This window comes from Micromonospora sp. NPDC005172 (genome assembly GCF_040608555.1).
Classification (GTDB): Bacteria; Actinomycetota; Actinomycetes; order Mycobacteriales; family Micromonosporaceae; genus Micromonospora.
The window spans coordinates 57,477-114,445 of sequence record NZ_JBEXIL010000012.1 but is presented as its reverse complement, the minus strand read 5'-3'; the positions used below and the strand labels follow the sequence as shown (position 1 = coordinate 114,445).

At 71.9% G+C, this 56,969-nt stretch carries 51 protein-coding genes, 3 tRNA genes and 1 pseudogene (2 of these 55 cut by a window edge); 24 read left to right on the top strand and 31 right to left on the bottom strand.

Annotated features, from left to right (window positions below):
* The 3 genes from ABZV06_RS11165 to ABZV06_RS11155 all read left to right on the top strand — a co-directional run.
* On the top strand, positions 1–2,518 hold the 3' portion of the coding sequence (locus ABZV06_RS11165) for an ABC transporter permease (protein WP_355620491.1). Its footprint begins 335 nt before the window's first position; the window shows 2,518 of its 2,853 coding nt (coding positions 336–2,853); the start codon falls outside the window, past its left edge; it ends in the stop codon at positions 2,516–2,518.
* A 20-nt stretch (positions 2,519–2,538) separates the two neighbouring features.
* Complete coding sequence (locus tag ABZV06_RS11160; RefSeq protein ID WP_355620489.1) at positions 2,539–3,249, top strand: ABC transporter ATP-binding protein; 711 nt, start codon at positions 2,539–2,541, stop codon at positions 3,247–3,249.
* A gap of 179 nt (positions 3,250–3,428) precedes the next feature.
* Complete coding sequence (locus ABZV06_RS11155; protein ID WP_355620575.1) at positions 3,429–5,087, top strand: Na+/H+ antiporter; 1,659 nt, start codon at positions 3,429–3,431, stop codon at positions 5,085–5,087.
* 11 nt (positions 5,088–5,098) lie between these two features.
* Here ABZV06_RS11155 and ABZV06_RS11150 read toward each other — a convergent pair whose 3' ends face one another.
* Complete coding sequence (locus tag ABZV06_RS11150) at positions 5,099–8,167, bottom strand: VWD domain-containing protein (RefSeq protein ID WP_355620486.1); 3,069 nt, start codon at positions 8,165–8,167, stop codon at positions 5,099–5,101.
* Between the two features lie 167 nt (positions 8,168–8,334).
* Between ABZV06_RS11150 and ABZV06_RS11145 the strand changes: the two genes are divergently transcribed.
* Both ABZV06_RS11145 and ABZV06_RS11140 read left to right on the top strand, forming a co-directional pair.
* Entirely contained in the window at positions 8,335–9,168 is an 834-nt protein-coding gene (locus ABZV06_RS11145; protein ID WP_355620483.1) for a hypothetical protein, read from the top strand.
* On the top strand, positions 9,102–9,539 hold the full coding sequence (locus tag ABZV06_RS11140; protein WP_355620480.1) for a DUF418 domain-containing protein: 438 nt from the start codon (positions 9,102–9,104) through the stop codon (positions 9,537–9,539). The genes ABZV06_RS11145 and ABZV06_RS11140 overlap by 67 nt, the downstream gene beginning before the upstream one ends.
* Positions 9,540–9,592: 53 nt before the next feature.
* Here ABZV06_RS11140 and ABZV06_RS11135 read toward each other — a convergent pair whose 3' ends face one another.
* The 3 genes from ABZV06_RS11135 to ABZV06_RS11125 form a co-directional block, all read right to left on the bottom strand.
* On the bottom strand, positions 9,593–10,252 hold the full coding sequence (locus ABZV06_RS11135) for a PIN domain-containing protein (protein WP_355620477.1): 660 nt from the start codon (positions 10,250–10,252) through the stop codon (positions 9,593–9,595).
* Between the two features lie 4 nt (positions 10,253–10,256).
* A complete protein-coding gene (locus ABZV06_RS11130; RefSeq protein WP_355232876.1) occupies positions 10,257–10,787 on the bottom strand; it encodes a helix-turn-helix domain-containing protein in 531 nt (176 codons plus the stop codon).
* A gap of 168 nt (positions 10,788–10,955) precedes the next feature.
* Positions 10,956–11,031: transfer RNA gene (locus ABZV06_RS11125), tRNA-Lys, on the bottom strand.
* Between the two features lie 187 nt (positions 11,032–11,218).
* Between ABZV06_RS11125 and ABZV06_RS11120 the strand changes: the two genes are divergently transcribed.
* Positions 11,219–12,490: an Ig-like domain-containing protein gene (locus ABZV06_RS11120; RefSeq protein ID WP_355620474.1), complete on the top strand. Its 1,272-nt coding sequence runs from the start codon at positions 11,219–11,221 to the stop codon at positions 12,488–12,490.
* 253 nt (positions 12,491–12,743) lie between these two features.
* Entirely contained in the window at positions 12,744–14,021 is a 1,278-nt protein-coding gene (locus ABZV06_RS11115) for an Ig-like domain-containing protein (RefSeq protein WP_355620471.1), read from the top strand.
* Between the two features lie 145 nt (positions 14,022–14,166).
* Here ABZV06_RS11115 and ABZV06_RS11110 read toward each other — a convergent pair.
* Together ABZV06_RS11110 and orn are read right to left on the bottom strand one after the other, a co-directional pair.
* Positions 14,167–14,242: transfer RNA gene (locus tag ABZV06_RS11110), tRNA-His, on the bottom strand.
* 112 nt (positions 14,243–14,354) lie between these two features.
* Positions 14,355–14,945, bottom strand: coding sequence for an oligoribonuclease (orn, locus tag ABZV06_RS11105; protein WP_355620468.1), 591 nt, complete (start codon positions 14,943–14,945; stop codon positions 14,355–14,357).
* 72 nt (positions 14,946–15,017) lie between these two features.
* Between orn and ABZV06_RS11100 the strand changes: the two genes are divergently transcribed.
* A complete protein-coding gene (locus tag ABZV06_RS11100) occupies positions 15,018–16,295 on the top strand; it encodes a glycosyltransferase family 87 protein (protein WP_355620465.1) in 1,278 nt (425 codons plus the stop codon).
* A 312-nt stretch (positions 16,296–16,607) separates the two neighbouring features.
* Here ABZV06_RS11100 and ABZV06_RS11095 read toward each other — a convergent pair.
* From ABZV06_RS11095 to ABZV06_RS11085, 3 genes and pseudogenes are all read right to left on the bottom strand, one after another.
* A pseudogene (locus tag ABZV06_RS11095) lies at positions 16,608–16,883 on the bottom strand (hypothetical protein); the annotation flags it as partial.
* Positions 16,884–17,562: 679 nt separating this feature from the next.
* Positions 17,563–18,294 carry a YcnI family protein gene (locus ABZV06_RS11090; RefSeq protein WP_355620462.1) on the bottom strand — a complete coding sequence of 244 codons (732 nt, stop codon included), beginning with the start codon at positions 18,292–18,294 and terminating at the stop codon, positions 17,563–17,565.
* Positions 18,295–18,311: 17 nt separating this feature from the next.
* A complete protein-coding gene (locus ABZV06_RS11085) occupies positions 18,312–19,976 on the bottom strand; it encodes a copper resistance protein CopC (protein WP_355620459.1) in 1,665 nt (554 codons plus the stop codon).
* Between the two features lie 202 nt (positions 19,977–20,178).
* Between ABZV06_RS11085 and ABZV06_RS11080 the strand changes: the two genes are divergently transcribed.
* Genes ABZV06_RS11080 through ABZV06_RS11065 form a run of 4 tightly spaced genes read left to right on the top strand, consistent with a single transcriptional unit; the run spans position 20,179 to position 23,117 of the window.
* Positions 20,179–20,769, top strand: coding sequence for a sigma-70 family RNA polymerase sigma factor (locus tag ABZV06_RS11080; RefSeq protein ID WP_355232869.1), 591 nt, complete (start codon positions 20,179–20,181; stop codon positions 20,767–20,769).
* Between the two features lie 32 nt (positions 20,770–20,801).
* Positions 20,802–21,326: a MauE/DoxX family redox-associated membrane protein gene (locus tag ABZV06_RS11075; protein WP_355232868.1), complete on the top strand. Its 525-nt coding sequence runs from the start codon at positions 20,802–20,804 to the stop codon at positions 21,324–21,326.
* Positions 21,319–22,035, top strand: a complete 717-nt coding sequence (locus ABZV06_RS11070; protein WP_355620456.1) for a thioredoxin domain-containing protein — start codon at positions 21,319–21,321, stop codon at positions 22,033–22,035. Before ABZV06_RS11075 ends, ABZV06_RS11070 begins: the two co-directional genes overlap by 8 nt.
* Entirely contained in the window at positions 22,032–23,117 is a 1,086-nt protein-coding gene (locus tag ABZV06_RS11065) for a hypothetical protein (RefSeq protein WP_355620454.1), read from the top strand. Before ABZV06_RS11070 ends, ABZV06_RS11065 begins: the two co-directional genes overlap by 4 nt.
* Positions 23,118–23,267: 150 nt before the next feature.
* Here ABZV06_RS11065 and ABZV06_RS11060 read toward each other — a convergent pair whose 3' ends face one another.
* From ABZV06_RS11060 to ABZV06_RS11045, 4 genes are read right to left on the bottom strand one after another with little or no spacing between them, the layout of a single operon-like run.
* Complete coding sequence (locus tag ABZV06_RS11060; protein WP_355232865.1) at positions 23,268–24,026, bottom strand: ABC transporter ATP-binding protein; 759 nt, start codon at positions 24,024–24,026, stop codon at positions 23,268–23,270.
* Positions 24,023–24,793, bottom strand: coding sequence for a cobalt ECF transporter T component CbiQ (gene cbiQ, locus ABZV06_RS11055; RefSeq protein ID WP_355232864.1), 771 nt, complete (start codon positions 24,791–24,793; stop codon positions 24,023–24,025). The genes ABZV06_RS11060 and cbiQ overlap by 4 nt, the downstream gene beginning before the upstream one ends.
* Before the next feature lie 14 nt (positions 24,794–24,807).
* Positions 24,808–25,227, bottom strand: coding sequence for a PDGLE domain-containing protein (locus ABZV06_RS11050; protein ID WP_355232863.1), 420 nt, complete (start codon positions 25,225–25,227; stop codon positions 24,808–24,810).
* Entirely contained in the window at positions 25,224–25,940 is a 717-nt protein-coding gene (locus ABZV06_RS11045) for an energy-coupling factor ABC transporter permease (protein WP_355232862.1), read from the bottom strand. The genes ABZV06_RS11050 and ABZV06_RS11045 overlap by 4 nt, the downstream gene beginning before the upstream one ends.
* 173 nt (positions 25,941–26,113) lie before the next feature.
* On the opposite strand from ABZV06_RS11045, the gene bcp reads away from it, so the two are divergent.
* The 4 genes from bcp (at position 26,114) to ABZV06_RS11025 (ending at position 27,879) form a co-directional block, all read left to right on the top strand.
* A complete protein-coding gene (bcp, locus tag ABZV06_RS11040; protein ID WP_355620451.1) occupies positions 26,114–26,590 on the top strand; it encodes a thioredoxin-dependent thiol peroxidase in 477 nt (158 codons plus the stop codon).
* Between the two features lie 31 nt (positions 26,591–26,621).
* On the top strand, positions 26,622–27,218 hold the full coding sequence (locus ABZV06_RS11035; protein WP_355232860.1) for an HNH endonuclease signature motif containing protein: 597 nt from the start codon (positions 26,622–26,624) through the stop codon (positions 27,216–27,218).
* A tRNA-Leu gene (locus ABZV06_RS11030) sits at positions 27,209–27,282 on the top strand. Before ABZV06_RS11035 ends, ABZV06_RS11030 begins: the two co-directional genes overlap by 10 nt.
* Positions 27,283–27,351: 69 nt before the next feature.
* Positions 27,352–27,879 carry a GNAT family N-acetyltransferase gene (locus tag ABZV06_RS11025; protein WP_355232859.1) on the top strand — a complete coding sequence of 176 codons (528 nt, stop codon included), beginning with the start codon at positions 27,352–27,354 and terminating at the stop codon, positions 27,877–27,879.
* Between the two features lie 105 nt (positions 27,880–27,984).
* Here ABZV06_RS11025 and ABZV06_RS11020 read toward each other — a convergent pair whose 3' ends face one another.
* Positions 27,985–29,019, bottom strand: coding sequence for an expansin EXLX1 family cellulose-binding protein (locus ABZV06_RS11020; RefSeq protein ID WP_355620448.1), 1,035 nt, complete (start codon positions 29,017–29,019; stop codon positions 27,985–27,987).
* A 96-nt stretch (positions 29,020–29,115) separates the two neighbouring features.
* Complete coding sequence (locus ABZV06_RS11015) at positions 29,116–29,934, bottom strand: MOSC N-terminal beta barrel domain-containing protein (protein WP_355620572.1); 819 nt, start codon at positions 29,932–29,934, stop codon at positions 29,116–29,118.
* A 115-nt stretch (positions 29,935–30,049) separates the two neighbouring features.
* Here ABZV06_RS11015 and ABZV06_RS11010 point away from each other — a divergent pair, with 115 nt between their 5' ends.
* Positions 30,050–31,129, top strand: a complete 1,080-nt coding sequence (locus tag ABZV06_RS11010) for an LCP family protein (protein WP_355620445.1) — start codon at positions 30,050–30,052, stop codon at positions 31,127–31,129.
* 69 nt (positions 31,130–31,198) lie between these two features.
* Here ABZV06_RS11010 and ABZV06_RS11005 read toward each other — a convergent pair whose 3' ends face one another.
* From ABZV06_RS11005 to ABZV06_RS10980, 6 genes are all read right to left on the bottom strand, one after another.
* On the bottom strand, positions 31,199–32,653 hold the full coding sequence (locus ABZV06_RS11005) for a sugar transferase (protein WP_355233078.1): 1,455 nt from the start codon (positions 32,651–32,653) through the stop codon (positions 31,199–31,201).
* A 170-nt stretch (positions 32,654–32,823) separates the two neighbouring features.
* Positions 32,824–34,056, bottom strand: coding sequence for an endo-1,4-beta-xylanase (locus tag ABZV06_RS11000; protein WP_355232856.1), 1,233 nt, complete (start codon positions 34,054–34,056; stop codon positions 32,824–32,826).
* Positions 34,053–35,231, bottom strand: a complete 1,179-nt coding sequence (locus ABZV06_RS10995) for a polysaccharide pyruvyl transferase family protein (protein ID WP_355620442.1) — start codon at positions 35,229–35,231, stop codon at positions 34,053–34,055. The genes ABZV06_RS11000 and ABZV06_RS10995 overlap by 4 nt, the downstream gene beginning before the upstream one ends.
* On the bottom strand, positions 35,221–36,543 hold the full coding sequence (locus ABZV06_RS10990) for an oligosaccharide flippase family protein (protein WP_355620439.1): 1,323 nt from the start codon (positions 36,541–36,543) through the stop codon (positions 35,221–35,223). Before ABZV06_RS10990 ends, ABZV06_RS10995 begins: the two co-directional genes overlap by 11 nt.
* A 46-nt stretch (positions 36,544–36,589) precedes the next feature.
* Entirely contained in the window at positions 36,590–37,471 is an 882-nt protein-coding gene (locus ABZV06_RS10985) for a glycosyltransferase (RefSeq protein WP_355232853.1), read from the bottom strand.
* Entirely contained in the window at positions 37,468–38,925 is a 1,458-nt protein-coding gene (locus tag ABZV06_RS10980) for a hypothetical protein (protein ID WP_355620436.1), read from the bottom strand. Before ABZV06_RS10980 ends, ABZV06_RS10985 begins: the two co-directional genes overlap by 4 nt.
* A 442-nt stretch (positions 38,926–39,367) precedes the next feature.
* Here ABZV06_RS10980 and ABZV06_RS10975 point away from each other — a divergent pair, with 442 nt between their 5' ends.
* A complete protein-coding gene (locus ABZV06_RS10975; RefSeq protein ID WP_355232851.1) occupies positions 39,368–40,195 on the top strand; it encodes a glycosyltransferase family 2 protein in 828 nt (275 codons plus the stop codon).
* Between the two features lie 21 nt (positions 40,196–40,216).
* On the opposite strand, the gene ABZV06_RS10970 is transcribed toward ABZV06_RS10975, so the two are convergent.
* Positions 40,217–42,229, bottom strand: a complete 2,013-nt coding sequence (locus ABZV06_RS10970) for a trypsin-like peptidase domain-containing protein (RefSeq protein ID WP_355620433.1) — start codon at positions 42,227–42,229, stop codon at positions 40,217–40,219.
* A gap of 128 nt (positions 42,230–42,357) precedes the next feature.
* On the opposite strand from ABZV06_RS10970, the gene ABZV06_RS10965 reads away from it, so the two are divergent.
* From ABZV06_RS10965 to hutH, 6 genes are read left to right on the top strand one after another with little or no spacing between them, the layout of a single operon-like run.
* Positions 42,358–43,209 carry a MurR/RpiR family transcriptional regulator gene (locus ABZV06_RS10965; RefSeq protein ID WP_355232849.1) on the top strand — a complete coding sequence of 284 codons (852 nt, stop codon included), beginning with the start codon at positions 42,358–42,360 and terminating at the stop codon, positions 43,207–43,209.
* A gap of 17 nt (positions 43,210–43,226) precedes the next feature.
* On the top strand, positions 43,227–44,885 hold the full coding sequence (gene hutU, locus ABZV06_RS10960) for a urocanate hydratase (RefSeq protein WP_355620430.1): 1,659 nt from the start codon (positions 43,227–43,229) through the stop codon (positions 44,883–44,885).
* A complete protein-coding gene (locus ABZV06_RS10955) occupies positions 44,882–46,084 on the top strand; it encodes an allantoate amidohydrolase (protein WP_355620427.1) in 1,203 nt (400 codons plus the stop codon). Before hutU ends, ABZV06_RS10955 begins: the two co-directional genes overlap by 4 nt.
* On the top strand, positions 46,081–47,436 hold the full coding sequence (locus ABZV06_RS10950) for a formimidoylglutamate deiminase (protein WP_355620569.1): 1,356 nt from the start codon (positions 46,081–46,083) through the stop codon (positions 47,434–47,436). Before ABZV06_RS10955 ends, ABZV06_RS10950 begins: the two co-directional genes overlap by 4 nt.
* Positions 47,433–48,593, top strand: a complete 1,161-nt coding sequence (gene hutI / locus ABZV06_RS10945) for an imidazolonepropionase (protein WP_355620424.1) — start codon at positions 47,433–47,435, stop codon at positions 48,591–48,593. Before ABZV06_RS10950 ends, hutI begins: the two co-directional genes overlap by 4 nt.
* A complete protein-coding gene (gene hutH, locus ABZV06_RS10940) occupies positions 48,590–50,128 on the top strand; it encodes a histidine ammonia-lyase (RefSeq protein WP_355232845.1) in 1,539 nt (512 codons plus the stop codon). The genes hutI and hutH overlap by 4 nt, the downstream gene beginning before the upstream one ends.
* Before the next feature lie 60 nt (positions 50,129–50,188).
* Here the strand turns inward: hutH and rdgB are convergent, their stop codons facing one another.
* The 9 genes from rdgB to ABZV06_RS10895 all read right to left on the bottom strand — a co-directional run.
* Positions 50,189–50,806, bottom strand: coding sequence for an RdgB/HAM1 family non-canonical purine NTP pyrophosphatase (gene rdgB / locus ABZV06_RS10935; protein WP_355232844.1), 618 nt, complete (start codon positions 50,804–50,806; stop codon positions 50,189–50,191).
* Positions 50,803–51,528, bottom strand: coding sequence for a ribonuclease PH (rph, locus tag ABZV06_RS10930; RefSeq protein WP_355232843.1), 726 nt, complete (start codon positions 51,526–51,528; stop codon positions 50,803–50,805). The genes rdgB and rph overlap by 4 nt, the downstream gene beginning before the upstream one ends.
* A 9-nt stretch (positions 51,529–51,537) precedes the next feature.
* Positions 51,538–52,707, bottom strand: coding sequence for a glycosyltransferase (locus ABZV06_RS10925; protein WP_355620422.1), 1,170 nt, complete (start codon positions 52,705–52,707; stop codon positions 51,538–51,540).
* A complete protein-coding gene (locus ABZV06_RS10920) occupies positions 52,704–53,849 on the bottom strand; it encodes a glycosyltransferase family 1 protein (RefSeq protein WP_355620419.1) in 1,146 nt (381 codons plus the stop codon). The genes ABZV06_RS10925 and ABZV06_RS10920 overlap by 4 nt, the downstream gene beginning before the upstream one ends.
* Before the next feature lie 110 nt (positions 53,850–53,959).
* A complete protein-coding gene (locus ABZV06_RS10915) occupies positions 53,960–54,703 on the bottom strand; it encodes an MBL fold metallo-hydrolase (RefSeq protein WP_355232840.1) in 744 nt (247 codons plus the stop codon).
* Between the two features lie 225 nt (positions 54,704–54,928).
* Complete coding sequence (locus tag ABZV06_RS10910) at positions 54,929–55,894, bottom strand: pyridoxal-phosphate dependent enzyme (RefSeq protein WP_355232839.1); 966 nt, start codon at positions 55,892–55,894, stop codon at positions 54,929–54,931.
* 11 nt (positions 55,895–55,905) lie between these two features.
* On the bottom strand, positions 55,906–56,301 hold the full coding sequence (locus tag ABZV06_RS10905; protein ID WP_355620416.1) for a MoaD/ThiS family protein: 396 nt from the start codon (positions 56,299–56,301) through the stop codon (positions 55,906–55,908).
* Positions 56,302–56,367: 66 nt separating this feature from the next.
* Positions 56,368–56,856, bottom strand: coding sequence for a M67 family metallopeptidase (locus tag ABZV06_RS10900; protein ID WP_354855130.1), 489 nt, complete (start codon positions 56,854–56,856; stop codon positions 56,368–56,370).
* A 46-nt stretch (positions 56,857–56,902) separates the two neighbouring features.
* Positions 56,903–56,969: the final stretch of a DUF2017 domain-containing protein gene (locus ABZV06_RS10895; protein ID WP_355233076.1), read on the bottom strand. Its footprint extends 434 nt past the window's final position; only the last 67 of its 501 coding nucleotides appear in the window; its start codon lies beyond the right edge, outside the window; the stop codon is at positions 56,903–56,905.

The following is a 56,969-nucleotide window of genomic DNA, read 5'->3' as shown; positions in this document are numbered from 1 at the left end:
GTACGTGATGCGTACCGTGCCCCTGACGGTCGACCTGTCGGACCACCTCGACCCGAGCGCGGAGCGTCAGGTGTTACGGGTCCAACCGACCTGGGTGACGGACGCGGGACTCAGCCAGATCCCGGACGGCCCGGCGTACCTCTACGTGACGCGCAACCGGCTGGACGTGGTGCCGAACAGCGCGTTGACGAGCGGCGGGGGTCTGCCGCCGCCGGAGGAAATCGATGCCGACGGCCGACGGGTGAAGGTCTGCCCCGCGGCAGAGGCTGTCGGCGCGCAGGACTGGCTCTCACCGACGGATCTACGCGCCCGGTCGTCGCTGACCTGCGTCGGTGGCCCGGGGTCGAGGGACCGCGAGGGCAGGGCGACGCGGCCGGCCGTCACGCTGGTGTGGACGGTGCCGTTCCTGATGGCCGCGATCGACCCCGACTCGGAGGCGGCGCTGGCGGGGTTGGACGACGCGGTCGCCTCCGGCCGGTACTTCACCCCGGCCGAGGCGCCGACGTCACGACGACTGGACGGGATGCCCTATCCCTACTCGGTGTTGCCGATCCTGATCGCCGACCAGCCTCAGGTCGACACCGCGCTCACCGTCGACGTACAACGTCTCGGTGCGGACGCGGCGCAGTTGGTCCGGACGTCCGCCGACGACCAGCGCCTGCGCGCGGGGCTGGGTGACGCGTCCGGCACCTCGATCGCACACACGAAGACGCCACTCGCGAAGCCGTACCGGGACATGGTCGACCGGATGCTCCAGCCCGGCGAGTTGGGCGTCGAGTACGACCTGGCGACCGCGAACACCATGTGGCTCGACCAGTTCTGGACCGTGGGACCGCCGAAGAGGGTGCCGGCCGGGGACGGCCTGCGCGCCGAGCCAGATCCGTACGACCTGAAGATCTGGGGTCAGGGGGCCGACGACGGCGGGTCGTCCCGGCGCGTGCCCATGGAGTTCGCCGACACCAGCGTGCGGAGCGGCGTCGCCGTCCATCGGAACCTGTCGCACGGGTACGAGGCGCAACCCGGGGACGTGCAGATGCCCGATGCCGCGCTGGGCGCGGTGGGCACGTTCGACCCCGCCAGGATCTCACTGGGCGACGCGTTGTCGGCGGTGCCCATGGACACGTACTTCAATCCGGGGGCCGACGGCGCCGACGACGCGTCACGACGAGCGTTGGGCGGCCGACCCCTGGCCCCCAACTCGAACGTGACAGGCCTGCTCAGCCAACCGCCGCTGATGCTCACCACGATGGCCGCCCTGCCGGCCGTCTTCGACACCGGCGCCTACAGCACCGAGCCCAGCTACCCGGAGTACCAGCTCAACTCCGGCGCCCCCATCAGCGTGGTACGGGTTCGGCTGGCCGGGGATGTGGGCATCGACCCCCTGTCCCGGGAACGGGTCCGCCTGATCGCGGAGGAGATCGCGCAGCGTACCGGTCTCCAGGTCGACATCACGCTGGGCTCGTCGCCGACCGCGATGACGGTGCACTACCCGGCGGGAAACTACGGCCGGCCCGACCTCGCCGTCGCCGAGCCGTGGGTGCAGAAGGGGGTCGCCGCCGTGCTCGTGCGTGCGGCCGACCGCAAGAGCGTGCTGCTGTCCGTCCTGGTGCTCGCGGTGTGCGCGCTGGCCGTGCTCAACGCCAACACCGCGGCGATCCGCGCCAGACGCACCGAGTTCGGCATTCTCACCTGCCTCGGTTGGGGGCGTCGGCACCTCCTGCGGCTGATGTTCATCGAGATCGCCGGGATCGGCCTGGCCGCCGGTGTGGCGGGCACCGGGCTCGCGCTCGGCATCGCGGTGGGCCTCGGTCTGAACATCGCCTGGAGTCACACCCTGCTCGCCATCCCCGCCGCGGTGACTCTCGCCCTGCTCGCCGGCGGCTGGCCGGCGTGGCGAGCCGCCCGACCCGACCCGGCCGAGGTCATCCGCCCCGCCGTTGCGGGGTTCGCCCTACGCGGGCACGCCCCGCGTCGGCTGACGACCCTCGCCCTGGCGAATCTCGTCCGTACACCCGGTCGGACCATCCTCGGCGCGTTGAGCCTGACGATCGGCGTGGCCGCGTTGACCATGCTGTTGGCGATCACGTTCGCGTTCCGCGGTGCCCTCACCGGCACGTTGCTCGGCGACGCCGTGACCCTCCAGGCTCGCGCCGTCGACCACATCGCCGTCGCGGTCACCATCGTGCTGGGCGTCGTGTCCGTCGCCGACGTGCTCTACCTCAACATCTCCGAGCGTGCCCCCGAGTTGGCGCTGTTCGGTGCCGTCGGCTGGACCGACGCCATGCTGAACCGCCTCGTCGTCGTCGAGGCCGTCGGCATGGGCATCCTCGGCGGTGCGCTCGGCGCCGCCGCCGGGCTCGGGGCCGCGGCGGCCTTCGCGGGAGGTGTCACCACGTCCGTCGTCTGGTGTGCGGTGGCCGCGCTGACGTTCGGCGTGGCCGTCTCCGCCGTCTCGGTCGTGGTGCCGATCGCCGTGCTCCGCCGACTGCCCACGGCCCAACTGCTCGCCGACGGGTGAGCGACGAAGGAGTAGGTCGCGTGAAACGGACGCCTGCCGACGCCTCGGCCCGCACGTCACTGGTTCGTCTCAGCGATGTGCGCAAGACCTTCCCGCTGGCCGATGGCGCGCCACTGGTCGCGGTCGACGATGTCAGCCTCTCGATCGCCCCTGGCACGGCGGTCGCGTTGACCGGGCCGAGCGGCTCGGGCAAGTCGACCCTCCTGCACCTGGTCGGCGCCATCGAACGAAGCGACGGTGGCCGCATCGACGTCGGCGGCCAGGAGGTGACCCGCCTGTCCGGCCGCGCGTTGGCGGCGTACCGACGGTCGGTGGGTTTCGTGTTCCAACGGTTCCACCTCCTGCCCACTCTCACCGCCCTGGACAACGTCGTGGCGCCGCTGATCCCGTTCCGCACCGACTTCGACAAGGTCGCTCGCGCCCGCGAGCTGCTGGCGATGGTCGGGCTCGCCGACCGGGCCGCCGCCCTGCCGTCACGGCTCTCCGGCGGACAGCAACAACGGGTCGCCATCGCCCGCGCGCTGATCAACCGGCCCGCCCTGCTGCTGGCCGACGAACCCACCGGCAACCTCGACAGTCAGAACAGCGCCGCGATCGTCGACCTCCTGTTGAGGCTGCGCGACGAGCAGGGTACGACGCTCGTCATGGCCACCCACGACGCCGGTATCGCGGCGCGTTGCGACCGGGCCGTGCAGATGCGCGACGGTCGCCTCACCCACCCGTCGCGGTAACGCGGCGGGCGTTCTCGCGGTCGCGACAAACGCTTGCGTTGATCTCGCGGGTAGGCTCGTGCGTGCTGTCGCAGCCTGCGCTGCTCAACCACGCGCTCGCTGCACCGGCCACCGACCGCCGGTCGACCCGAGACCCGCGCGCCGATCCAGGGGGACGACACCAGGTGAGCGCCCATTCGATGGTGTTGTTCGTACTCGCCGCCGTGGCGGTCGTGGTCGCCGTCCGGTGGGTGGCGTCCCGCACCGGCCTGCCGGCGGCCGCGCTGCTGCCGCTCATCGGCATCGTGTACGCGCTGCTCCCCGGTCCCAACGTCGGCCTCGACCCCGACCTGGTGCTCATGGTCGTGCTGCCGCCGCTGCTCTACAGCGCCGCGTTGGACTCCTCGCTGCTGGACATCCGCCGGAACCTGCGCATCGTGGTCAGCCTCTCGGTGGTGCTGGTGCTCCTCACCGGGCTGCTCGTCGGCCTCGGGTTCCACCTGTTCGTCGCGGGTGCGACCCTGGCCGCCGGAATCGCGGTCGGCGCCGCCATCGCCCCGCCCGACCCGGTGGCCGCCCTCGCGGTGGGCCGCCGGGTCAACCTGCCGCCGAAGATGGTCACGATCATCCAGGGCGAGGGACTGCTCAACGACGCCACCGCCCTGACGATGCTCAGCGTGGCGGTGGCCGCCGCCGTCGGTGGGACGTTCTCGTTTCCCGCCGCCGTCGCGCAGTTCGTGGTGGCGGCGGTCGGTGGGGTGGCCGTCGGGGTGGCTGTCGCCTGGGCGAAACGGCTGGCCCGACCTCTCACCGCGGACCCGCTGATGTCCAACGCGATCTCGCTGGCGACACCGTTCGTCGCCTACCTGCTGGGCGAGGCGCTGCACGTCTCCGGGGTGCTCGCCGTGGTGATCGCCGGGCTGATCGTCGGCCACCAGACGCCCCAGGTCGGGTCCGGGGCGGCCCGACTCCAGACCAACGCCGTGTGGCGACTTGTCGACTTCCTCCTCGAAGGCTTCGTCTTCCTGCTGATCGGACAGCAGCTTCCCGAGGTGGTGAAGGGTCTACGCCAGTACGACACCTCGACGATCGTCATCGCCGTCGCGGTGTCCGTGGGCGTGGTGCTGCTCCTACGCCCGGCCTGGCTGGTGATGACCCAGTCGCTCCCCCGGTCCCTGCACACCCGCCTCGGTGGTGTCTCCGAGCAGGACGACACCGATGAGCCGAGCAGCGCCCGACAGGTGGCGCGGGCCGACCGCAACGCCCGCCGGCTCAGCTCCCGCGAGGTGGTGGCGCTGAGCTGGTCCGGCACGCGCGGCGTGATCAGCCTGGCCGCGATCTTCACCCTCCCGCTGACCACCGACGACGGGTCGCCCTTTCCCGACCGGGACCTGCTGCTGTTCTGCACCTTCGTGGTCGTCCTCGTGACGCTCGTCGGGCAGGGTCTGACGTTCGCACCGCTCGTGCGGATGCTCGGCCTGCGTGCCAACGAAACCGACCAGGCTCGGGTACGCAACGAGGCGCGCTCCGCCGCGGTCGAGGCGGCTCTGGCCCGCCTCGACGAGGTCGCCGCCGCCGAGCCGGACAGCGCGGTGGCCGTCAACACCACGCGTACGCAGTTGTTGGCCCGACTGGCGCGCTATCGCGGCCGACTCGACCTGCTCGAGCAGAGCGGGTCCGGCGAGCTGCCCACCTCACCGCAGTACGAGACGGCGCTGCGGGTCCGCCGTACGGCCCTCGACGCGCAGCGCGAGGAGCTGGTGCGCTGGCGTGACTCGGGGCGGCTGCCGGACGAGGAACTGCGGATCCTGGAGCGGGAACTCGACCACCAGGAACTGCTGCTCCCCAAACGGCAGTAGCCGTCTCCACCTCACCGCAGCGTCAACGTGACCTGCCCGGTCGCGACCCCGGACGGATCCACCACCACCGTGTACGCGCCAGCGGCCGGCAGCGTCGTCGGCCCGATCTCACCAACCCCGTTGACCACGCATCCGCTGCTGATCAGGCTGCCGTCGGGGGCGCGTAACTCCAGCACACCGCACTGGTCGGGCAGTTCGGTGGCGGTCGCGGTCAGACTCACCGACGCGCCGGCGCCAGCGGTGAACCGGTAGCTGGTGACCGCGCCCGGTCGCTCGACGGTGGCGACGACCGACGGACCGCCGACGGTGATCGTCGCCGCCCGGTCGCGGCTGCTGACCAGCCGCAGCGTGGTCGCGCCGGTGGTGCGTCCGGTCGGATCCACCACCACCGTGTACGTCCCGTCGGCGGGCAGCAGTGTGCCGTCGATCTCGCCGACGCCGTTGATCACGCAGCCGCTGCTCAGCAGCCGGTCCTGGGTGTCGCGCAGTTCCAGCGGGGAGCACTGGTTGGGCAGTGTGCTCGTGGGCACCTCGACGAAGACGCGCTCACCCTGCCGCCCGGTGAACCGGTACCGGGCCGCCGCGCCGGGCTGCTCCAGGGTCGCGGTGACCTCCGGGCCGTTCGCCTGCAGCGTGCCGTTAACGTCCCGGGCCACGTACACCCGGACGGCGGCTCGTCCGGTGTCGCCGGGGGCGGCGGTGACCCGCACGGCGTACGTGCCGGTGGCGGTGAGGTCGACGCGGTCGATGTACCCGACGCCGTCGATGGCGCAGCCCGCTCCGATCAGACCGTCGGTCGGGTCGGTGAGCACGTACGGCGAGCAGCGGTTGCCCATTCCGGGCGCGATGACGTCGACGAAGACGGCGTCCCCGGCCCGGCCGGGGAACGTCAGTGGTGCCCCGCCGGGGGTCAGGCTGGCGCTCGCCACGGCCACGGCGGTGATCGACGGGGCGGCGGGCGGGGCGACCCGCTCGGTGCTGGCGCCGGCCACCGCGAACTCGGGACGACCGCTGACCGCGACGTCGAAGACGCACTCGGCGAGCTGGGCGGGAGCGGTGACGCCCGCCCAGCCGCAGATCTGCTCGGCCGTGGCGCGGCGGGCCGGGTCGAGGTCGCCGACCGTGATCTCCCGCTCGGGGAAGGCACGGTCGGTGAACGTGCCGGTGTCCTGCCCGTCGTCGTAGTGCAGCAGCGAGCGGTCCGCGGTGATCCGCCAACTGTCCGCGTACGTCGGGTAGAGCTGTGTGAACGGCACGGGCTGGGTGAGGGCCGCCCCGGTGGCGGGCGCGACGTCGTCGGCCGGGTCGCCGTCGAAGTCGCCGAGCAGGCCGCGTACCTTCCCGGCCCGGCCGTCGGCGAGCCGGACCAGCACCCGGTAGCCGTACCTGCCGATCTGGTCCACCGCCGCCGCCGAGCCGTCCGGCCACGTCACGTCGTACCCGTCGGATTCTCCGGTGTCGGACGGGCGGCGGGTGAGGTTGCCGCCGGTCAGGTCGGTCCGTTCGGGCGGCACGGCGACCGGTGCGCCGTCCACGTGCACCCGGGTGACGCCGTCGGTGAGGGTGAGCGCGACGCGGTGGGCGCCGACCCGGAACGCCACGGCCGAATTGACCGAGGCGGAGCGGGAGCCCGCCATCGGCGCCTGCCGGACCTGGATCTCCAGCGGGTCGCCACCGGTGGCCGCGACCAGGGTGAACTCGCCGACGGCCTGGAAGTCGTACGCGACCCGGTCGAAGGTGACCAGGTGCGGGTCGCCGTTGCTGCCGCCGCAGTCGGCGCCGTCCTCGCACATTTTCGCCGGCCCCTTCGGCGGGGGCGTCTTCTTCGGCGGCTTCTTGCACTCGTCGAGGCTCTTGGGCAGCGTCTTGCCCTTGTACTCCTTGCGCGGCGGCAGGCCCTTCGCCACCCGGTACCGGTTCTCGGCCAACGTCGCCCGCACCTCGGCGGTGGGAATGCCGGTGCTCCCGCACTCGCCGGGTGGGACGGCGTTCCGGGAGATGTCGTCCGCGTGGTTCAACTCGTGGTAGAGCGCGGCGCAGGGGTCCCGGGCCACCCCGTCGTCGTACGGGTCGGTGGAGGTCGGGTTCCAGGTGACGGTGGACGAGCCCTTGCCGTCGGGGCTGTCCGGTGTCTCGAACGCGCCGGAGCCGCCCGGGGTGGGGATGATCCGCACCTTCGGGCTCTTCTTGTCCTTCAGCCGGGGCAACAGGCCGGACGGGTCCCCGCCCGCCGTGGCGAACCCGCTCAGACAGCCGTCGACAGCCGCCTGGAAGTCGACACCCTTGATCGGCACGCCGGAGGTCGGGTCGACCGAGTAGTCGGCCCGGGCCGGACGGGCACCGCCGCCGACCAGCGCGCCGACGGCCACCAGCAGGACGGCAACGGTCGCGGCCGTCGGCCGGCGGCGGCGTACCCGCAGCAGGGCCACCAGCGCGGCCAGGAGCAGCACCAGCAGCAGTCCACCAGCGATCAGCCAGACCCAGCGGCGACCGGACCCACCGCCGTCACCGACCGTGAACGTGGTGGTCCCCAGGGCCGTCGCGCCCCGACAGCTGTCGACCGCGCCGGCGACCGGCAGGGTCACGTAGCCGGCCGTGACCTCGTACCGGCCGGGAGCGCCCACCGGCCAGAGCGAGTCGAGTCCACCGCCGTCCCCGGTGGCGGCCACCGAGCGCAGCACGACGTCGCCGGGCGCGTCACCGAGCCGTACTCCGGTCAGCGTCACGGCAGCGGTCGCGCCGGGCTCGACAGTGGTCAGACCAGCGGTGGCCGCTGCGGCGATCCCGTCGTCGTGGAAGCTGCGGGCGAGCGTCGGCGTGAGGTCGCGCCCGTCCCGGCGTACCCCGGCAATCTGGACGGTGCCGACGGCGGTGGTCGGCAGCGCGCACGCCGACCCGGTGGAGTTCGTGACGGTGAGGTCCAGGCGGACCTGGACACCGGCGCGGTAGTCCGCCTGCCCGGCGCGCAGGACCAGGCCGAGGCCGCCGTCGCCGGGCGCTGCGGCGGCACTCGCCGCCCCGGCCACCAGGGCCGTCAGCAGTACGGCGAGTCCGATCGCCGGTCGCAGCATCCGTCTCATGGTGGGGACTGTAGGGGCGCGGGTACGGGATTCCCGTGCTCTGTCGGGGACCGGTCGCTGCGGGGTAGGGCCTGCCCCACCTGCGACAGTCCCGCTCACCGGCTGTCACCTGGACGGCTCACTTCATAGCCTGCGAATACGGTTCTCTGTTGCTTACGGGGGTAGTCGTGACGTTCTCCAGCAAGGACCCGCCGGTGGTGCTCGAAGGGTCGCCCGGGACGTTCTCCCGGATCGCCAACGTCGACGCCCTGCGCGCCGTGGCGCTGCTCCTCATCCTGCTCGTCAACGTCGCCTTCTTCGCCTCCGGATATCCCTTCCACCTGGTCCCCGATCCCGCCCACGACTCGTGGAGCGACCACGCGGTCGGATGGTTGGTCGAACTGCTCCTCGCGATGAAGGCGTACCTGCTCTTCGCCTTCCTGTTCGGCTACAGCTTCACCCTCCAGCTCGACTCCGCCGCGCGGCGCGGTGTCGCGATCGCACCCCGGTTCCGGCGACGGATGGTCGGGCTCTTCGTGCTCGGCATCCTGCACGCCGTGCTGCTGTTCCAGGGCGACATCCTGACCACGTACGCGCTGCTCGGCCTGGTCCTGCTCGCCATGCGCAGAGTCCGCGTCGGGACCGCGCTGCGCGTCGCCGTCCTGCTGACCGGTGTGATCGGCTTCCTTCTCGCGCTTGCCGCCACGAGCGGGACCCAACTGGTCACCGACCCGGCGGCGGCGCTCGCGGCGGGCCAGCGATCCACCGAGGCACTACAGGGCGGCATCGGCTCGGTGATCGTCGAACACGTACGCCAACTGCCGGCGATGGTCGGCACGCTCCTCGTCCAGGGACCACTCGCCCTCTCGGCGTTCCTCTTCGGATACGCGGCGGGGCGTCGCGCCTCCTCACCGACGTCGTCGGGAACCGGCAGCTCCTGCGCCGGGTACAGCGGGTGGGCTACCCGATCGGGCTGGCTGGCGCGCTGGTCTTCGCCTCGGGAGGGGGCAGCGCCAACCTGACTGGGCTGACGGTCGGTCTGCTCACCGCGCCGCTGCTCGCGGCCGCGTACGCCGCCAGCCTCCTCGAGTTCTTCGAGACCGACCGGGGGCGATGGGTCGTCGCCGTACTCGCGCCGGCCGGACGGATGTCCCTGTCGAACTACCTGGGACAGTCGCTGCTGTGCGTGCTGGTCTTCACCGGCGTCGGGCTGGGCCTCGCCGGCACCGTCGCACCCGCGGTCGTCCTGCTCATCGCGGTCGCGATCTACACCGTGCAGGTGGCCGCCAGCGCGGCGTGGATGACCCGGTTCCGCTACGGACCGGCGGAGTGGCTGTTGCGGGCCTGGACCGAGCAGCGGTGGCCACGGCTGCGATCTGCAGACCAAACCTGACGGAGGTCACTGCCGGCGGCAGCGGACGGTGCTCGCACCTTCGCAGGACGTCGTCACTCTGCCGTCGATCCGTACGCATCGGGGTGCCTAATCGGCTCATTGACACGGGTTACGACAGGCAGCACCTGCAACTCAACCGCCGCCTGTCGCATCATCTCGACCGCGGACGTCATGTCGTAACGACGGTGGAGGATTTCGAAGATGTCCTCCACCGTCTGGACTGCGCCCAGCCTGCCAGAACGCCCGGCTATGGCAGCCACGGCAGCACAAGCTCTGACCGGATCAAGGGAGACGGTATTGGCTGCGAACTCCTTGGGCGGAAGCACTTGCAACCCGCGGGGCAAATTGCCCGGAGGCAGGTCTCGGACGTTCAGCGTGACGATTGCGCCCGCGTTAGCGACAACCGCAGCAGCAACCAGGTGCTCATCGTCGGGGTCAGGAAGGCCGTACGTGCCTTCCAGTCCCTCCCACCCGCCAACCTCTGCGTCGTCAAAATGCTGGCGAACCTGCTCGATAAGGTGCCGCGCGCGCTTGGCGGCCTGGTCAGCCTCATAGCCGCGCTCGATCAGCTTTGCCCGCTGCTCGTATTCCAGCTCCTCGAGCACGACCGAACTCCAGGCGGGACGATACAGACCCTCGATAGCAAGGGACAGAAGAAAGTCGCGCTGCAGATCGGGCCAGAGAACACAGGTATCGAGGAGGGCTGTGAACACGCGCCTATTCTGTCAGGCCCCTGCGGCGTCGTCCGACTACGCGCCGCGCCTCGCGCAGTCGCTGCGTTACCACGTCGAGGTCTTCCTCGTCATCAATGTCCATTGAGGTTGCTTCGAGCGCCGCATACTGCTCGGCCCTGCGCTGTGCCCGGTAGGCAAGCACGTCGGGCAGAAGAACGCGGCGATGAGTTCCCAATCGCTCAAACGGAATCTTGCCCTCGTCGAGCAACTTCACGACGGTAGGTCGGCTGACTCCAAGCAGGTCGGCGGCTTGCTGGGTCGTCAGCTTCAGCGTCCGCGGCGCCACGGTCACCGCAAAGCCCTGCTGCAACGCCTCAACAACCTGGCGAAGCATCCCGTAGACCTCGGCGGGAAGCTCGACGCGGTCGCCAGGGGTAGCACCAGCCAGGAAGTACCGTGGCGCCACTGGCCCCCGGCCCGCCATCTCATGGGCCTGCATGAAGTCATGGACCTGGGCAACCTGTCCATCGGCCTCTGGCAGGTACGTCTCTTCCTTCAGCGCAGCTGCAGTCATGGCCCCTCCTTCTCGAAAGAATCGTAACCGCCTTCGTTTCGTGCGTCCACGAAATGCTACGACTGGCTCGAGAGGAGGTGGGAGCGACGCGCCCGTGGGCCGACTACGCTGGCGTACACGAAAAAGGCCCCGGACTGGTGTCAATCACCAGATCGGGGCCTTGCTCGTTGGTGCGCCGCCAGGGACTCGAACCCCGAACCCGCGGATTAAGAGTCCGCTGCTCTGCCAGTTGAGCTAGCGGCGCTCGTCGGCAACGGGGAGAAGATTAGCACCCCGCCAACCCGGGCTCCAATCCGGTTACCCGGCTCCCCCCTTCGGTCGAGCTTAACGGGCATACAGCCACAAAGAGGCTGTCTGGCATGAGACGGGGGCGTGGGTCTCGGCACTGATGGGGCACGATGTCCGCCAGGTACGCGAGAACAGAGGTGGGGATGGCACGGTTCACGCGAGCCGGGGCGGTGGTGGGCGCTCTGACCCTGGCGGCGTCGCTGGCACTGACCGGGTGCGGCGACGAGCAGAAGAAGCCGGAATTCGTCGGCGGGACGTCGGCGGATGCGAGTGCCGCACCCGACTCGGCCGCGCCGTCGACGAGCGGCGAGCCGAGCGCGCCCAGCGGACCTTCGCTGACGCTGAACCCGGCCGACGGCACGAAGAACAAACCCGTGAGTACGGAGATCAGCGCCAAGCTCCCGAGCGGCGGAAAGGTGTCCGCGGTCACCCTGAGCGCGGCCAGCGGCGGCACCGTGGAGGGCAAGCTCCGCGCCGACGGCTCGGCCTGGGTGCCGTCCGCTCCCCTGAAGTGGGGGACGAAGTACACGGCCACGGTGACGGCGAGCGGGCCGGACGGCACGAGCAGTCAGGGCACCAGCACCTTCACCACGATGGCCAAGCCGAAGTCGATGATCGGGTCTGGCCTGTACCTCTTCGACGACAAGAGCTACGGCGTCGCCATGCCGGTGGTCACCGAGTTCCACCCGGGCATTCCCAAGAAGGACCGGGCGGCGGTGCAGAAGCGGATGTTCGTCAAGACCGACCCGCCGCAGCCGGGCGCCTGGCACTGGGTCGACAACGGCACGCAGGCGTACTACCGGGCACCGGAGTACTGGAAGCCGGGCACCACCCTCACCGTACGGATCGCGCTGGCCGGGGTGCCGTTGAGCAACGGCAGGTACGGCGACATGGACCGCAAGGCCTCCGCCAAGATCGGCCGGTCGTTGGTGATGAAGGTGGACAACGCCACCAAGAAGATGTCGGTCTACGAGAACGGCGCGTTGACGCGCACGATCCCGGTGAGCCTGGGCAAGAGGAGCACCCCGTCGTCGAGCGGCACGCTGGTCGTGATGGAGAAGAAGGAGGCCACGGTCTTCGACACCCGCGACGATCCGGACCCGGCCAACCGCTACGTCACCGACATCCAGTTCGCCCAGCGGCTCACCTGGGGCGGCGAGTACATCCACGCCGCGCCCTGGTCGGAGCACGTACAGGGACGGCAGAATGTCTCGCACGGCTGTGTGAACGTGTCGATGACGAACGCCAAGTGGCTGTTCGAGAAGACCCGGATCGGCGACCCGATCACGATCAAGGGAACCGAGCGCAAGATCGCCGCCGGTAACGGCTGGACGGCGTGGAGCCTGAGCTGGTCGGAGTTCATCAAGGGCAGCGCGCTGCCGGTACCCAAGGGTGGCTCCGGCCCGGCGCTCTGAGCGACAGGCGTCATCGCGCCGGCCCTGCCGATGGCACGGGCCGGCGCGTACCCTTGCTCTGCCCGCGACGTAACGACGGCGATGGGCGGCCCCTCAGCTCCGGCAGGAAGACGAGCCCGGATCACGAAACGCCGGATAGTAGCAAAAATCCGGCACCGTGATCGGCGTGTTTCTGTTCACCCTCGGCAACCAGGACCGGTTCTGACACGTCTTTAGGAGACGATGGGTCAGCGACCACGACTGTGAGGACATCATGCGAGCTAGCCAGCACCAGCTGATCCGGCCCCGTGGGCGACGCCGCGTGCTCGCGGCCGGGCTCCTCGCCGTGGCGTTGGCCTTCACCTCGGCCTGCACCGACAGCGACGGCGGCAAGCCGTCCTCGTGGCAGGGCGGCGCCGAGAGCCCAGCGCCCAAGGCATCGGCGACCATCGCCGAACCGGCGGCGGACGCCAAGGACGTGCCCGCGTCCACCGGCATCACCTTCAGCACGAAGGACGCCCAGGAGACCGCCTTCGCGCTCAAGGACGCGGCCGGCAAGGCGGTCGAGGGGAAGCTCGCGGCGGACGGCAAGACGTGGCAGCCGAGCGGGGCCCTGGAGTACGGCACCAGCTACACCGCCACGGTCACGGCCACCGGTGACGACGGTCGGCCCGCCACCGCGACCAGCACCTTCACCACGATGGCCAAGCCCGACAAGCAGATCCGGGTGAGCAGTTTCCTCGGTGACAACCAGCAGGTCGGTGTCGGGATGCCGCTGATCGTGAAGTTCGACCGCGCGATCCCGGAGGACTACCGCGACGACGTGCAGCGCCGGATGACGGTGACCTCGACGCCGGCCCAGGAGGGCATCTGGCACTGGGTGAGCCCCACGGAGATCCGGTACCGGCCGAAGCAGTTCTGGAAGGCCAACAGCAAGGTCTCCTACCGGGTGCAGGCCGGTGGCCTGCCGATGGGCGACGGCTACTACGGCCGCGCGGACCTCTCGGTGGACATCAAGATCGGACCGTCGCTGATCATGACGGTGGACAACAAGACCAAGCGGATGACGGTGACCCGCAACGGCAAGGTCATCAAGACCATTCCGGTCAGCCTGGGCAAGAAGAGCACCCCCTCGTCCAGCGGGACGATGGTCGTCATCGAGAAGCTGCGCAAGACCGTCTTCGACACGTTCGAGGAGCTGGGGCCGGAGGACGGCTACCGCACCAAGATTGACTTCGCGCAGCGCCTCACCTGGGGCGGCGAGTTCATCCACGCGGCTCCCTGGTCGGAGGGCCAGCAGGGCAGCGTCAACGTCTCGCACGGCTGCGTGAACGTGTCGATGGCAAACGGCGACTGGCTGTTCAAGAACACCCAGGTCGGCGACCCCATCACGGTCAAGGGCACCGAGACCAAGCTCAAGAACGGCAACGGCTGGACCGACTGGAACATGAGCTGGGACGAGTACGTCAAGGGCAGCGCCCTGCCGTACGACCCGGACGCTCCGGCGACTCCGAACGACGCCGCCACCCCGACGCCCACCCCGACCGCCTGATCCACACGCACCATCGACTCGGGTTCCAGAAATCCGGGGTGTCCCGTCAGCGGGGACACCCCGGATTTCGGTAAACGGAGTGGATCATTCGCCGAAGGGGTCGGCACAACGACTCAGGCCCCCTCCGGAGAGGGGGCCTGAGATGTGGGGTGACTGATGGGAATTGAACCCACGACAACCGGGACCACAACCCGGTGCTCTGCCAACTGAGCTACAGCCACCACGCCTCCGACGCCCGGTTGATCGCCCCGGGCGGCGTGCGGACCAATAATAGCCCCACCCCCGCGCACGACGTCCAGCGGGTTCCACGCCGGCCGGCCGAACGGCGCCGGCTCAGAGCTCGGCGGCGATGCCCTTGGCGGTCTCGACGTCCGGGCCGGGCAGCGGTACGAAGATGGTGCGCCGGTAGTACTCCAGCTCGCGGATGCTCTCGCGGATGTCGGCGAGCGCCCGGTGCGCCAGGCCCTTCTGCGGTTGACCGAAGTACACGCGGGGGTACCAGCGGCGGCAGAGTTCCTTGATCGACGACACGTCGATCATGCGGTAGTGCAGGTGCGCGTCGAGGCGGGGCATGTCCCGGGCGATGAAGCCGCGGTCGGTGGCGATCGAGTTGCCACACAGCGGCGCGGTACGCGGATCCTTGACGAAGGTGCTGACGTACTCCAGCACCAGGTCCTCGGCCTCGGTCAGGGTGACCACCGAACGGCGGACCTCCTCGGTGAGGCCGGACTTGGCGTGCATCGTCTGGACGATCTCCGGCATCGCCTCCAACGCCGCCTCGTCGGCGTGGATCACCACGTCGACGCCATCACCCAGCACGTTGAGGTCGGGGTCGGTGACCAGTGCCGCAACCTCGATCAGCTTGTCGCTGCCGAGGTCCAACCCGGTCATCTCACAGTCGATCCAGACGAGGAGGTCAGCCACCGGGACAGCCTACGCGCAGCCCACGCCCCGCGGCTGCGCGCTCCGGGCCACCCGGCCCGCTAGGGTTTCGGGGTGCCAGCAGAACCCGTAGCACCGCCCGCCGTCACGGACGACGATCCCGGCGGCCGCACGGTCCGTCGCCTGGTCGCGGTGGTGGCCCTGATCGCCGTGCTGCCAGCGCTCTACCTGCCTGGCCTGAACCACAAGTTCCTCGACCTCAAGATCTACATGTCCGCGGTGGACTGGTGGCGCGTCGGCCACCCGCTCTACGACTACGCCCAACCGGACCGGGTGCAGGGTGAGCTCTACTTCACCTACCCGCCGTTCAGCGCGCTGCTGCTGTGGCCGTTCGGGCTGCTCCGGCTCGGCGCCACCGTGGCGATCTTCACGGTGCTCACGGTGGCCGCCGTGGTGCTGACCACCCGGTGGCTGGTGACGCCGGTGATCGCCCGGCACCGCCTGCCGCGCACGTTCACCCTGACCGCCGCCGTGCTGCTGGTGCTGGCGGTGGAGAGCACGCGCGAGACCATCACCTTCGGGCAGATCAACATGCTGCTGGTCGTGCTGATCCTGGCCGACCTGCTGTTCGCCGTGCCGCAGGCGCGACGCTGGGCCGGGGTCGGCGTGGGGCTGGCGACGGCGCTCAAGCTCTTCCCGGGCATCTTCATCGTGTACCTGCTGGCCACCCGCCGGTGGCGGGCCGCCGTGGTGGCGAGCGCGACGGCGGCGGTGGCGACCCTGCTGGCGGCGGCGGTCGCGCCCGGGGACTCGTGGCGGTTCTGGACCCAGGAGCTGTGGGACACCGAGCGGGTGGGGCGCACCGACTACGTCGGCAACCAGTCACTGTTCGGGCTGCTGAGCCGGTTCACCGCGCCCGAGAAGCCGGACCGGCTGCTGTGGTTGGTGGTCGTGGCGGTGGTGGCCGCCTACGGCCTGTGGCGGGCCGTCCGCGCCGCGCGTGCCGGTGACGGGCTGACCGGCCTGACCCTGACCGGCCTGGTCGGCGGACTGGTCAGTCCGATCACGTGGACACACCACATCTACTGGTTCGTGCCGGCCGTGGTGCTGCTCGCCGACGCGGCGCTGAGCGCGAAGCGTCCGGACGAGGCACGTCGACGGTGGTGGTCGGCCGGCCTCGCGGTGGGTGCCACCGCTGTGATCGTCTACGGCGTGGTGACGTTCCAGAGGTGGGGTACGGACCCGGTCCGCACCCAGAATCCGGGCGACTTCGTCGTGCAGAACGCATACGTCCTGCTCAGCCTGCTGCTGTTGGTGGCGCTGCCGGTCCGCGTGGCCCGCCCGGCCCGGATCGAGGAAAAGTCGCACCAAATGGACACAAATCCCCAGTAACGACCATCGGCTATAACCTGGACCCAGGTACCTCAGGCGTCGCTCGGTCAGCACCGCTCCCCCGGTGAGAGTGGCCCTCCGCGTCGGCAGCGCGGGGGGCCACTCGCCGCGTCAGTCCTCCGGCACCGGCCGCGCCGTGGGCTCTGCGTCGTTCGGCGGCCACGCCAGGCTCAACGCCACCTCCGGCGGCCGCGGCAGTTGGCCCGCCTCCGGCGGCCGGGGCAGCCCGTCGGGAGCGTCCAGGTCGGCGAGGGTGAGAGGCCGGGCCGGTTCCGCGCCGATCGCCGATCGGGACCACTCGGCCGCGCCGGAGCCGACCGGGGCGAGCTGCCGTACGGCCGGCATCGACCTGGCGCGATGAGGGTCCCGGACGCCCAGGCCGCTGAGCGACGTGACCCCGAGCCGGCCGGCGAGCACCGGCACCTGGTCCGGTTCGACCACGAAGACCACCTCGCGCGGACGGGGTGGGCGCAGCAGGAGCAGCACCGCGCACGCCACCAGCAGCACTCCTGCCGCGAGCAGACCCCAGGCGACCGGGACGACCCAACCCGCGCGCAGCTCGGCGCGCAGGTCCAGGCTCAGGTCGGCACGACCGTCGGGGCGCATCACCACCAGGCTCATCGGCTCGCCGGTGAGGTCGTCGGCGCTCCACTCGAGAGTGCCGACGCCCTCGCGTACCCAGAAGGGGAGACCCAGCGGCGGGCGGACCGCGTCGGCGGTCGGGGCCGCGACCGGGACCGCCGGGTCCGTGCGGACCGGCAGCGGACCCCGGGCCAGCGCCACCCGGCGGACCGAGGCGTACGGCACGGGCTCCAGCCAGCGGCGCACCTCGGCGGTCGGTGCCAGCCCCACGAAGGCCGGACCGTCGGGCGTCCGGGCGTCGAGGCGCAGACGGGTCTGCGCGCCGCGCGCGAAGGGCGCCTCCCGTCGCAGCAGCCGGTCGAGATCGGTGACCACGACCGCGTGGCCCGATGTGCGGACGGTCTCGAACCGGGCGGCGAAGGCCCCACCGGGGTCGGCGTGCCGGGCAACCAGCCACAGCCCGCCGCCGGCGAACAGCGCCGGAATTCCGATGACCAACAACAGCATTCCGGCGATCGCCCGCACGAAGCGCATTCGCACCGTCTCCCTCCGTAGCCAGATACCCGGCCGACCTTACCGACGTACGCCGGCTGATCAGGGGATATCCACGGCACGACCGGTGCCGGTCCCGGAAAGCACGCTGGCCCGCCGGATTGTCCGGCGGGCCAGCGGGTGCGCGGTGCGATCAGGACTTGGCGACCGGCTCCCGGCGGGTACGGGCGAACGCCAAACCGCCCAGGACCAGGCCGGCCAGGCCGGCGACGAGCCCCGCGACGCCGAGGCCGATCGCGGCGCCGTCGCCCTCGTCGTCGTCATCGTCCTTGTCCGCGACGGCCGCGGCGGCCGGGGCGGACGACGCCGCCGGCGCGGCGGCCGTGAGCGTGAGCACCGGAGCGGGCTTCTCCGGCTCCTCGCCGCCCGGCTGCGGCTCGTCGATCCAGCGCGAGACGTTGCCGTCGGAGTACGTCTGGAGGGTCTTGAAGACCATCGACTCGACCTTCGGCAGCGGCCCCATCGAGACGCCGAACTCCTGGAACTGCCCCGGCTTGACCGCGGCGTCACCCGTGGCCGTCCAGGTGATCTTCGAGACCGCCTCGGTGAGCTGGCTGCCGTGCACCTCGATCGGCGGGTCCACCTTGCGCTTCTCGGTGGCCACCGTCCAGCCGGGCACCGGGATTGTCGACACCGAGCCGACCGGGGCGTTCTCCGGCAGCACCACCTCCAGCTTGGTGGTCGAGGCGGTGTCGCTCTCGTTGGGCACCCGGAACGCCACCCGGGCGTAGCCGCCCTGGGTCGCCTCCTTCGGGTTCACCGTGACGTGGGCGGAGGCCGGCCCGGCGAAGCCGAGCACAGCGGTGGCGACGGCGGTGAGCGCCAGGGCGGCAGCGGCGGATGCGGTGCGCCGGAGTCGGGTCATGGGTGTCGTGGGCCTCTCTAGCGGATGGGCACGGTGGCGGTCACCGTGGCCTGGTCGATGTCGGTCGTGCGAGCGGTGATCTTCAACTGCCACTCGCCGGCGGCCGGCAGGCTGATGTCGCCGTACGCGTGGTTGTCGTTCAACCGCAGCAGCGGCACGTCGATCGGCTCGATCCCGGCCGACGGCAGCGCGGCGGTCGCCCGCCACTCCACCACCGGCAGCGGCAGGTTGTCCTTGCCGTAGGCGTACAGGTGCACCGAGTTGTTGCCCCGCTCGGCCGGGCTCAGCTCGATCTGCACCGTGAGGAGCGAGCTGTTCAGGGTGGCGGTGAAGAGGCCGGCCTCGACGCCGGGCGACTCGGCTGCCGCCGTACGCGCGGGCGTGGTCTGCACCAGGGTCGCGGAGACGGCCAGCACCACGGCGGTGACGGCCAGTTCCACCAGGACCGCCCGGCGCACCGGCACCGGCCGCTGCGCGGCCACGCGCCGACGGACCAACTGCCGGGAGTACGCGGCCACGGCGATCACGATCGCGAACAGTCCGATCTTGGCGAGCAGCAGTCGCCCGTACGTGGTGCTGAACAGGGCGTTCGGAGTGGCCACCTCGATCAACGCCTGCACGGTGCCGGCCAGCAGCAGGGCCGAGACGGCGAGAGCCGCCCAGCGCGACCAGATCGGCAGGATCGCGCTCAGCTCCCGCTCGTCGGCCTGGCGCAGCAGGAAGACCGCGAGCATGAGCAGGCCACCCAGCCAGACCGCCATGCTGCCCAGGTGGACCGCGTCGACCACCACGGACACCGCCGGCGCCGGGGAGGCCGCCGGGTGCCCGGCCAGCGGCCAGGTCAGCAGGGCCGCCACACCGAGCACCGCCAGGATGATCGCGTCGGTGCGGCCGGCCGGGCGGGCCAGCAGCGGCCGCAGCAGGAACGCCGCAGCGGCCAGCAGGCCGAGGCGGACCAGGTGAGCCGCGCCGAAGGTGCTCCCCACGACGCTGCCGAACCCCTCACCGGTCACCTCGAAGAGGCCACCACCGGCGGTGTAGGGCACCTGCAACCACAGGTCGGCGAGGGTGGCCAGTGCCACCAGGCCGAGACCGGCCCAGGCCAGCCGGGCCGGCCCCCGCCGGGAGAGCCGCTGCGGCCACAGCGCGGCGAGCACCAGGGCGGGCCCGACCAGCAGCACCAGACCGGCGTACCCGAGGAACCGGGCCACCTTCACGGCCGTACCCACCACCGGGTTGGCCCGACTGTCGTTGCCGGAGTCAACCGGCGGTGTCGAGGGCGCGCCCACCGAATAGGTGAACGCGCCGGAGACCGGGTGACTGTCGGCGGAGATCACTCGGAAGCTCACCAGGTAGGTGCCGCGGCCTGCGGCCGGGTCGACCGGAATGGTCACCACGGCACCGTCGAACGACGGCTCACCCCGGTCTGCGCGGGAACCGTCGGGGGCGATCACCCGGACCTTGTCGGGGACCTTGCGCACCGACTCGGAGAAGGTGAGTACCACCTCGGACGGACCGGCCGGCACCACCGAGGATGCGGCCGGGCTGCTGCTCGACAGCACCGCGTGGGCGCTGGCCGGGGTGGCTGGCGCGATCAACAGGGCGACGACGGTGACCAGGAGGCCGGCGGCGGCAGCCAACCGGGCGGCCCAGCGGCGGGGGGCGACAGTCATGCCTGCCATGGTCGCCGACCCCACTGGATCTCGGCGAACCGAGTCGGGCGAACGGCTCAATTCCGCTCAGCCGCCATCGCCGCGCGGAAGGGGTCGCGTGTCATGAGCAGGTAGTCGCTTGACGACGGGGAAAAGTTCCCGACGTGTCGCAGACCATCCAAGGGCCAAAGGACCCTGACGGCACACGCCGCGACGCGTAACCTGGTTTGTCGTGATCCCCGTCCCGCGTGACACCGGCCCCACCGGCCCGGCCGATCCGACCGGTGACGTCGCCCGGGACCCGGCGACCGAGTCGGCCCTGACCGCGCGCGACGGTGACGCCGCCGCCCAGGCCATGTTCGTCCGGCTGACCCAGGCCGAGGTCTGGCGCTTCGCCGCCGCCCTGGTGGGCCCGGACAGCGCCGACGACCTCGCCCAGGAGACGTACCTGCGGGCGTTCAAGGCCCTCCCCGCGTTCGAGGGCCGGTCCAGCGCCCGGACGTGGCTGCTCGGGATAGCCCGGCGGGCCTGCGCCGACCACCTCCGGACGGTGATCCGACGTCGTCGCCTCGACGAGCGGCTGGCCGCGAACGCGTACACCGACCGTCCGCACCCCGACCACGCCGGGCAGCTCGGCGCCACCGACCTTGTGCAGCGGCTGAGCCCCGAGCGGCGTGCGGCGTTCGTGCTCACCCAACTGCTCGGCCTCTCGTACGCCGAGGCCGCCGCCGTCGAGGGGGTGCCCGTGGGCACCATCCGGTCCCGGGTCGCCCGGGCCCGAGACGAGCTGGTCGAGGCGGTCGGCGACGCCCGCGCCGGCTGAGCCCGGAACTTCCGGCGGAGACGGAACGACAAATGAGCGTGACTGCACCCCCCACGCGGGTCGCCCGCTGGGCGGCCGTCCGGCCCTGGCTCGGCACGGCGGCCCGCCTCGGTCTCGCCGCCGTCTGGCTCGTCGCCGGCGCGTCGAAGGTCGGTGACCTGGCCGCCTCGGGTCGGGCCGTGAACGCGTACCAGGTGCTGCCGTACGACGCCGCCACCGTGCTCGGCGCCGCGCTGCCCTTCGTCGAACTGGCCCTGGGTGTGCTGCTGCTGCTCGGGCTGGCCACCCGGCTCACCGCGGCCATCTCCGCCGCGCTGCTGCTGGTCTTCATCGCGGGAATCTCCTCGGCCTGGGCGCGTGGCCTGGCCATCGACTGCGGCTGCTTCGGCAGCGGCGGCCAGCTCGCCGAGGGGCAGGCCCCGAGTTACCTCCCGGAGATCCTGCGGGACCTGGGATTCTTGGTACTGGCCGGATTTCTGGTGATCTGGCCCCGTACGCCCGTATCGGTGGACGGATGGCTGTCCGCCGAACCCGCCGTGGAGGACGAGGATGAGTAGTCGCAGGAGCCAGCGGGACGCAGCGAGGGTCGTCCGCGAGCAACTGGCCCGCGAACGACGCCGTCGTCGCACCGTCTGGGTGTCCGCCGCCGCCGTCGCCGTCCTGGTCATCGCCGGCCTCATCGGCTGGGGCGTGTGGTCCAGCCAACGCTCGGACAGCTTCACCACCCCGCCCGGCGCCAACGCGCCCGGCACCGGCATCGTGACCGGCGGCGGACCGGTCACCGTCGACGTCTACGAGGACTTCCTCTGCCCGGTCTGCAACCAGTTCGAGCAGAGCAGCGGCGCGACGCTGGAGCAGTTGGCATCCGAGAACAAGGCGAAGGTGGTGTACCACCCGGTCGCGTACCTCAACCGCTTCTCCACCACCGAGTACTCCACCCGCTCGTCGGCCGCCTCCGGCTGCGCGGCGGTCGGCGGCAAGTTCCGTGAGTACGCCAAGGCGCTCTTCGCCAAGCAGCCACCCGAGGGCAGCGCCGGGCTCAGCGACGACGAACTCGTCGACATCGGCGTCGGAGTGGGGCTGGACCGGGGCTCGTTCGGCGGCTGCGTGAAGGAGGGCACCTACAAGACGTGGACCGAGCACGTCACCGAGGAGGCCAGCCGCAGCGACGTCACCGGTACGCCCACCATCCTGGTCAACGGGCAGCCGCTGGCCGACCGCACCCCGCAGGGCCTCACGGCGGCCGTGGCGGCGGCCGGCAAGTGATCCGTACCGCCCTGGCCCGCGCCGGACTGATCGCCGCCGCCACCTGCGCGGCGACCCTGCTCACCGCGGCGCCTGCCGCCGCACACGGCGCGGACGCCCCGAACGGCACCGACTACCGCACCCGCGTCGCCGGCGTGACGCCGGCCCGGCCCGGCCTGACGGTACGGGTGATCGAGGCAGGTGCCCGCCTCGAACTGACCAACCACACCGGCCGGGCGGTCGAGGTGATCGGCTACTCCGGAGAGCCGTACCTGCGGGTCGGTCCCGACGGCGTCTTCGAGAACAGCCACTCCCCCGCCACGTACCTGAACCGCACCCTCGCCGGCGACACCGCCCTCCCGGCCGACGCCGACCCGGCCGCCCCACCGTCCTGGCGGCGCATCGCCGACGGGACCACGGCACGCTGGCACGACCAACGGGCGCTGTGGCAGGAGTCGACGCCACCGGCGGAGGTACGCGCCGCGCCGGAACGCGAGCACCGGGTCCGGGACTGGACGGTACCGCTGCGCGACGGCACCGACCCACTGGCGATCGGCGGCACCCTGGACTGGGTGCCGCCGCCCGACGCGTACACCTGGTGGGCCGTGAGCATCGTCGGACTGCTCGCGGTGGGCGCGCTCGGCCTGTTCGCCGCCGCCTCCACGCCCGGCGCCCGGGCGCTCACCGCGGTGGGCGTGCTGCTGCTCGTCGGCGGCGCGGTCGCCGTGCTCTACCCGGTGGGACGGGAGTTGGACGCCGGCGCCCAGGGCGTCGGCGGGGTGGCCGTCGGCCTGCTGGGCGGCCAGGTCTGGGCGCTGCTCACCGGCCTCGGGGCGCTCGCCGCCGGCTGGTACGCGCTGGCCCGCCGTCCGGCTGCGGACTTCGTGATCGCGCTGGCCGGAGCCTGCCTGGCCCTCTTCGCGGGCGTGGCGAACGCCGCCGTGTTCACCCGGTCCGTCGCCCCGGTGCCGTGGTCGCCCGGGATCGCCCGGGTCATGGTGGCGGTGGTCCTGATCACCGGCGTCGGCGCGACAGCCGCAGGCGTCCTACGGCTGCACGCGGCCTCCCGGGCCGCAACCCGAACCCCCGCCCCCACGCCCTGACCCCGTGACCCACCCCGCGCGCCCTCTCCCCGCGATCTTGCGTTTTGTGTCGACGAAGTGCGGCCTTCGCGGCATATGCGGCGACAGAAAGTGCAAGATCGCGGGGAGAGGGGCGGGGGCGGGGGCGGGGGCAGGGGTGCGGGGGCGGGGTCAGGGGTGGGGGGTGAAGCCGTACGGGAGCTCGAGGCGGTGCTTCGCCAGCAGGGGGGCGTCACCGAGCAGCGTGCGGGTTGGGGCGTCCGCTGCGATCCGACCGCCGTCCAGGATCACCGAGCGTTCGCACAGCTCCGCCGCGTAGGGCAGGTCGTGGGTGACCATCAGCAGGGTCACCGGCAGGTCGCGCAGGATCTCGGCCAGCTCGCGCCGGGCAGCCGGGTCCAGGTTCGACGACGGCTCGTCCAGCACCAGGATCTCGGGGTGCATGGCCAGCACGGTCGCCACCGCCACCCGGCGACGCTGCCCGAACGAGAGGTGCTGCGGGGCCCGCTCCCGGTGCTCGCTCATCCCCACGGCAGCGAGCGCCTCGTCGACCCGGGCCGCCAACTCCGCCCCGCGCAGGCCCAGGTTGGCCGGCCCGAACGCGACGTCCTCCGCCACCGTGGGCAGGAAGAGCTGGTCGTCGGGGTCCTGGAAGACGATCCCCACCCGGCGGCGAACCTCGGCCAGCGTCGCACGGTCCGGCGTGATCGTCAGCCCGCCGACGCTGACGTTGCCCTCGGCCGGGGTGAGGATGCCGTTGAGGTGCAGCACCAGGGTCGTCTTGCCGGCGCCGTTGGGGCCGAGCAGCGCCACCCGGTCGCCGCGCGGCACCGCCAGGTCCACGCCGTGCAGGGCCACGTGCCCATCCGGGTACGCGTACCGAAGACCACGAACGTCCAGCGAGAGGGCGGTCTGCACGACACCGATCATGTCAGCACGACGGCGGTCGCGGCGATGGAGGCCGCCACCACCGGCACGGTCGCCGCGATCAGCCACTGACCGGCTGTCGCCGCGCCGTCGCCCTGCCACACGGCGGGCATCCGCCCGGTGTAGCCCCGCGACAGCATCGCCAGGTAGACCCGCTCCCCGCGTTCGAAGGCGCGCAGGAACAGCGCACCGACGCCGGCGGCGAAACCGCGCAACTGCCAGAGGAAGCGCGGGTCGTCGCCCCGGGAGATGCGCGCCACCCGCATCCGTCGCGCCTCGCCGACCAGCACGTCCAGATAGCGCAGCATGAACGTGGCGATCTGGGTGAGGATCTGCGGACAGTGCAGCCGGTCCAACCCGACGATCAGGTCCCGGGTGGTGGTGGTCGCGGCCAGCAGCAGCGAGGCGAGAACCCCGAGCGTGCCCTTGGCCAGGATGTTCCACGCGCCGTGCAGACCGTCCTCGGACAGCCGCAGACCCAGCACCTCGACCCGCTCACCCGCACCCAGGAAGGGCAGCGCGACGGCGAACAGCACGAACGGCAGCTCGATCAGAGCGCGGCTGAGCAGCCAGCGCGGCCCCACCCGGGCCAGCGCCGCCACCACCGCCACCAGCAGGGCGTACGCCCCGAAGGCCCAGAACGCCTCGCGCGGTGTGGCCACCACGGCGACCGTGAAGACCACCATCGCCACGATCTTGACCTCGGGCGGGAGCCGGTGCACCGGCGAGGACGACTCGCGGTACAGCACCTGCCCGTGACCGGCACCCATGTCGTACCCCCTGCTCAGTCGCTCGTGCCGGTGCGGCCGCGACCGGCGGTGACCGCGTCGCCCTCGGCGGACGTGCCGTCGTCACCCGTGGCCGGCGTGGTCCCCCGGCGGCGCAGCAGCCAGAAGCCACCGAGGCCGATCGCGAAGGTCACCAGCACTCCGAGCACGCCGGAGAGGCCGGTGGACAGGAAGCTGTTCTCCACGCCCCGCACGCCGTAGTCGGCGAGCGGGCTGTCCCCCAACTCGTGGTCCTTCGCCTGCTGGGCCGGGCAGCTGCCACCGACGATGGTGTCGTCGGCGTCGACGGTGCAGCCCTTGAGCAGGGAGGAGTCCAGCCCGTCCGGGTGCGACGAGGCGTAGTTGCTCACGACGCCGGCGAGCAGCAGGGCGACCAGCAGGCCGCCGGCCAGGAAGGCCCAGGAACGGTTCTTCATCGGACACCTCCGGAGACCGGGACAGCGGGGGTGGTGGGGGTACGGCGGGAACGCAGCGCGTACACCAGGTCGGGGCGGACCTTCGCGACGGTGAGCACGGTCGTCGCGGTGATCAGACCCTCGCCGATGCCGATGAGCACGTGGACGCCGGCCATCGTGCCGGCCAGCCCGGCGAGGTTGTTGCCGAGGTCGGTGGTGCCGCCCAGCCAGTACTCCACGACGAAGCCCTGGGACGCGACCACCACGCTGAGCGTCGCGGCGACGAACGCGGTCACCGCCAGGCCCGCCCGGGTGCGGGGCAGCACCCGCAGCAGCAGCGCGATCAGCAGGTACGCCGCGGCGGTGCCGAGCAGCGCCATGTTGGTGATGTTCAGGCCGAGCATCGCCACGCCACCGTCACCGAAGACCAGCGCCTGCACGACGAGGACCACGGCCACGCAGAGCGCGCCGACCCACGGCCCGACCAGCATCGCGGCGAGCGCGCCGCCGAGCAGGTGGCCGCTCACGCCCGCCGTGAAGATCGGGAAGTTGAGCATCTGGACCGCGAAGATGAACGCGGCGACCAGGCCGGCCATCGGGGCGAGCCGGTCGTCCAGGTCCCGCCGGCCGCGCAGGACGCAGTAGGTGAGCGCGACGAGAGCGAGCGCAGCGAAGATCGCCGCAACGGGACCGTTGATGATCCCGTTCGAGATGTGCATCGCCAGTGTTTCCACGCGACCTCCCACGCGTCAGCGAACCCGTCCGGGCCCGGCGGGGGTCAGCCTATTTCCTGCGACTTGTTGTTGCCAGACTCTGGCAACAACGGATGGCCTTGATCACCTTTGCCGGACGCGGCGGGCGCGCCGCCGACCCCGGCACCTACCGGCGCGACGGTAGGGTCGGGGCCATGACCGCGCCCGATCGTCTCTCCCCCGGTGACCCCGCGCCCGAGTGGACCCTGCCCACCGACACCGGCGACCAGATCTCCCTCGCCGACCTGCGGGGCCGCAAGGTGGTCCTGTACGCCTACCCGGCCGCGATGACCCCCGGCTGCACCAAGCAGGCGTGCGACTTCCGCGACTCGCTCGCCTCGCTCCAGGCGGCCGGCTACGAGGTCATCGGCATCTCCCCCGACAAGCCGGAGAAGCTGGCGAAGTTCCGCGACCGCGACGCCATCACCTTCCCGCTGGTGTCGGACGTGGACAAGACGGTGCTCACCGCCTACGGCGCGTACGGCGAGAAGCAGTCGTACGGCAGGACCGTGACCGGCGTGATCCGCTCGACGTTCGTCATCGACGCCGACGGCAAGATCGAACGGGCGCTCTACAACGTCAAGGCCACCGGGCACGTCGCCAAACTCCGCCGCGACCTCGGGCTCGACTGAGACTGTCGGACACCAGCACTACCGTGCGTGAATGGTTCGGTACAAATACACACCGGAGTTGCTCGCCGAGGCCGCCGCCGTAGCCCACAACATCACCGAGGTGATGCGGCTGCTCGGTGTACGCGTCAGCGGCGGCTCGCACGCGCACATCAGCCGACAGCTCAAGAAGTTCGGCATCGACACGTCGCACTTCACTGGGCAGGCGCACAACCGGGGCAGACGGTGGCGCCGGTTGTCCCCCAATGAACTGATGGTCGTGCTGCCTGAGGGCTCTCGTCGAATTCCTGGATTTCGGCTCAAGCGCGCCCTGGCGACAATCGGTCTCCCGGAAAGCTGCGAGGCTTGTGGGACAGGATCAACGTGGCAGGGTCGACCGCTGACGTTGCACGTCGATCACATCAACGGTGACTTCCTCGACAACCGGCCCTGCAACCTGCGGCTGCTGTGCCCGAACTGCCACAGCCAGACCTCCACGTACGCTGGGCAACGACGGGCTGCACCCATTGCGCCCGAGGTGGTCTACGATCCTGAGGCGGTCACTCCAACGGGTTTCCGGATAGGCCGGCGACTACCTCGTCGACCGGAATGGCCGTGGACGCTGGTGGAGTTCAGTTTCAAGGGGCCGTAGCCCAACGGCAGGAGGCATGCGGTTTAGGTCCGCACCAGTGCGGGTTCGAATCCCGTCGGCCCCACAACAGATCGGCTGTCGAACGCGTCACGGTCGCAGGCCACGAGCCCGACCGAGCCGCCAGGATGGGCGCGTGACTCTGCGTTTCGTCCTGGATCCCGAGCTGACCCCGCGGCTGCGCGCCGAGATCGTCGCCCTCTGGGTGGACGCCAGCAACGCCGGCGGCGCGGTCGGCTTCGTCCCTCCGGTGACCGCTGCCGATGTCCGTACGATCGCCGACCCGACGTTCGCGGGCATCGCCGACGGGCCGGACCGCCTCCTGATCGGGTACGACGGCGATCGGCTCGCCGCCGTGCTGGTCTTCGCCGACAACCGGTTCCCCCTCAAGGCGCACTGGTGTGTGTTGAAGCGGGTGATGGTTCACCCCGACGTCCAGGGCGCGGGCTACGGGTCGGCGCTGATGCGCGAGGCCGCCCGACTGGGCCGCACGATGGGCCACGAGGCGCTGCACGTGACGGTGCGCGACGGGTTGGGGCTGGACGGGTTCTACCGTCGCCTCGGATACCGGGAGATCGGTCGACTGCCGGGCGCGCTGCGCGTGGCACCGGACGACGACCGCGACGAGATCCTCATGTGGCTCGACCTGACCCCGACCGACTGAGGGACCAGTAGCGACCAGGCCGAAACGCCAGCAGGCCAGGCGCCAGCAGGCCGAGCCCTCAGCAGGCCGGGCCGCCACCGGGCCGAGTCGGCCACCGCGAACGATTCAGCCGCACCAGCGCGCGGTCGCCCCGGCGGGTCGGGTGGAGGGCCCGTCGGCGGCCGGGGTGGCCGGCGCGCTCGCCACGGCCACCTTGGCGGGCCGGTCGGCCGGTGTCGGCGTACCGCCGGGTCGTGCGGCTGGCGGCCGGGCCGTCGCGGGCGGACGCTTGGTGGTGGCGACGACGCCACGCTCGTACATCCGCACCACACTCGTCTGCACCTGGCCCGGTGTCATCCGGATGCCGGACACGGTGACCCGGTGGTCGTACACGTCGGTGACCCGCACGCTGTACGGGCCGGGGCCTGCTCCGGAGGCCAGCAGCCAGTAGTTGTAGTCCTGCCGAGCCGTGGCGCGCCAGGGGCCGCTGGTGCCCTGGCGCACCTCGACGGCGCGCAGGGGGTTGCCGTGGTTGCCGATTCGGACGGCGAACCAGAACTGCGACGCGCCCTCCTTGATCCGGAAGGTCAGCGGGCCGGGAAGTGGGGGGTCGACCACCGCGCGGTAGGTGACCTGGACGAGGCCCTGTACCGGGTCGGCGATGCGGGCGAACGCTTCCCGGGACAGGTCGAGGTGTCCCGGTTCGCACTCGGGGCACTGGTCCATGATGAGGACACGGACGGTGCCCTTCGGGCCGGTGACGTCGAGGAAGCCGCCGCAGGCGGCGCCCGCGGCGTACTCCGTGGGGCCGAGCGCGACGTAGAGCCGGTTGGCTGGCGCGGCCGGATTCGAGCAGTTGCCGCCGGCGCCTTTCGAGTCGTAGAAGGTCGCCTTGCCGCTGTGGTTGGCGGTGCCGGTGGGCGGCGCGGCGGCGAGCGTCCGCCCGGCGGCGCAGGCGGGTGTGGAGCCGGATCGGAGGGCCAGGGTGAGCCCGAGCGCCGCCGCGAGCACGGTGACGCCGGTGGCGACCAGCCAGGGCACCGGGCCGGAGGAGGAGGCGGGCCGGTCGTCCGGCGCACGCTCCAGGTCGAGTTCGATGTCGACGTCCTTGACGGCGACGGCGGGACTGTCGACGCCGCCGGGAGCGCTTCCGTCGGTCACGTCGGCGATGCTGCCGGACCGGTGTGCGGCGGACAAGCCGGCTAAGCGAAAGCTAAGACTGCATCGACGGACGGTGACGGCGGTGCCGTCGGCCGGTCAGGGTTCGACGACGACCGGGTCGCCGACGCGCAACGGGCCACCGTCGACGGGCACCACGTTCAGTCCGAACAGGAGCTTCTGACGGATGTTGCGGTAGCGGCCGAGCGTGCGCAGGGGCTCCTTCGCGCGTACCCCGGTCTCCTGGTCGGTGGTGGTGACCACGCAGCGGTCGCACGGCCCGGCGGCGCGCAGCCGCACGTCGCCGACGCGCAGCGACCGGCCCGCCCAGCCGTCCTCGGCCCAGGGCGGCGCGCCGTCGACGACGAGGTTGGGCCGGAAGCGCGTCATCGGCACCGGCTCCTCTCTGGCGTCGGCGAGCCAGCCGTTGAGGGCGTCAAGGGAGGCGGTGCTGGTCAGCAGCAGCGGGTAGGCTTCGGCGAAGCTGACCTGGTCGCCGGTGTCGTACTCGCGCGTGGCGGCGGCCAGGTGCCGGGTCGGGCTGGCCAACCAGACGAGGCGGACGGTTCGGTCCAGGAGCGCGCGGAGCCAGGCGTCGGCGGCCGGGCCGGCGGGCAGCGCGGGGACGGAGGTCGTCCGGCTGCGGAAGGTCCGTACCGGCACCGGGTCGCCGCTGGCCGGCTCCGGCACGTCGAGGTCTGGCAGCCCGTCGGCGCGCAGCACCAGGCCGCCCGGTCGCACGGTGGCCCGCAGACCGACGAGGCGGGTCGTCTCGCGCTGGGTGACGCCGACGCCGTCGGCGTCCACCACCATCCAGCGTCGGTCGCCGGCCAGGCCCCACGGCTGCACGAACGCGTCGTCGTGGTCGAGCCGGTGACAACCCTTGACGGGGTACGTGTGAATCGAGGTCAGCCGCAGCACCTGGCTACCATGGCACGCCGATGCCGTCGCCGGGGTACCGGTGGTCGGCGCGGAACGGACACGGCCGCACGAGGGTACCCGGCGCGGAACCGGCTTCAGTAGCATCGCGCCCATGCCACATCGTGAACAGACCTCGGGGCCCGGGGCGGAGCCGACGATCGGTGCCGCCGCCTCTGTGGAGTCCACCGAGGAACCAACGCCGGATGTTCCGCGGCGCCGTCGCCGGTGGGGTCGGATCCTCCTGATCAGCCTGCTGGCGCTGGTGGTGCTGGGTGCCGGTGGTGTGGTGGCCGGCGGGCTCTACCTGCGGTCGGTCGAGTCGGACATCGAACGGGTCGACGCCTTCGACGGTGTGCCGGAGGAGTCGCGGCCCCAGCCGGTCGTGGCGGGCGCCACGAACATCATGATCCTGGGCAGCGACTCGCGTGACCCGGAGCGGACGAGCGGGTCGCGCACCGACACGATCATCCTGGCCCACCTGCCGAAGGACCGGTCGAGCGCACAGCTGATCTCGATTCCGCGGGACACCTGGGTGCCGGTGCCCAAGTCGAAGGACGGCAACCACGGCGGGCGGGACGCGAAGGTCAACGCGGCCTACGCGTGGGGCGGGATTCCGCTCATGGTGCAGACCGTGGAGTCGTTCAGCGGTGTCCGGGTGGACCACGTGGCTGTGATCGACTTCGCGGGTTTCAAGGAGATCATCGACGCGCTGGGTGGCATCGACATCGACTCCGAGAAGACCTTCACCTCGATCCACGAACCGTTCCGTACGTTCAAGCAGGGTGTGCAGCGGATGGACGGCGAGACCGCCCTGGACTACTCACGTCAGCGTAAGCAGTTCGCGGACGGTGATTTCGCCCGGATCCGCCACCAGCAGCAGGTGATTCGCGCGATCATCGACAAGGCGTCGTCCGGTGGCATCATCACCAACCCCGTCAAGCTCAACGACTTCCTCAAGGCCACCTCGAACTCCGTCTCGGTGGACAAGGACCTGTCCCTGCTGGACATGGCGACGCAACTGCGTGGGGTCCGGGGCGGCAACATGACGTTCCTGACCAGTCCGACCAAGGGCACCGGCCAGGTCGGCTCGGAGAGCGTGGTGTTCGCCGACAAGGCGCGGGTGAAGACGTTCTACGACGCGGTCCGGCGGGACTCCGTCGGCGAGATCGTCAGCCTCGGCAGCAAGAAGTAGCCGCATAGGTGGGACGACGGGCGGTGGCCGCGAGGCCGCCGCCCGTCGCCGTAGGCGGGTGGGGGCGGATCAGTACGCGCCCCGGCGGGCCAACACGACGCTTACCGTCTTCCAGAGGATGGCCAGGTCGTACACGAGCGACCAGTTGTCCACGTAGTGCAGGTCGAGGCGGACCGCGTCGTCCCAGGTCAGGTCGGAGCGACCGGAGATCTGCCAGAGCCCGGTGATGCCCGGCCGGACCAGCAGCCGTCGGCGCACGTCACCGCGGTAGTCGTCGTCCTCGGTGGGCAGTGGGCGCGGGCCGACAAGCGACATCTGCCCCCGCAGCACGTTGATCAGTTGGGGCAGCTCGTCCAGTGAGAGCGCCCGCAGGTGCCGGCCGATCGGGGTGACCCGAGGATCATCTTTGATCTTGAAGAGAAGTCCGTCGCTCTCGTTCCGCTCGCGCAGGGCCGCCAGCCGCTCCTCCGCGTCGATGTACATGGTCCGGAACTTCCAGACCTTGAACGCCCGGCCCTCGTGGCCGATCCGGGTCTGGCGGAACATGACCGGCCCCGGGCCACTGGCCCTGATGGCAACGGCGATGGCGAGCAGCACCGGGCTCAGGACGACCAGGCCGATCAGGGCGGTGACCCGGTCGAGCACGTTCTTGGCCAGCAGCGACAGGCCCGAGATGGTCGGCTCGTCCACGTTGAGCAGCGGCAGGCCCTCGATCGGCCGGACGTGGATACGGGGACCGGTGACGTCGGTGACCTGCGGGACCACCACGAGGTTCAGGCCGGTGCCCTCCAGTTGCCAGGCCAGCTTGCGCAGCTCGTACGACTCCAGGCTGGCGGGACCGCAGACCGCGATGGTGTCCGCACCGAGCTGCTGGACCAGCGGCACCAGGTCCCAGCCCACGTAGACGGGCACCGGGGCCGTCACCCGCGAGCCCGGGCTCGGGTGACGAGGCAGGTGGATGGCGACCGGGTGCAGCCCGGCGCCGTAGTTGCGGGTCACCACCTCGTGCAGGGCGAGCGCGTCGGAGAGCCGACCGACCAACAGCACCTTGTGTGCGGCGCGCCCGGTACGCCGAATCCGACGCAGCACCACCCGGGCGACGAACCGCGCCACCAGCGTGTACAGCAGCAGGCAGATGATGATGGCCGCGACCGTCGCCCGGGACAGGTCCTTCTTGAATCCGAGGGCCAGGAAGGACACCGTGGCCGCCATCGCGAGGTTGGCCCGGGCCACCCGCTTCAGCTCCTCGGTGCCCAGCCCGAGCGCCCGCCGGTCGTACGCTCCGGCGGCGACGAGCAGGATCAGCCATCCCAGCGGCACCCCGACGTTCACCACCAGGGCGAACGAGCTGATGTTGCCCAGGACCCGCTGGTCCCAGAAGCCGGCATCGGCCTCGTCGAGCAGGGCGACCACCGTCCGGCTGGCGGCCAGAGCGGCGAGTACGTCGAGCAGCACCAGCCAGGCCACGTACCGCCGACGCCAGTTGGCGCGGGGCGCGGGGCGCGCGAACACGGTCCGGGCCATGCCGTTGGAGGGGGGCGTGATCACCCCGAGGTCGGGGTCGTAGCTCGGTGCCTCTTGAGAGGTGACAGCCGTGAGGAACTGGGTCTGCGCGGACACGTTCTTCCTTTCACCGACGCATGTCGTCAACGTCCGGGGGCTCTGCGTCTTTCGGGGTCAGCGAACAGATGGGCTCAGCCCGGGCCGGGGCCGGCTCCGGTGGGGGATGGAACCCGGCGGAGTTCGTCGATGAGGGCGGCATGGGCCGGTTTAGGAGCCAGGGCCGCGTCGAAGATGCAAGCCGCACCGTAGCCGGCGTGGTATCCCGGAATCCAGCTCCGGCCGTCGGTGAAGCCCCAGACGGTGAACGAGACGCAGGCGGGCACGGCCAGGCAGGCCCGGAGCACCTGCCGGTAGAGCGCCGCCTGGCGTTCCCGCTTGGCGGCGGTCTCGGGCAGGGCGATGCGTACGTCGAGTTCGGTGATCGCCACCGAGACGCCCAACTGCGCGAACCGCCGCAGGTTGCCCACCATGTCCCGGGGCTGCTCATCCCAGCGCAGATGGCTCTGGAACCCGACGCCGTCCACCGGCACACCGGCACGGCGCAGCTCACGTACCAGGTCGAGGAGGGCGTCGGCCTTGCGGGTACGGCCCTCGACGCCGTAGTCGTTGATGAACAGTCGTGCGCCGGGGTCGGCCGCGTGCGCCCACCGGAACACCTCGGCCACAAAGCCCGGGCCGAGTTTGCGCAGCCACAGCGTGTCGCGCAGCGAGCCGTCCTCGTCGAGCGCCTCGTTGACCACGTCCCAGGCCCAGACCCGCCCACGGTAGCGGGACACCACGGCGGTCACATGGTCCCGCAGCACCGTCCGGAGCTGATCCGCCGACCACTTCGGATCCACCCACTTGGGCACGTCGGTCCGTCCCAGCAGGGTGTGGCCGTAGACCGCCTGGTCGCGTTGCTCGGCGAAGTCGACCAACTGGTCCGCGCCGGCCCAGACGTACACGTTCGGCGACGGCTCGAGGTTGCCCCACTTCATGGCGTTCTCGGGCGTGATCGCGCTGAACTCCGAGCCGAGCAGTTCGCCGTACTCGGCGTCCAGGCTCATCCAGCGGCCGTCCGCGGCCGAGCCGACCCGGATCGTCGACGGCATCAGGTCACGCAGGGACGGCGGGCGGGACACCGTGGGCACCGGCACGGTCGGGACGGCGGGGGCGGCGGTGTTCCGGGACCTGCGCTCGGTCCCGTACGCCACCGCGAGTCCGGTGGTCAGGAGCGCGACGACCACGAGCGCGAGCGCCACGGGCAGCACCACCCGGCGCGGTGGCGCCGACGGGACGGTCACCGGTGTCACGACAGGCTGCCGGGGCGCGGCCGGCGGCGGTGTGGCCGGCTCGCGCTCCTGCATGAACACCTGCTCGGTCACCCTGCGGACGGGTCCGCTGCGGCGCGGAGCGCCCACGGCGCCTGGGTGAAGTTCCAGCGTGCCCGCTCGGCGAACTCCTCGCGGGTGAGGCCGGGAACCGCGTCGTCGGTGAGCATGCCGGCCAGCACACGCGTCACCTCGGCGGGATCCTCGGGAACCCGACCGAGCCGCAGTGACGCGGGCTGGTCGATGTCGTCGAGGAAGTCGTCGCACTTCTGCTGGTACGGCACCAGGGCGAAGGGCACGCCGGCCAGGTAGGCGAAGACCGCTCCGTGCAACCGCATGTGCAACCCGAGGTCACACCGTTTCATCTCGTCCCAACAGGCCCGTACGCCGTCCCGCGCCGTCACCACCCGCACGTCGCAGGTGCCGGCCACCGCCGCGCGGAGCCGCTCGCTGACCTGCTCGTCGCCGTGCTCGGGGTGGGTGTTGAAGACGAAGACGGTGACGTCCACCGGTTCCTTGAGCACCAGCGCCCGTACGCCCTCGATCAGGGCGTCCTCGCGCCGCCGCACGTCCGGAGCGGCGGCCTCGTGGTCCACGCCGAGCAGGGTCACCCCGAGGCGGGCCCGGGCGCCGGGCGTCGGCCGGGGCCGGCGTGGGGGGATCGGCTCTCCGAGCGCCTCGGGCAGGAGGCCGGCGAGGTCGCCCGCCGGGATGAGCAGGCCCGGATAGCCCGCGCGGCGCAGAACCTCCTCCGACGCCGCGTCACGGACCCCGATGACGTCGATCCGCTTCAGCACCTCGACCAGGCGGCGTTCCGCGGCGGCGGACAGGAACGGGCCGATCGAGACGCCGACGGCCGCCATCGGGTGCCCGGAGAATCGGCTGAAGAGGGCGAACAACTTCTTCTCGCTCAGCGGGCCCATGTCCCGAAAGACCGAGCCACCACCGAAGAGCAGCATGGAGGAGCGACTCAGCAGAGCCGCCTTGCTCAGCAGGACCCCGGCCCGGATCGTGGCCCCGTGACCGCGGTACCACCGGGGGCTCAGGCCCACGCTCGCGGCCGGCAGGTCGACCATCGGTGGGGCCGCGAAGACCGGATGGGTGGCACCCCAGTAGGTGCGGGTCGCCCAGTCCAGGACGACACAGAAGGCGTTGTCCCCGACGTTCTCCATGCCGTAGTACCCGACCACGAGGGGACGCCGAGCCGCCGCACTCGGTTCAGGACGCACGCGGGGCCCCCTTTGTCAGACGCTGGCGCAGATCGTGCCACGACGGCAGATCGGCGTCGCCGACGACCCGTCGGCGGACCGCGATCCAGAACAGAACACAGAGGACGATCTCCGCCGCGACGGTCGCCGCCGCCGCACCCATGATGCCCCAGAGTGGCGTGGCGACGGCCAGGGCCACCACGAACACCAGAGCGCCCACCCCCTGGTAGACGACCTTGCGGCGGAGCAGGCCGCCGCTGGTGAGCAGCGAGGCCACCGCCGCACCGGCGAACCGGAACGGGATCGCCAGGGCGAGCACGGCCAGGACGGTGGCGGACTCCCGGTATTCCGGACCGAGCAGGAACGGCAGCCCCGGCAGGGCGAAGAGCACCACCAGCACCGCGATGACCGCGCCCAACGCGAACATCCCGCTGCCGCCGAAGCGGTACGCCAGCAGGATCGCGTCCCGGTCGGTCTGCGACCACCGGTGCAGCTTGGCCAGGAAGTACTGCTGGAAGGCCACCCGGGGTACGAGGTAGACGGCGGTCAACACGGACATCGGGACGGACAGCACCGCGGCCGCCTCGGGACCACGTACCTCGGCCACGGTCACCGTGCCCAGGTACATGCCGATCAGGTAGAACACGTTGCCCAGCACGAACGGGGTGGCGGCCCGGGCGACAGCGGTCACCGGCACCGCCGGGCCGGACGGCTCCCCGCTGGTCGTGTGCCCCTCCAGCGGCATCTCACCCCGGACGAAGGGCCGCATGACGACAGCGCAGGCCACCACGGTCAGCAGGGCGACCACCGCGTAACCCGCCGCCGCCGCCACCACCGAGAGCCCGAACAGCCACACGGCGAGCACCACCAGCACCCGGCCCAGGTGCGGCGCGGCCTGCAACGTCGACAGCCCGCCGTACGCGCCGCGCAGTTGCTGCACCGACGCGACGAGCGCGAGGCCGGCCTGCGCGACGACCACACTCGCCAGCAGGGCACGCACCCCACCCTCGGCCGGATCGCGCATCTCGGCGGCGGCCCACGCCAGCGTGCCGGCGACGATCAACAGGCAGGTGATCAGCACCAGGCGCAGCGAGGGGCCCACCCAGCGGTACGCCCGCTCCCCCTCCTGCCCGAACCGCTGCAACCACAGTTCGGAGACACCGAAGACGGCCAACGGCGCGGTCAGTGACACCACCGCGAGGGCGGCGGTCAGGGTGCCGAACGCCGCCTGCGGGAGGCTGCGGGCCAGCAGGATCTGGGTGGCGAAGGCCGCGACGGTGACGCCGACCTGGCTCAGGCCCAGCATGCCGAGGTGGATCAGGACCCGCGTCACCCGCCCGCGCGACGCTGTCGCGGGCACCGGGCTGCCGGGGTCGAGGTCAACGGATGCGGGTGACAAGCCACTTGCCCGTCTCGCTCAACGTCCGCAGCGTCTTCATGCTCAGACCCACGCCGGGAAACCGCCACGGTCGGTACATGTCGATCAGTCGGAACCAGAAGACCAAACCACCGAGGCGACCCCGCGTGACGTTGCCGTCGTGGCGCTGGAACCGCACGATCGGGTGGGCCAGATGGCAGGGCTGCACACCGGAACGCAGCGCCCGCAGCACCAGCTCGATGTCCTCGAAGAGTCGGAAGGTCTCGTCGTACCCACCGATGGTGTGCAGCACCTGCCTGTCGATCGTCGTGCCGGAGTGTTTGAACGGCAGGCGCGGACGGGTCAGGACGCCCAGCAGCATGCGTTCCGTCGAGGCGTACTCGGGCAGCCGGATGGGTCGGTCACTGCCGTGACTGATCTCGGTGTAGTCGGCGTACGCCCAGCTCCGCCCGGTGGTGGTGAGCAACTGGTGCAGCCGGGCCAACGCGTCCTCGGTGAGTTCGTCGTCGGAGTCGAGCACGGTCAGGTACCGGCCGACGGCGGCGCGCAGCCCGCGGTTGCGGGCCTCGGCGATGCCGGTCGGAGGTTGGCCCACCACCCTGATCCGGCGGTCCGTGGCGAGACCGGCCTCGGCGATCACCTGCCCGACCGGGACCTGCGACCCGTCGTCGACGATGACGAGTTCGAAATCCTGGTAGGTGTTGGCCAACACGCTGCGGACCGCGTTGACGAGCAGGGCGGCCCGGTCCCGTACGACGATGCAGACGGTGAAGGTGGGTCGGACGACCGGTGCGGTGGGTGCGTCCACCTCGACCCGGTCGGCCTGTCGGGGCAGGTGGGGGTGCTCCGCCCGAACGGACGCGGGGACCGAGGGGTTCGTCACGTCGGCCCGCCCGCCGCCACCGACCCGCTGTCGTCGGACCGCACCGACGCCTCCGTCCGGACGCCGTCGTCGGTCTCCGCGTCGACGGCGAGCACCGCCAGCATGCCGAGGAAGAAGAGCCAGAGGAAGTACGGGTACGCCAGGGGCTTCTGGGTGAGCCCGAAGATGAGGAGCGTCGCGAAGAGCACCAGCAGGGGCAGTCGACCGGACGGGCCGAGCTGCGCACGTGCCAGCCGGTAGAGCCCCAGGAGGATCGCGCCGACCAGGACGATCCCGGTGATCCCCCAGATGACCATGACCCGGATGAGGTCGTTGTGCATGTCCCACGGCTCGTAGCCGAAGCCGAACAGCCACACGTCCGCCGAGGAGCGACCCAGGATGTCGGCCACGTCGTTCCAGATCGCGCCGCGCCCGTGCATGAAGGTGTCGGAGCGGACGTCGAGCGACCCCACCTCGGTGAGGGCGACCCGCACCCGCTCCCAGATGGCTCCGCCCCAGAGACCGCCGGCAACGGCCGCTACCGCGACGATCCCGCCGCCGACCAGGAGCGCCGACCGGCGGTCGACCCGGCCACCGGCGCGACGGGACGCGATCAGGCCACGGACCCGCCGCGCCTCGAAGGCGGCCACGATGACGATCAGGCAGAGGATCGTGAAGCGGTGCAGGGACACGGCACCGGTGGCGACGAAGAGCCCGATGAGCCCGTACCGCACGGCGGCCGACACCCGGAGGCGATCTCCCAGGACGTAGATCAGGAAGACCGCGAAGATGAGCAGCCGACCGAGCGACATCGGGTGGTAGTAGCCCCCGGAGGCGCGCCCGATCTTCTGCCAGTTCGCCAGCTCGAAGTAGAACGAGTAGGGGATGACCCCGGCGACCTGGAGCCACGCCAGGACACAGTGGACTATCGCGCCCAGCAGGATCACGCCGGTGACCAGGACGAGTCGCCGTGTGGAGATGAGCGACCGCCGCATCAGCATCAGGCCGAGCAGCGCGATCGGGGCGAAACCGACGACCAGGCGCAACGCTTCGGCGGGGATCGCCGAGCGAGGCTCCAGGTGGGCGCCGTAGATCGGGTAACGCCGCACGTCGAAGAGGTCCAGCAAATCGCTGCGGGCACCCACGAGGAGGAAGCTGACCGCCGAGCTGACCAGGAGCAGCGCCAGCGCACCCGCCACCAGCAGCAACGGCCTGGGCGGCAACCGACGGGCACCCAGGGCGACGAGTCCGTACGCGCCGATCATCAGGGCGGCCCCGACAGCGGTGAGCACCACGCCCAGGTCGATCCCGCCGCTGGACTTCTTTTCACCGATGTCGAGCAGCGGCTTCACCGCGACGAGGGCCAGGGCGCCGACGGCCAGGTAGCCGGCGATCTGCTCGTGGCGGGGCGTAGGCCCGTCCCGGTGCCCCACCTCCGGCCGTGTTCCCGAGGCCGGAGTGGTCAAGATTCCCATCGCGGGTGTCTCTCCTCTATCAGTGTCCGCCGTGGACGTCGGCAGGCGTCGTGTGCGCGCCGCCGCTGCGGCCGTGCCGTCCGACCGTCGATCAGGGGCCGGCGGCAACTGCCGATAGGCGGAGACTGAGCCGAATGTCGGGAAAAGACATCCACAGTGCTCAACCGCCGCCCGGCCTCAGAATCACGAGGACGATACCAGCGCCGGGCGTTTCTCCGGGGCCCCGGTCGCCCGCCCGACAGAGCCGTCGAACCCGACTCCCAACCGGGTTGGGTGGACATTTCCGATTCACTTATTCGACCCCTTTTTCGGCCCGTCTTGCACGGGCGACGTCGCCTCCGGCAAGCTTGACCGCCGTGCGTCAGCCGGCTGTTTCGGCACGACGTGCACGACCGACTGCCGGCAGGATCCGACCGGCTTCTTCGACTGTGGACGGTGTGACGTGTCGTTGATCTCCGTGGTGATGGCCGCCCACAACGAGGCGAGGGTCATCGGTGGTTGCCTCGACGCGCTGCTCGCCGACGCCGGCCCGAACGACCTGGACATCGTGGTGGTGGCCAACGGCTGCACGGACGACACGGCACGGATCGCCGCCCAGCGGCCGGGGGTACGGGTCATCGAGGTGCCCGAGGCGGGAAAGGCGAACGCGCTCAACGTGGGTGACGCGGCGGCGCGCGGTTTCCCCCGGGTCTACCTCGACGCCGACGTCGTGCTGAGCCCGGGGGCGCTGCGCCGGATGGCCGAGACGCTGACCGAGGGCGACTCTCCTCCATTGGCGGTCATGCCCCGTCGGAAGATGGTGACCAGCGGCCGTCCGGTGGCGGTGCACGCGTACTACGCCATCAACACCAGATTGCCGATCTTCGCTGACGCGTTGTTCGGGCGCGGCGCCATCGGCATCTCGGAGGCCGGTCGCCGGCGCTTCAGCCAATTCCCGGAGCAGATCGCCGACGATCTCTTCCTGGATTCGCAGTTCTCGTCGAGCGAGAAGCGGGAGGTCGGTGACGCCACCTCCTATGTACAGGCGCCTCGCCGTACGCGGGACCTGCTCCGCACCCTGGCGCGGGTGCGTGCCGGCAACACGATGTTGCGGGCCACCCACGACGGGGTTCGAGCGTCGGTCCCGTCCTCCTGGCTCCGCGACGTGGTTCTGCCCCGACCGTGGCTGGCTCCGGCGGCCACGCTCTACGTGGGGATCACCGTCGCCGCCGCCCTGCGGGCCCGTCGCCATCCACGCGACGGATGGGGGCGGGACAACTCCACGCGCTGAGCGCCTTCCTGCCGGGCCCGGTCAGTACCGGGGGCGGCGGCGGAACACCACCACCAGCACGACGAGCCCGACCAGCAGCAGACCGCCGAGGGCCGCGAGCGAGGCCACCAGGAGCCTGGGCATGCCGTCCGACTCGTCGGCGAGCCGGGCGCGGTCGATGGCGTTCTGCCGGTACGCCTGCGCCAGGACGTTGACCGGCGACGCCTCCACGACGCGGTCGAAGCTGGCGATGGCGTCGTCGTTGCGGCCCGCGAAGAACTCGTCCAGCCCTTCCCGGTACACCCGGTCGGTGTCCGCGCGGCTGCTGCTGGTGCCGCCCGCGCCGAGCAGTCCGGTGACCACCGACACCGGTACCAGCGCACGGTTGGCCCCACCACTGGCGGCCCGGTCGGTGTCCAGCACGCCGACCACTCGACCGGCGGTGTCCAGGGCGACCCCGCCGGCGGAGTAGATGCCGACGTCGTCGTTGAGGCGGGAGACGGCGACCGAGCCCTGGTTGGCCGTGCCGGCGACCTGGGCGGGCTTGCTCTCCACGGTGTAGGTCGCGGCCCGGAAGTCCGCGTCCGTGGTGCGGTAGCCGAGCACGAGCAGTGCGGCGCCGGGTGCGGGCGCGCCACCCTCGGCCAACTCCACGGCCGGGAGGCTGGGTTGGGTCAGCTTGACCAGGGCGAGGTTGCCGGCATCGGGCTCCAGGACCCGCACGACCTGGCCCGGGATCGCCGGGCTGGCGGTGAGGTCGCCCCTGGCGACGTTGAACTGGCCGAACACCTGGCTGGCGGGTTCCGAGCCAGGTTCGGCCCCGGTGAACACCGTGCTGTTCAGCTTGCTCTGGACGTAACCGTCCAACTGGGGTGTGGTCAGTTTCTTCTGCTCGATCAGGATGCGGCCGAGCGTGTAGAGGGCACGCTCCCGGGCCGCGTCGACCGCCGGGCGTACGCACTGGCCGTTGGTGACGATGTGGCCGTCCGGATTGACCACGAAGCCGCTGCACCGTCGCTTGAAAGTGACAGGCGTCACGCTCAACGGCACATTCGACTTCGCTTCCCGCAGGGTCCCGGTGAAGACGGCCTCGACGAACACCAGGGACGGCCCGGCGATGGCGAGGGCGCGTTCCTCGGGGCTGTACGGCGCCGCCTGCGCCCACGGCTTGAGTCCGGGGTTGATCGCCGGGGCGCTGGGGAACGCTCCGGACGCCGTGGGCAGGGTCTGCGGAACGCTCGGTTCCTCGTCGCCGGTGACCGCCCAGACGGTGGCGCCGGCGGCGAGGGCCACCGCCAGGGCGGCGGCGCCGATACCAACCCACAGGCCGGTACGGCGTGGAGGTGGCGGTGACGGCTTGATCCTGCGGACCGGGGCCGTGAACGGGTCACCGGGCGACGACCGGTCGGCGTCCGCGAGCACGGGGTCCACGGTGGACGCTTCCGAGCCGGCGCCGGAGACCGGGTGCGGTGCGGCGGAGACCGGCTGCACGGGGACGGGACCGCCGTGCATGGCCCATGGCGCGTACGGCGGCGCGGACACCTGCGGCACACCCGAGACGGACTGGGGTGGCCCGGACACCTGCGGCACTCCCGAGACGGACTGCGGCACCCCGGAGACCGGCTGCGGCGGCCCGGAAACGGGCTGCGGCACCCCGGAGACCGGCTGGGGCGGACCGGCCTGCTGGGGCACGGGAGGGTTCGCGGGGCCGGTGGCCGGCGGCGTGTTCGGTCCGGCCACCTCCGGGACCGGCTGGTAGTCCACACCCAGCGCACGGAAGAGCTTCTCTGCGCCCGGCCCCGCCTCGGCCGGGTAGGCGACCCAGGGCGCGGCGGCACCGAAGTCGGCGTAGGCGAACGTCTGACCGCCCTGCGTCTGTGCCAGCGCGTTGGCGGTGGCGGAGAACGCCTCCCGCCAGGCGGGCGTGGCCGCCACGGCGGCGTCCAGGACAGCCACCGTCACCAGCCGGCCCTGCCCGTCGATGGCCGCCCACGCCTTCCCCACCTGGCTTGAGCCCAGTACGTGGGTGAACCTGTAGGGGCCTTCCGGCTGCATCCGCACTCCTCCGCTCGACCGCCGTGCGGATACTACCGAGAGCGCGCCAGGCCGCTCGCCTCCGGTGTGAAGGGGGAAGCCGCCCCAGGTGGTTGCCCTCTGAAAGTTTTCATGCATAGAGTCGCGGCATGAATGACCCGGTGCTCCAGGCGACGGCCGAGCAGGTGCTCGACCTGTTCGACGGGGTACGGCTCACCCCGACCCAACGCCGGATCGCGCACTGTCTCGTGCAGCACGCACCGACGGTGGCGTACCTGTCCGCCGCGGAGGTCGCCGAGCTGGCCGGGGTCAGTCAGCCCTCGGTCACCCGGTTCGCCGTCGCGCTCGGCCACGACGGCTACCCGGCGCTGCGCCGCCGACTGCGGGACCTGACCACCACCACGCCGGGCGGTCCGGCGGACGCCTCCAACGAGCTCCAGCAGGCGGTACGCGCCGAGATGGGCAACCTGGAGCGGCTGGCGGGTCAACTCGCCGACACCGAGCGGATCGCCGAGACCGGTCGGCTGCTCGCAGCCAGCCGACCGCTGCCGGTGCTGGGCCTGCGTGCCGCCGCGCCACTGGCCGCGTACTTCGCCTACTTCGCCGCCAAGGTCCACCCGGACGTGCGGGTGCTCAACGACGGCGGCAGCCTGCTCACCGACCGTCTGGAGCAGGCCGCCGAGTCCGGGGCGTCGGCCGTGCTCGCCTTCGTGCTGCCCCGCTACCCCCGGGAGACCCTGGACGCCCTGGGCGAGGCGCGGGCCGCCGGACTGACCGTCGTGGCGATCACCGACTCCCCGGTCAGCCCGGCCACCGAACACGCCGACGTGGTGCTGCCGGCCGCCGTCGGCGCGCAACTCGTCTTCGACCTGCACACGGCCCCGATGACCCTGGCGATGGTCCTGTTGCAGGCCATCTGCGACGCCGCGCCGACCGACACCCAGCGCCGCCTGGAGGCGTTCGAAGCCTCCGCGGCCCGCCGACAGTTGTTCCTCGGATGACCGGAGGAGAAGCAGAGATGACCCAGCCCATCCGTGCCGCACGGGGCAGCCAGCTCACCACCCGCGGGTGGCAGCAGGAGGCCGCCCTGCGGATGCTGATGAACAACCTCGACCCGGAGGTGGCCGAACGCCCCGACGACCTGGTTGTCTACGGCGGGACCGGCAAGGCGGCGCGGGACTGGCCGTCGTACCACGCGTTGGTGCGTACGCTGACCGACCTGCGCGCGGACGAGACGATGCTGGTGCAGTCCGGCCGCCCGGTCGGGGTGCTGCGCACGCACGAGTGGGCGCCCCGGGTGCTGCTGGCGAACTCGAACCTGGTGGGTGACTGGGCGACCTGGCCGGAGTTCCGTCGCCTCGAACAGCTCGGCCTGACCATGTACGGGCAGATGACCGCCGGTTCGTGGATCTACATCGGCACGCAGGGCATCCTCCAGGGCACCTACGAGACGTTCGCCGCCGTGGCCGCCAAGAGGTTCGGCGGAACCCTGGCCGGGACGCTGACGCTCACCGCCGGATGCGGTGGAATGGGTGGCGCGCAGCCCCTCGCGGTCACCATGAACGACGGCGTCTGCCTGATCGTGGACGTGGACCGGACCCGCCTGGACCGCCGGGTGCACGACCGCTACCTGGACGAGGTGGCCGACTCGCTGGACGACGCCGTCGCACGGGTCCGCGCGGCGAAGCGGGACCGGCGCGCGTTGAGCGTCGGCGTGGTCGGCAACGCCGCCGAGGTCTTTCCGGAGCTGCTCGGTCGGGGCGTCGAGATCGACATCGTGACCGACCAGACCAGCGCGCACGATCCCCTGGCGTACCTGCCGGTGGGGATGGACCTGGCCGACGCCCGGGACTTCGCCGCCGCGAAGCCGGCCGAGTTCACCGACCGGGCCCGTGCGTCGATGGCACGGCACGTCGAGGCGATGGTCGGGTTCCTCGACGCCGGGGCCGAGGTCTTCGACTACGGCAACTCGATCCGGGGCGAGGCGCAGCTGGGCGGCTACCAGCGGGCGTTCGACTTCCCGGGCTTCGTGCCCGCGTACATCCGGCCGCTGTTCTGCGAGGGCCGGGGCCCGTTCCGGTGGGCGGCGCTCTCCGGCGACCCGGCCGACATCGCCGCCACCGATCGGGCCATCCTGGACCTGTTCCCGGAGAACGAGTCCCTGGCCCGCTGGATCAAGCTGGCCGGCGAGCGGGTCGCGTTCCAGGGCCTGCCGGCCCGGATCTGCTGGCTCGGCCAGGGCGAGCGGGACCGGGCGGGCGTGCGGTTCAACGACATGGTCGCCTCCGGTGAGCTCGCCGCTCCGGTGGTGATCGGGCGGGACCACCTGGACACCGGCAGCGTCGCGAGCCCGTACCGGGAGACCGAGGGAATGGCCGACGGCTCCGACGCCATCGCGGACTGGCCGCTGCTGAACGCGCTGGTCAACACCGCCAGCGGCGCGTCCTGGGTGTCCATCCACCACGGCGGCGGCGTCGGCATCGGCCGGTCGATCCACGCCGGGCAGGTCTGCGTGGCCGACGGCACCGCCCTGGCGGGACAGAAGATCGAGCGGGTGCTCACCAACGACCCGGCGATGGGCGTCATCCGGCACGTCGACGCCGGCTACGACAGCGCCCGCGAGGTTGCCGAGCGCACCGGCGTCCGGGTTCCCATGACCGAGGGTGATAACGCGTGAGCGACGACCTGCCCGGCCGGTTCCGGGCGTTGTGGGACGAGATCGCGCCGGTCGGGCGGGACGCTGACAGCGGCGGCTACCTGCGGTACGCGTTGACCGAGCCGGAACACCAGTTGCGGGCCTGGTTCCACGGGCAGGCCGACCGTCGCGGCCTGCCGGTCAGCGAGGACGGCAACGGCAACCTGTTCGCCCACTGGGGTGACCCGGAGGGCGCCGACGCGGTGCTGACCGGCAGTCACTTCGACTCGGTGCCGCACGGCGGGGCGTACGACGGTCCGCTCGGCATCGTCAGCGCGTTCCTCGCCGTGGACGAGCTGCGCGCCGCCGGCGTCACCCCGGTCCGGCCGCTGGTGGTGGCCGCATTCGTGGAGGAGGAGGGCGCGCGCTTCGGCGTACCCTGCCTGGGGTCGCGGCTGCTCACCGGCGCGCTGACGGCCGACCGCGCTGCCGGCCTGCGCGACGCGGCCGGGGTGAGCTTCGCCGACGCGCTCGGCGGGCGGCCGGCGGGCGCCCGCCCGGAGCTGCTGGGCCGCTTCGGGGCCTTCGTGGAGCTGCACGTCGAGCAGGGCCGCGCGCTCGTCGACGCGGACGCGCCGGTCGGGGTGGCCAGCGCGATCTGGCCGCACGGCCGCTGGCGCTTCGACGTGGTCGGTGAGGGCAACCACGCGGGTACGACGCGGATGGAGGACCGCCGCGACCCGATGCTGACCTACGCGTTCACGGTGCTGGCCGCCAACAAGGAGGCCCGGCTGCGCGGCGCGCACGCCACCGTGGGGCGGGTCGCCGTGGAGCCCAACGCCACCAACGCCATTCCGTCGAAGGTGACCGGCTGGCTGGACGCCCGCGCCGCCGACCCGGAGACGCTGACCGGGCTGGTCGACGCGGTCCGGGCCAAGCTCGCCGAGCGGGCCCGCCGCGACGGTACGGAGGTGACGGTCACCGAGGAGTCGGTGACCCCGCTGGTCGCCTTCGACGGCGACCTGGCCCAGCGGCTGGCGACGCTGCTGGACGCGCCGGTGCTGCCCACCGGGGCGGGGCACGACGCCGGGGTGCTCGCGGCGCACCTGCCCACGGCGATGGTGTTCGTGCGGAACCCGACCGGTGTGTCGCACTCCCCCGCCGAGGCCGCGAGCGACGACGACTGCGCCGCCGGGGTGCGCGCGCTGGCCCGGGTGCTCGAGGAGCTGACATGCCGCTGACCCGCTGGCTGGCCGAGTACGCCTGGCTGCCCAACCTCGCCGAGCCCACTCCCGAGGTGCTCATCGAGACCGATGGCGGCCGGATCACCGGTGTGACCGCGTTGGCCGCCGCCGGAGGGCCGAGGGCCGGAGTCGACGTGTACACCGACGCCGTGCCGCTGCCCGGCCTGACGGTGCCGGGCCTGGCCAACGTGCACTCGCACGCCTTCCACCGGGCCCTGCGCGGGCGTACCCACGGTGGGCGGGGTGACTTCTTTTCCTGGCGGGACCGGATGTACGCCGTCGCGGACCGGCTGGACCCGGACACCTACCTGGCGCTGGCCCGGGCGGTCTACGCCGAGATGGCGCTCGCGGGGATCACCTGCGTGGGCGAGTTCCACTACCTGCACCACCGGCCCGACGGCGGCGCGTACGACGACCCGAACGCGATGGGCGCGGCGCTGGTCGAGGCCGCCGCGCACGCCGGTGTCCGGCTCACCCTGCTGGACACCTGCTATCTGACCTCCACAGTGGACGGTCGGCCGCTCGCCGGCGCGCAGCGGCGCTTCGGTGACGGCGACGCGGCCCGCTGGGCACAGCGAGCAGGGGAGTTCGCGCCGACGGACTCCCACGTGCGGGTCGGCGCGGCCGTGCACTCGGTACGGGCGGTCCCCGCCGACCAGCTCCGGACGGTCGCCGACTGGGCCCGCGACCGGCAGGCCCCGCTGCACGTGCACCTCTCCGAACAGCCCGTCGAGAACGACGAGTGCCGGGCCGTGCACGGGCGTACGCCCACCGCGCTGCTCGCCGAGCACGGCGTACTCGGGCCGGACACCACAGCCGTGCACGCCACCCACCCCACCGGCGCGGACCTGACCCTGCTCGCCGACAGCCGGACCGGCGTGTGCCTCTGCCCCACCACCGAGCGGGACCTCGCCGACGGCATCGGCCCGGCCCGTCGGATGGCCGACGCGGGAATCCGGCTGAGCCTGGGCAGCGACAGCCACGCCGTGATCGACCTGTTCGAGGAGGCCCGCGCCGTGGAGCTGGACGAACGGCTGCGCACCCGTCGCCGCGGCCACTTCACCCCTGTCGACCTGCTCAACGCCGCCACCGCCACCGGGCACGCCGCGCTGGGCTGGGCCGACGCCGGACGCATCGCCGTCGGCGCCCGCGCCGACCTGGTGACGGTTCGGCTCGACAGCGCCCGTACCGCCGGAGTGCCACCGGTGGGGGCGTTCTTCGCGGCCGGCGCGGCCGACGTCGACCAGGTCGTGGTGGACGGCCGGGTGGTGGTGGCCGAGGGCCGGCACCTGAGCGTGGATGTACCGGCCGAGCTGTCGGCGTCGATCGAGGCGGTGATTCCCTCATGAGCACCCTGCTGGTCGACAACATCGGGGAGCTGGTCACCAACGGCATCGGCGCGGACCTGCTGGGCATCCGCCGCACGGCCGCCGTCCTCGTCGAGGAGGGCCAGGTGGCCTGGGTCGGGCCGTCCGCGTACGCGCCGGCCGCCGACCGACGGATCGACGTCGGCGGGGCCGCCGTGCTGCCCGGCTTCGTGGACAGCCACGCCCACCTGGTCTTCGCCGGGGACCGGGCCGCCGAGTTCGCCGCCCGGATGGCCGGCGAGCCGTACACCGGCGGCGGCATCCGGACCACCGTCGGCGCGACCCGGGCCGCCACCGACGGCGAGCTGCGGGCCAACGTGCGCCGGCTGCGCGGGGAGGCGCTGCGCCAGGGCACCACGACCATGGAGATCAAGAGTGGGTACGGGCTGAGCGTCGCCGACGAGGCCCGCTCGCTGCGGATCGCCGCCGAGTCCAGCAGTGAGACCACCTTCCTGGGCGCGCACGTCGTCCCCGCCGAGTACGCCGACCGGCCGGACGACTACGTCGGGCTGGTCTGCGGGCCGATGCTGGCCGCCGCCGCGCCGCACGCCAAGTGGATCGACGTGTTCTGCGAGCGGGGCGCCTTCGACGTCGACCACGCCCGCGCCATCCTCGCCTGCGGGCAGGCCGTCGGCCTGGGCGTACGGCTGCACGCCAACCAGCTCGGCCCCGGTCCCGGCGTGCGGCTCGGGGTCGAACTGGGCGCGGCCAGCGTGGACCACTGCACCTACCTCAGCGACGCCGACGTCGACGCGCTCGCGCACAGCACCACCGTCGCCACCCTGCTGCCGGGCGCCGAGTTCTCCACCCGCTCGCCGTACCCCGACGCACGCCGGCTGCTCGACGCCGGTGTGACAGTGGCGCTGGCGACGGACTGCAACCCCGGATCGTCGTACACCTCGTCGATGCCCTTCTGCATCGCCCTCGCGGTCCGCGAGATGCGGATGACCCCGGCGGAGGCGGTCTGGGCCGCCACCGCCGGTGGCGCGCGGGCGCTGCGCCGCGACGACGTCGGCGTGCTCACTCCCGGCGCGCGGGCCGACCTGGTCGTCCTGGATGCCCCCTCGTACCTGCACCTGGCCTACCGGCCCGGTGTCCCCCTGATCCGCCAGGTCATACGCAACGGAGTACCGCAATGACGCACGTGACCATCCAGCCCACCGGGATCACCGCCGAGGACGTGCTCGCGGTGGCCCGTGGCACCGCCACGGTCGTCCTCGACCCGGCCGCCCGGGACGCGATGGCGACCAGCCGCGCGATCGTGGACGGCATCGAAGCCGACGGACGACCGGTGTACGGCGTGTCGACCGGATTCGGGGCCCTGGCGAACACCTTCGTCGCCCCGGAGCGGCGGGCCGAGCTGCAACACGCGCTGATCCGCTCGCACGCCGCCGGGGTGGGCGCCCCGATGCCGCGTGAGGTGGTCCGGGCCATGATGCTGCTGCGCGTACGCTCGCTCGCCCTGGGCCGTTCCGGGGTCCGGCCGCTGGTCGCCGAGGCGCTCGTCGACCTGCTCAACCACGACATCACCCCGTGGGTGCCGGAGCACGGTTCGCTGGGCGCGTCCGGTGACCTGGCGCCGCTCGCGCACTGCGCGCTGGTGCTGCTCGGCGAGGGCTGGGTGCTGGGCCCGACCGGCGAGCGGCAGGACGCGGCCGACGTGCTGGCCGCCAACGGGCTCAAGCCGATCGAGCTGGCCGCCAAGGAAGGGCTGGCGCTGATCAACGGCACCGACGGCATGCTCGGCATGCTGCTGCTGGCGATCCACGACGCGGGGCACCTCTTCGCGATGGCGGACGTGACCGCCGCGCTCGCCATCGAGGCGATGCTCGGCTCGGAGCGGCCGTTCCTGCCCGAGTTGCACACCATCCGCCCGCACCCCGGCCAGGCGACGTCCGCGGCGAACATCCACCGGCTGTTGCAGGACTCCCGCGTGATGGACTCACACCGCGACGACCTGGCGCACGCCGTGCAGGACGCGTACTCGATGCGCTGCGCGCCGCAGGTGGCCGGCGCGGCCCGGGACACCCTGGACTTCGTCCGCACGGTCGCGGCCCGGGAGCTGGTGTCCGTCGTGGACAACCCGGTTGTGCTTCCCGACGGGCGGGTCGAGTCGACCGGGAACTTCCACGGCGCGCCGCTGGGCTTCGCCGCCGACTTCCTCGCCATCGCCGCCGCCGAGGTGGGTGCGATCGCCGAGCGGCGCGTGGACCGGCTGCTGGACGTCACCCGCTCACGGGAGCTGCCGGCGTTCCTCTCCCCCGACGCCGGGGTCAACTCCGGGCTGATGATCGCCCAGTACACGGCGGCCGGGATCGTCGCGGAGAACCGGCGGCTGGCCGCGCCCGCGTCGGTGGACTCGCTGCCCACCAGCGGCATGCAGGAGGACCACGTCTCGATGGGCTGGGCGGGGGCCAAGAAGCTGCGCACCGTGCTGGACAACCTGACCAGCCTGCTCGCCGTCGAGCTGCTGGCCGGCGTACGCGGTCTGCAACTGCGCGAACCGCTGGTGCCGTCGCCGGCCGGCCGGGCCGCCGTCGCCGCCCTCGGTCAGGCGGCCGGCGCACCCGGCCCGGACGTGTTCCTCGCACCGGTGATGGAGGCGGCTCGCGCCGTCGTCGCCGGGCCCGAACTGCGCGCCGCCATCGAACGGGAGGTCGGCCCGCTGGGCTGACCTGCGCGGTCGCTGTCGTCCGCCGCGGGTCAGGCGGCGGGCGGCAGCACCTCGGGCCCGTCAGGCGGCGGGCGGCAGCACCTTGGCGACCAGCTTGGCCAGCTCGCGCAGCGCCTTGCCCCGGTGGCTGACCGCGTCCTTCTCGGTCGGGGTCAACTCGGCGTTGGTGCGCTCCTGACCGTCACCGAGGAAGATGGGGTCGTAGCCGAACCCGCCGTCGCCGCGCGGGGCGCGCAGCACGCGGCCGGGCTGCCGGCCGTCGACCAGGTGCTCCTTGCCGCCGGGCAGCACCAGCGCCACCGTGCAGACGAAGGACGCCGCCCGGTGCTCGTCCGGCACGTCGGCGATCTGGTCCAGCACGAGCTGGAGGTTGGCCTGGTCGTCGCCGTGCTTGCCGGCCCACCGGGCGCTGAACACCCCCGGCATCCCGTTCAACGCGTCCACGGCGATGCCCGAGTCGTCGGCGATCGTCGGCAACCCGGTACGCCGGCAGCCCTCCCGCGCCTTGATCAGCGCGTTCTCGCCGAAGGTGAGGCCCGTCTCCGGTAGTTCCGGGTACTCCTCGACGTCGTCGAGGCCGAGCAGGGCGATCCGGTGCGCGCCGAGCGCGCCGTCCAGAATCCGCTGAAGCTCCACCAGCTTCTTACGGTTCCGCGTGGCCAGCAGGACCTTGTTCATGCAAGTACCTTTCGCTGGGCTTCGGCCAACTCGGCACACCCGGCCACGGCCAGGTCGAGCAGGCTGTCGAGCTGGTCCCGGGCGAACACGCCGGCCTCGCCGGTGCCCTGCACCTCGACGAAGTCGCCCGCGCCGGTGCACACCACGTTCATGTCCACCTCGGCGGCCACGTCCTCCTCGTAGCAGAGATCGAGTCGGGCCTCCCCGGCGATGATGCCGACGCTGACGGCGGCCACCGAGCGGTGCATGACCTTCTCCGGCTTGCCGGCGAGGGCCTTACGGGCGGCCAGCCAGCCCACCGCGTCGTGCAGCGCGACGTACGCGCCGGTGATCGCGGCGGTCCGCGTACCGCCGTCGGCCTGGAGCACGTCGCAGTCGAGCACGATCGAGTTCTCGCCGAGGGCCTTGAGGTCGATGCTGGCCCGCAGGCTGCGACCGATCAGCCGGGAGATCTCGTGGGTACGCCCACCGACGCGGCCCTTGACGCTCTCCCGGTCCGAGCGGGTGTTGGTGGCCCGGGGCAGCATCGCGTACTCGGCGGTCACCCAGCCGAGCCCGGAGCCCTTGCGCCAGCGGGGCACGCCCTCGGTGACGCTCGCCGTGCAGAGCACCCGGGTGCCGCCGAACTCGACGAGCACCGAGCCCTCCGGGTGGGTGCTCCAGCCACGGGTCAGGGTCACCGGTCGAAGTTGAGAGGGCCCTCGCCCGTCAGGTCGCGCCATGCCTGCACCCTATGCGGTGCGGCGATCCCCCTCGACCTGGGTGTCCCGCGGCACGTCCGCGCCGTGTGCCTCGAGGAACCCGGCGACCGCCGCCGGCCAGCCGAACTCCTCGGCCCGCGCCCGGGCGGCCCGCCGCCGCTGGGCCTCCGGGCGGGCCGCGAGGCGCAGCACGGCCTCGGCCAGCGACGCTCCGGAGCCGTACGCGGCCAGTCCGGCCGAGCCGACCACCTCGGGCAACGCGCTGGCAGCGTTGACCACCACCGGCGTGCCACAGGCCAGCGCCTCCAGCCCGGCCAGGCCGAAGGTCTCCACCGGGCCGGGTGCCAGCACCACGTCCGCGCTGGCGAGCAGCGCGGCCACCCCGGCACGGTCGGGCAGGAAGCCGGTGAACGTGACCGGCAGGCCGGCCGTCCGACGGGCCAGGGATGCGCGCAGCGGGCCGTCCCCGGCCAGCACCAGAACCGCCGGCACGCCGGCCCGGCGCAGCTCGACGAGGGCTTCGACCGCCAGCTCCGGCCGCTTCTCCGGAGACACCCGGGCGCAGTGTACGAGCAGCAGCTCGGTCGGGTCGGCGTAGCGTTCCCGCAGCCGCGGATCGGCCCGGTCCGGTGCGAAGGTGTCCAGGTCCACGCCGAGCGGCACCAGGTGCACGTTGTCGGCCCCGATGCGCGCGAACTCCTCGGCCGCCCACCGGGTCGTGCACACGATCCGGTCGTACGCCCGGCTGGTGGCCCGGTTGAGCCGGTCGGCGGTCGGGCGGCGCAGCACGTCCGGCACACCCCACTGACCGAGCAGCCCGGTCAGCGACTCGTGCGAGACCATCACGGACGGCACCCCGTGCGCCCTCGCCCAACCTCCCGTCCACCGCAGCGACGACCGGTCGGACACCTCCAACCGGTCCGGTGCCAGCTCGGCGAGCACCCGGGCCAACCGCCGCCGTCCGGCCAGCACCCGGTAACCACCCGTGCCCGGCAGCTCCGGGCCCGACAGGGTGACGACCCGACCCCACGGGTGCCACTCGTGGGCGTCCCGTCGACCGGGCACCACCAGCACCGGATCGTGCCCCGCCGCACGGTAACCCTCGCCGAGGTGCCGCAGCGCGGTACGCAGGCCCCCGGAGCGCTCGGTCACGAAGTTGGCGAGCCGGACGATCCGCAGCCCACCGGCCGTTCCCGTCACGAGGCAGCCGGCAGGCCGACGGTGGCGGCGCTGGCGCGTACCGCGTGATAGTGCCCGACCAGCTCGTCGCCGACGGCCGCCCAGCTACGCCGTCGCACCGCGGCGCGGGCCGTCACCCCGTACGCCCGACGCCGGTCGGCGTCCCCGGTCAGCTCGGCCACGGCGGCGGCCAGAGCCTCCCCGTCGCCCGGCGGGACCAGCAGCCCGGTCGTTCCCGAGTCGACCAGGTCGACCGGCCCGCCGCTGGCCGGCGCGACCACCGGCACCCCGGAGGCCAACGCCTCCTGCAGGGTCTGGCCGAACGTCTCGTGCGGCCCGGTGTGCACGAACACGTCCAGGCTGGCGTAGAGCCGCGCCAGGTCCTCGCCGTGCCGCACACCCAGGAAGGTCACCCCCGGCAACGCCCGCTCGAGCTGACGACGGGCCGGGCCGTCGCCGACCACCACCACCCGTACGCCCGGCAGCCGGGACGTCGCCGCCAACAGCTCCACCCGCTTCTCCGGGGCCAGCCGGCCGACGTAGCCGATCAGCAGCTCGCCGCCCGGGGCCAACCGACGGCGCAGGTCGACGCACCGCTTTGCCGGGTCGAACCGGACGGCGTCCACACCCCGGCCCCACAACCAGATCCGCTGCACCCCGTTCGCGATCAGGTCCGCGGCTGCCCGGGTCGACGGCGCGAGCGTCCGCCCGGCCAGATTGTGGATCTCCCGGAGTCGCCGCCACGCGGCCGCCTCACCCCAACTCACCCGGTACGCCCTGGCGTACGCCGCGACGTCGGTCTGGTAGACCGCCACCATCGGCAACCCGTACCGGTCGGCGAGAGTGGCCGCCCGCGCACCGAGCACGAACGGGCTGGCCAGGTGCACCACGTCCGGGGCCGCCGACAGCAGCGCCCCCGCCAGACGGGTGGTCGTCGGGACGCCCAGCCGGAAACCCTGATAACGGGGCAACGGCACACTGGGGATACGCACCACCGGGTACGGCAACCGGTCGGCGCCGTGCCGATCGGCCCCCGAGGGCGCGGGTGCGACGACGACCGGTTCGTGGCCACGGGCCAACAGGTGCTCCGCCGTGCGCACCACGGAGTGCGCGACGCCGTTGACGTCCGGCGGGAACGACTCGGTCACGATGGCGATCCGCATGTCCACACCGTGCGGGTGTCACGGGTGCGTCAGGCGACCGCCCGCTGACCGGCCGGCGAACAGTACGGCACAACACCGGGCCATCGACGACACAGGTGGCCGCGACGCGGTCAGATGTCGTAGCTGGCGCCCGCCCGGACCACCTCGAGCGGTCCGGTGTACGAGGTGGCAGCCGACTCCAGCGTGTGCGCCTCGCTGCCCCAGGCCGCGACCAGGTGGGTGAGCAGCAGCCGACCCACCGCCGCCTTCGTCGCCATCTCACCCGCCTCCCGCCCGGTCAGGTGCAGATCCGGAGGATTGTCCGCGCCGTCGAGGTAGCTGGCCTCGCACAGGAACACGTCGGCGCTCTGGGCCAGCCGCAGCAACGCGTCGCAGGGAGCGGTGTCCGACGAGTAGCACAACGAGCGGCCGTCGTGCTCCAACCGCACGCCGTACGTCTCGACGGGGTGGTTGACCCGGTCGACGGTCACCGTGAACGGCCCGATCGGGAACGTGCCCGGCTGGAGCGCGTAGAACTGGTAGACGTCGTCCACCGTGCCGTCGTCGCCGTAGGCGGCGCTGAGCCGGTCCGGGGCGCCGGCCGGGGCGTACACCGGCAGCGCCGGGTAGGGGCCCTCGGGGGCGTACCGGCGGACCACCACGTACGTCACGGCGTCGAGGATGTGGTCACAGTGCAGGTGGGTCAGCAGGATCGCGTCCGGGGCGTGCAGCCCCACGTAACGCTGGAGGCTGGACAACGACCCCGAACCGAAGTCGACCAGGAGACGGAAGCCGTCAGCCTCGACGAGGTAGGCGGAGCACGGTGACTCGGGGCCGGGGAAACTGCCGGCGCACCCAAGGACGGTCAGTCGCATCGGGTTTTCTCACTGTCACTGTCAGTAGTATTCCTGCCGGCGGTCGTACCGGCCATGATCTCTACCGACGCGTACGCCACGCTGCGCAGCCTACGCTGAGCTACCCGAGGACAAGAATCATCCGTTGGAAGTTGTCACGAACGTGACACCTGCTCACAGCGAGCCGGGCGCGGGAACGGGCCATCGACGAGTACGCCGACGGCCCGTCCACCACAGACCCCGCGATCAGGCCCAGAGCTGCCCCTCCAGCGCGTCCTCGGCATCCGCGAGGGTGCCGCCGTACGCGCCCGTGGACAGGTATTTCCAGCCACCGTCGCAGACCACGAACGCCACGTCGGCCCGTCGGCCGTCGCGGACCGCCTCGTGGGCCACCGCGAGCGCGGCGTGCAGGATCGCGCCCGTGGAGAACCCGGCGAAGATGCCCTCCACCTCGACGAGCTGACGGGTACGCAGCACCGCGTCCCGGGTGCCGACCGAGAAACGCCGAGACAGGACGGAGGCGTCGTACAGCTCCGGCACGTACCCCTCGTCGATGTTGCGCAGCCCGTAGACCAGCTCGCCGTAGCGCGGCTCGGCCGCCACGACCTGGATGCCCTCGATCTTCTCGCGCAGGTAGCGTCCGGTGCCCATCAACGTCCCGGTGGTGCCCAGCCCGGCCACGAAGTGCGTGATGGTGGGCAGGTCGTGCAGCAACTCCGGGCCGGTCGTCTCGTAGTGCGCCCGCGCGTTGGCCTCGTTGCCGTACTGGTAGAGCATCACCCAGTCCGGGTGGTCGGCGGCGATCTGCTTGGCCGTCGCGACGGCCTGGTTGGAGCCGCCGGCCGCCTCCGAGAAGATGATTTCCGCCCCGTACATACGAAGCAGCTGGACCCGCTCGATGGAGACGTTCTCGGGCATCACGCAGACCAGCCGGTACCCGCGCAGCTTGGCCACCATGGCCAACGAGATACCGGTGTTGCCGCTGGTCGGCTCCAGGATGGTGTCACCCGCCCGGAGTCGGCCGGCCTCCTCCGCCGCGCGCACCATGAACAGCGCCGCGCGATCCTTGATGCTGCCGGTCGGGTTCCGGTCCTCCAGCTTGGCCCAGAGCCGCACCGGCGGAGCGCCGTCGGGCACCGTCGGCGAGAGCCGGGGCAGACCGACGAGCGGCGTACCCCCACAAGCGTCGAGCAGGCTGTCGTACCGCGCCATGGCGGCCTCCCTCAGCGGGCGGCGACGGCGTCGCGAGCCGCGGCCGCGCTGTCCCGGCTGATGCTGTGCGAGCTGATCGCGGCTGCCGCCGCGCTGTGCGAGCTGATCGCGGCTGCCGCCGCGAAGCCGAACGCGCCGCCGGCCACGGCCGGCAGGATGGTGACGCTGTCACCGTCGGAGAGCTTCGCGTCGAGCGCGCCGAGGAAGCGGACGTCCTCGTCGTTGACGTAGACGTTCACGAAGCGGTGCAGCACGCCGGCGTCGGTGACCAGCCGGCCACGCAGCCCGGCGTGCCGGGAGTCCAGGTCGGTGAGCAGGTCGCCCAGCGTGTCGCCGGCGCCCTCGACGACCTTGGTGCCGCCGGTGTAGCTACGCAGGATGGTGGGGATGCGAACTTCGATGGCCATGATGTCGTGCTCCTTGATCGGGTGTGCCAACGGTGACGGGAAGAAACGGGTGCGGACGCTGACGGGTCAGCGGCCGGAACACTCGTAGTCGACCGTCGCCGGGCTCTGCCCGAACATGTAGGACTGCACGGCGTGCGGGTCGACCCCGGCCTCCACGATCTGGACCGGCTCCTCGGTCACCACGCCGTCGACGATCCGGAACGACCGGATCTCCTCCGAGTCGGGCTCCCGGGTCGAGACGAGCAGGTAGTGCGCTCCCGGCTCACCGGCGAAGGAGACATCCGTCCGGGACGGGTACGCCTCGGTCGCGGTGTGCGAGTGGTAGATGACGACGGGCTCCTCGTCCCGGTCGTCCATCTCCCGCCACACCCGCAGGTGCTCCATCGAGTCGAACTCGTAAAAGGTCATGGAGCGCGCGGCATTGTCCATCGGAATGTGCCGGGTCGGGGTGTCGCTGCCGACGGCACCGGCGACGACGCCGCACGCCTCGTCGGGGTGGTCCCGGCGCGCGTGGGCGACGATCGCGTCGATGATCGACCGGTCGATGCTCAGCACGTGCACCAGCCTAACGCCTACGACGCGGGCCCTGAAGTGGTCCGGGTCACGCCTCGTCGATCAAGGCGTTGAGCAGGGACTCCTGGAGATACCCGAGATACGCGTAGACCGAC

Bases quoted from the DNA above. Each gene is read 5' to 3' on its own strand.
- ABZV06_RS10910 (WP_355232839.1), bottom strand. From the start codon at position 55,894: ATGGCGCGGTACGACAGCCTGCTCGACGCTTGTGGGGGTACGCCGCTC.
- ABZV06_RS11150 (WP_355620486.1), bottom strand. From the start codon at position 8,167: ATGAGACGGATGCTGCGACCGGCGATCGGACTCGCCGTACTGCTGACG.
- ABZV06_RS11070 (WP_355620456.1), top strand. From the start codon at position 21,319: ATGAGTAGTCGCAGGAGCCAGCGGGACGCAGCGAGGGTCGTCCGCGAG.
- ABZV06_RS11085 (WP_355620459.1), bottom strand. From the start codon at position 19,976: ATGGCAGGCATGACTGTCGCCCCCCGCCGCTGGGCCGCCCGGTTGGCT.
- hutU (WP_355620430.1), top strand. From the start codon at position 43,227: ATGACCCAGCCCATCCGTGCCGCACGGGGCAGCCAGCTCACCACCCGC.
- rdgB (WP_355232844.1), bottom strand. From the start codon at position 50,806: ATGAACAAGGTCCTGCTGGCCACGCGGAACCGTAAGAAGCTGGTGGAG.
- ABZV06_RS11060 (WP_355232865.1), bottom strand. From the start codon at position 24,026: ATGATCGGTGTCGTGCAGACCGCCCTCTCGCTGGACGTTCGTGGTCTT.
- ABZV06_RS11120 (WP_355620474.1), top strand. From the start codon at position 11,219: ATGGCACGGTTCACGCGAGCCGGGGCGGTGGTGGGCGCTCTGACCCTG.
- ABZV06_RS11130 (WP_355232876.1), bottom strand. From the start codon at position 10,787: ATGACTGCAGCTGCGCTGAAGGAAGAGACGTACCTGCCAGAGGCCGAT.
- hutH (WP_355232845.1), top strand. From the start codon at position 48,590: ATGACGCACGTGACCATCCAGCCCACCGGGATCACCGCCGAGGACGTG.
- ABZV06_RS11090 (WP_355620462.1), bottom strand. From the start codon at position 18,294: ATGACCCGACTCCGGCGCACCGCATCCGCCGCTGCCGCCCTGGCGCTC.
- ABZV06_RS10905 (WP_355620416.1), bottom strand. From the start codon at position 56,301: ATGGCCATCGAAGTTCGCATCCCCACCATCCTGCGTAGCTACACCGGC.
- ABZV06_RS11010 (WP_355620445.1), top strand. From the start codon at position 30,050: ATGCCACATCGTGAACAGACCTCGGGGCCCGGGGCGGAGCCGACGATC.
- ABZV06_RS11005 (WP_355233078.1), bottom strand. From the start codon at position 32,653: ATGGCCCGGACCGTGTTCGCGCGCCCCGCGCCCCGCGCCAACTGGCGT.
- ABZV06_RS11035 (WP_355232860.1), top strand. From the start codon at position 26,622: ATGGTTCGGTACAAATACACACCGGAGTTGCTCGCCGAGGCCGCCGCC.
- ABZV06_RS11115 (WP_355620471.1), top strand. From the start codon at position 12,744: ATGCGAGCTAGCCAGCACCAGCTGATCCGGCCCCGTGGGCGACGCCGC.
- cbiQ (WP_355232864.1), bottom strand. From the start codon at position 24,793: ATGGGTGCCGGTCACGGGCAGGTGCTGTACCGCGAGTCGTCCTCGCCG.
- ABZV06_RS11075 (WP_355232868.1), top strand. From the start codon at position 20,802: ATGAGCGTGACTGCACCCCCCACGCGGGTCGCCCGCTGGGCGGCCGTC.
- ABZV06_RS10980 (WP_355620436.1), bottom strand. From the start codon at position 38,925: ATGGGAATCTTGACCACTCCGGCCTCGGGAACACGGCCGGAGGTGGGG.
- ABZV06_RS11050 (WP_355232863.1), bottom strand. From the start codon at position 25,227: ATGAAGAACCGTTCCTGGGCCTTCCTGGCCGGCGGCCTGCTGGTCGCC.
- ABZV06_RS10920 (WP_355620419.1), bottom strand. From the start codon at position 53,849: ATGCGGATCGCCATCGTGACCGAGTCGTTCCCGCCGGACGTCAACGGC.
- ABZV06_RS10915 (WP_355232840.1), bottom strand. From the start codon at position 54,703: ATGCGACTGACCGTCCTTGGGTGCGCCGGCAGTTTCCCCGGCCCCGAG.
- ABZV06_RS10965 (WP_355232849.1), top strand. From the start codon at position 42,358: ATGAATGACCCGGTGCTCCAGGCGACGGCCGAGCAGGTGCTCGACCTG.
- hutI (WP_355620424.1), top strand. From the start codon at position 47,433: ATGAGCACCCTGCTGGTCGACAACATCGGGGAGCTGGTCACCAACGGC.
- ABZV06_RS10970 (WP_355620433.1), bottom strand. From the start codon at position 42,229: ATGCAGCCGGAAGGCCCCTACAGGTTCACCCACGTACTGGGCTCAAGC.
- rph (WP_355232843.1), bottom strand. From the start codon at position 51,528: ATGGCGCGACCTGACGGGCGAGGGCCCTCTCAACTTCGACCGGTGACC.
- ABZV06_RS11155 (WP_355620575.1), top strand. From the start codon at position 3,429: ATGGTGTTGTTCGTACTCGCCGCCGTGGCGGTCGTGGTCGCCGTCCGG.
- bcp (WP_355620451.1), top strand. From the start codon at position 26,114: ATGACCGCGCCCGATCGTCTCTCCCCCGGTGACCCCGCGCCCGAGTGG.